Annotated in this window: 51 protein-coding genes and 1 pseudogene (2 of these 52 cut by a window edge); 18 read left to right on the forward strand and 34 right to left on the reverse strand. The window is 52.3% G+C overall.

All coding sequences use genetic code 11. The features are described from left to right. Nucleotides 1–343: the 3' portion of a 2-amino-4-hydroxy-6-hydroxymethyldihydropteridine diphosphokinase gene (gene folK / locus ACJJI7_RS08760; RefSeq protein WP_282951784.1), read on the forward strand. The gene continues 149 nt to the left of window position 1, outside the view; the window shows 343 of its 492 coding nt (coding positions 150–492); its start codon lies beyond the left edge, outside the window; its stop codon occupies nucleotides 341–343. A 70-nt stretch (nucleotides 344–413) separates the two neighbouring features. Here folK and ACJJI7_RS08765 read toward each other — a convergent pair whose 3' ends face one another. Continuing rightward, nucleotides 414–1,526 carry an NADH:flavin oxidoreductase gene (locus tag ACJJI7_RS08765; RefSeq protein ID WP_282951783.1) on the reverse strand — a complete coding sequence of 371 codons (1,113 nt, stop codon included), beginning with the start codon at nucleotides 1,524–1,526 and terminating at the stop codon, nucleotides 414–416. 414 nt (nucleotides 1,527–1,940) lie between these two features. On the opposite strand from ACJJI7_RS08765, the gene ACJJI7_RS08770 reads away from it, so the two are divergent. Then, a complete protein-coding gene (locus ACJJI7_RS08770; protein WP_026304897.1) occupies nucleotides 1,941–2,402 on the forward strand; it encodes a winged helix-turn-helix transcriptional regulator in 462 nt (153 codons plus the stop codon). A 21-nt stretch (nucleotides 2,403–2,423) separates the two neighbouring features. Here ACJJI7_RS08770 and ACJJI7_RS08775 read toward each other — a convergent pair whose 3' ends face one another. The 5 genes from ACJJI7_RS08775 to ACJJI7_RS08795 all read right to left on the reverse strand — a co-directional run bounded on the left by ACJJI7_RS08775 (nucleotide 2,424) and on the right by ACJJI7_RS08795 (nucleotide 7,665). Further along, complete coding sequence (locus ACJJI7_RS08775) at nucleotides 2,424–3,482, reverse strand: type 1 glutamine amidotransferase domain-containing protein (RefSeq protein ID WP_020411524.1); 1,059 nt, start codon at nucleotides 3,480–3,482, stop codon at nucleotides 2,424–2,426. 211 nt (nucleotides 3,483–3,693) lie between these two features. Further along, nucleotides 3,694–4,941, reverse strand: a complete 1,248-nt coding sequence (locus ACJJI7_RS08780) for a sensor histidine kinase (RefSeq protein WP_444902303.1) — start codon at nucleotides 4,939–4,941, stop codon at nucleotides 3,694–3,696. Then, on the reverse strand, nucleotides 4,925–5,620 hold the full coding sequence (locus ACJJI7_RS08785) for a response regulator transcription factor (RefSeq protein ID WP_444902302.1): 696 nt from the start codon (nucleotides 5,618–5,620) through the stop codon (nucleotides 4,925–4,927). Before ACJJI7_RS08785 ends, ACJJI7_RS08780 begins: the two co-directional genes overlap by 17 nt. A gap of 103 nt (nucleotides 5,621–5,723) precedes the next feature. Next, entirely contained in the window at nucleotides 5,724–6,443 is a 720-nt protein-coding gene (locus ACJJI7_RS08790; protein WP_342664441.1) for a pteridine reductase, read from the reverse strand. A gap of 1 nt (nucleotide 6,444) precedes the next feature. Continuing rightward, on the reverse strand, nucleotides 6,445–7,665 hold the full coding sequence (locus tag ACJJI7_RS08795; RefSeq protein WP_444902301.1) for a multifunctional CCA addition/repair protein: 1,221 nt from the start codon (nucleotides 7,663–7,665) through the stop codon (nucleotides 6,445–6,447). A gap of 536 nt (nucleotides 7,666–8,201) precedes the next feature. Here ACJJI7_RS08795 and ACJJI7_RS08800 point away from each other — a divergent pair. Then, nucleotides 8,202–8,774 (forward strand): helix-turn-helix domain-containing protein, encoded by a 573-nt coding sequence (locus ACJJI7_RS08800; RefSeq protein WP_020411519.1) that lies wholly within the window; start codon nucleotides 8,202–8,204, stop codon nucleotides 8,772–8,774. 79 nt (nucleotides 8,775–8,853) lie between these two features. Here ACJJI7_RS08800 and ACJJI7_RS08805 read toward each other — a convergent pair whose 3' ends face one another. From ACJJI7_RS08805 to ACJJI7_RS08815, 3 genes are all read right to left on the reverse strand, one after another. Continuing rightward, nucleotides 8,854–10,443: a SpoVR family protein gene (locus ACJJI7_RS08805; RefSeq protein ID WP_020411518.1), complete on the reverse strand. Its 1,590-nt coding sequence runs from the start codon at nucleotides 10,441–10,443 to the stop codon at nucleotides 8,854–8,856. Then, complete coding sequence (locus ACJJI7_RS08810) at nucleotides 10,437–11,720, reverse strand: YeaH/YhbH family protein (RefSeq protein ID WP_444902300.1); 1,284 nt, start codon at nucleotides 11,718–11,720, stop codon at nucleotides 10,437–10,439. Before ACJJI7_RS08810 ends, ACJJI7_RS08805 begins: the two co-directional genes overlap by 7 nt. A 179-nt stretch (nucleotides 11,721–11,899) precedes the next feature. After that, nucleotides 11,900–13,822, reverse strand: coding sequence for a PrkA family serine protein kinase (locus tag ACJJI7_RS08815; RefSeq protein WP_026304895.1), 1,923 nt, complete (start codon nucleotides 13,820–13,822; stop codon nucleotides 11,900–11,902). A gap of 350 nt (nucleotides 13,823–14,172) precedes the next feature. Between ACJJI7_RS08815 and galE the strand changes: the two are divergent. Then, nucleotides 14,173–15,157: pseudogene (gene galE / locus ACJJI7_RS08820) on the forward strand (UDP-glucose 4-epimerase GalE). Nucleotides 15,158–15,281: 124 nt separating this feature from the next. Here galE and ACJJI7_RS08825 read toward each other — a convergent pair. From ACJJI7_RS08825 to ACJJI7_RS08845, 5 genes are all read right to left on the reverse strand, one after another. Continuing rightward, nucleotides 15,282–16,094 (reverse strand): symmetrical bis(5'-nucleosyl)-tetraphosphatase, encoded by an 813-nt coding sequence (locus ACJJI7_RS08825; protein ID WP_020411513.1) that lies wholly within the window; start codon nucleotides 16,092–16,094, stop codon nucleotides 15,282–15,284. Between the two features lie 11 nt (nucleotides 16,095–16,105). Further along, entirely contained in the window at nucleotides 16,106–16,924 is an 819-nt protein-coding gene (rsmA, locus tag ACJJI7_RS08830; protein WP_444902618.1) for a 16S rRNA (adenine(1518)-N(6)/adenine(1519)-N(6))-dimethyltransferase RsmA, read from the reverse strand. Nucleotides 16,925–17,006: 82 nt separating this feature from the next. Continuing rightward, a complete protein-coding gene (pdxA, locus tag ACJJI7_RS08835) occupies nucleotides 17,007–17,984 on the reverse strand; it encodes a 4-hydroxythreonine-4-phosphate dehydrogenase PdxA (protein ID WP_444902299.1) in 978 nt (325 codons plus the stop codon). A 74-nt stretch (nucleotides 17,985–18,058) separates the two neighbouring features. Continuing rightward, complete coding sequence (locus ACJJI7_RS08840) at nucleotides 18,059–19,402, reverse strand: peptidylprolyl isomerase (RefSeq protein WP_040628036.1); 1,344 nt, start codon at nucleotides 19,400–19,402, stop codon at nucleotides 18,059–18,061. Next, nucleotides 19,402–22,011, reverse strand: coding sequence for an LPS-assembly protein LptD (locus tag ACJJI7_RS08845; protein ID WP_444902298.1), 2,610 nt, complete (start codon nucleotides 22,009–22,011; stop codon nucleotides 19,402–19,404). Before ACJJI7_RS08845 ends, ACJJI7_RS08840 begins: the two co-directional genes overlap by 1 nt. Nucleotides 22,012–22,271: 260 nt before the next feature. On the opposite strand from ACJJI7_RS08845, the gene ACJJI7_RS08850 reads away from it, so the two are divergent. The 8 genes from ACJJI7_RS08850 (at nucleotide 22,272) to trpC (ending at nucleotide 29,810) form a co-directional block, all read left to right on the forward strand. Continuing rightward, nucleotides 22,272–23,312 (forward strand): aminoglycoside phosphotransferase family protein, encoded by a 1,041-nt coding sequence (locus ACJJI7_RS08850; protein WP_444902297.1) that lies wholly within the window; start codon nucleotides 22,272–22,274, stop codon nucleotides 23,310–23,312. A 27-nt stretch (nucleotides 23,313–23,339) separates the two neighbouring features. After that, nucleotides 23,340–24,047 (forward strand): nucleotidyltransferase family protein, encoded by a 708-nt coding sequence (locus ACJJI7_RS08855; RefSeq protein ID WP_444902296.1) that lies wholly within the window; start codon nucleotides 23,340–23,342, stop codon nucleotides 24,045–24,047. 19 nt (nucleotides 24,048–24,066) lie between these two features. Beyond that, nucleotides 24,067–24,729 (forward strand): ribulose-phosphate 3-epimerase, encoded by a 663-nt coding sequence (gene rpe, locus ACJJI7_RS08860; RefSeq protein ID WP_444902295.1) that lies wholly within the window; start codon nucleotides 24,067–24,069, stop codon nucleotides 24,727–24,729. Between the two features lie 232 nt (nucleotides 24,730–24,961). Further along, the gene (trpE, locus tag ACJJI7_RS08865) at nucleotides 24,962–26,473 is read left to right on the forward strand and encodes an anthranilate synthase component I (RefSeq protein ID WP_020411505.1); all 1,512 of its coding nucleotides are present in this window, start codon (nucleotides 24,962–24,964) and stop codon (nucleotides 26,471–26,473) included. Continuing rightward, nucleotides 26,460–27,323: an ion transporter gene (locus ACJJI7_RS08870; RefSeq protein ID WP_282951773.1), complete on the forward strand. Its 864-nt coding sequence runs from the start codon at nucleotides 26,460–26,462 to the stop codon at nucleotides 27,321–27,323. Before trpE ends, ACJJI7_RS08870 begins: the two co-directional genes overlap by 14 nt. Next, nucleotides 27,320–27,898, forward strand: a complete 579-nt coding sequence (locus tag ACJJI7_RS08875) for an anthranilate synthase component II (RefSeq protein ID WP_282951772.1) — start codon at nucleotides 27,320–27,322, stop codon at nucleotides 27,896–27,898. The genes ACJJI7_RS08870 and ACJJI7_RS08875 overlap by 4 nt, the downstream gene beginning before the upstream one ends. A gap of 71 nt (nucleotides 27,899–27,969) precedes the next feature. Next, a complete protein-coding gene (gene trpD / locus ACJJI7_RS08880) occupies nucleotides 27,970–29,019 on the forward strand; it encodes an anthranilate phosphoribosyltransferase (RefSeq protein ID WP_020411502.1) in 1,050 nt (349 codons plus the stop codon). After that, complete coding sequence (gene trpC, locus ACJJI7_RS08885) at nucleotides 29,016–29,810, forward strand: indole-3-glycerol phosphate synthase TrpC (protein WP_282951770.1); 795 nt, start codon at nucleotides 29,016–29,018, stop codon at nucleotides 29,808–29,810. The genes trpD and trpC overlap by 4 nt, the downstream gene beginning before the upstream one ends. An 80-nt stretch (nucleotides 29,811–29,890) precedes the next feature. Here the strand turns inward: trpC and crp are convergent, their stop codons facing one another. Next, complete coding sequence (gene crp, locus ACJJI7_RS08890; protein WP_051089460.1) at nucleotides 29,891–30,541, reverse strand: cAMP-activated global transcriptional regulator CRP; 651 nt, start codon at nucleotides 30,539–30,541, stop codon at nucleotides 29,891–29,893. 300 nt (nucleotides 30,542–30,841) lie between these two features. Between crp and ACJJI7_RS08895 the strand changes: the two genes are divergently transcribed. Beyond that, entirely contained in the window at nucleotides 30,842–31,249 is a 408-nt protein-coding gene (locus tag ACJJI7_RS08895; RefSeq protein WP_020411499.1) for an OsmC family protein, read from the forward strand. 104 nt (nucleotides 31,250–31,353) lie between these two features. Here ACJJI7_RS08895 and coq7 read toward each other — a convergent pair whose 3' ends face one another. The 11 genes from coq7 to ACJJI7_RS08950 form a co-directional block, all read right to left on the reverse strand. Continuing rightward, entirely contained in the window at nucleotides 31,354–31,998 is a 645-nt protein-coding gene (gene coq7 / locus ACJJI7_RS08900; protein WP_444902294.1) for a 2-polyprenyl-3-methyl-6-methoxy-1,4-benzoquinone monooxygenase, read from the reverse strand. A gap of 54 nt (nucleotides 31,999–32,052) precedes the next feature. Continuing rightward, nucleotides 32,053–33,357: a phosphoribosylamine--glycine ligase gene (gene purD, locus ACJJI7_RS08905; RefSeq protein WP_444902293.1), complete on the reverse strand. Its 1,305-nt coding sequence runs from the start codon at nucleotides 33,355–33,357 to the stop codon at nucleotides 32,053–32,055. A 210-nt stretch (nucleotides 33,358–33,567) separates the two neighbouring features. Further along, complete coding sequence (purH, locus tag ACJJI7_RS08910) at nucleotides 33,568–35,139, reverse strand: bifunctional phosphoribosylaminoimidazolecarboxamide formyltransferase/IMP cyclohydrolase (protein ID WP_020411496.1); 1,572 nt, start codon at nucleotides 35,137–35,139, stop codon at nucleotides 33,568–33,570. 143 nt (nucleotides 35,140–35,282) lie between these two features. Next, nucleotides 35,283–35,591, reverse strand: a complete 309-nt coding sequence (gene fis, locus ACJJI7_RS08915) for a DNA-binding transcriptional regulator Fis (RefSeq protein ID WP_020411495.1) — start codon at nucleotides 35,589–35,591, stop codon at nucleotides 35,283–35,285. Beyond that, nucleotides 35,588–36,580 carry a tRNA dihydrouridine synthase DusB gene (gene dusB / locus ACJJI7_RS08920; protein WP_444902292.1) on the reverse strand — a complete coding sequence of 331 codons (993 nt, stop codon included), beginning with the start codon at nucleotides 36,578–36,580 and terminating at the stop codon, nucleotides 35,588–35,590. Before dusB ends, fis begins: the two co-directional genes overlap by 4 nt. Before the next feature lie 195 nt (nucleotides 36,581–36,775). Continuing rightward, nucleotides 36,776–38,053 carry a DUF3426 domain-containing protein gene (locus ACJJI7_RS08925; RefSeq protein WP_444902291.1) on the reverse strand — a complete coding sequence of 426 codons (1,278 nt, stop codon included), beginning with the start codon at nucleotides 38,051–38,053 and terminating at the stop codon, nucleotides 36,776–36,778. A 75-nt stretch (nucleotides 38,054–38,128) separates the two neighbouring features. Then, on the reverse strand, nucleotides 38,129–39,010 hold the full coding sequence (prmA, locus tag ACJJI7_RS08930) for a 50S ribosomal protein L11 methyltransferase (RefSeq protein ID WP_444902290.1): 882 nt from the start codon (nucleotides 39,008–39,010) through the stop codon (nucleotides 38,129–38,131). A 131-nt stretch (nucleotides 39,011–39,141) separates the two neighbouring features. Continuing rightward, nucleotides 39,142–40,482 carry an acetyl-CoA carboxylase biotin carboxylase subunit gene (gene accC, locus ACJJI7_RS08935; protein ID WP_020411491.1) on the reverse strand — a complete coding sequence of 447 codons (1,341 nt, stop codon included), beginning with the start codon at nucleotides 40,480–40,482 and terminating at the stop codon, nucleotides 39,142–39,144. 14 nt (nucleotides 40,483–40,496) lie between these two features. Continuing rightward, a complete protein-coding gene (accB, locus tag ACJJI7_RS08940) occupies nucleotides 40,497–40,964 on the reverse strand; it encodes an acetyl-CoA carboxylase biotin carboxyl carrier protein (protein ID WP_020411490.1) in 468 nt (155 codons plus the stop codon). A 24-nt stretch (nucleotides 40,965–40,988) separates the two neighbouring features. Beyond that, nucleotides 40,989–41,444: a type II 3-dehydroquinate dehydratase gene (gene aroQ / locus ACJJI7_RS08945; protein ID WP_020411489.1), complete on the reverse strand. Its 456-nt coding sequence runs from the start codon at nucleotides 41,442–41,444 to the stop codon at nucleotides 40,989–40,991. Nucleotides 41,445–41,702: 258 nt separating this feature from the next. Further along, nucleotides 41,703–43,499 (reverse strand): protein-disulfide reductase DsbD family protein, encoded by a 1,797-nt coding sequence (locus ACJJI7_RS08950; RefSeq protein WP_353377058.1) that lies wholly within the window; start codon nucleotides 43,497–43,499, stop codon nucleotides 41,703–41,705. Between the two features lie 72 nt (nucleotides 43,500–43,571). Here ACJJI7_RS08950 and ACJJI7_RS08955 point away from each other — a divergent pair, with 72 nt between their 5' ends. From ACJJI7_RS08955 to ACJJI7_RS08970, 4 genes are all read left to right on the forward strand, one after another. Next, nucleotides 43,572–44,354 (forward strand): N-acetylglucosaminyltransferase, encoded by a 783-nt coding sequence (locus ACJJI7_RS08955; protein ID WP_444902289.1) that lies wholly within the window; start codon nucleotides 43,572–43,574, stop codon nucleotides 44,352–44,354. Beyond that, complete coding sequence (locus ACJJI7_RS08960; protein ID WP_020411486.1) at nucleotides 44,351–44,824, forward strand: copper chaperone PCu(A)C; 474 nt, start codon at nucleotides 44,351–44,353, stop codon at nucleotides 44,822–44,824. Before ACJJI7_RS08955 ends, ACJJI7_RS08960 begins: the two co-directional genes overlap by 4 nt. A gap of 39 nt (nucleotides 44,825–44,863) precedes the next feature. Next, the gene (locus ACJJI7_RS08965) at nucleotides 44,864–45,433 is read left to right on the forward strand and encodes a YajG family lipoprotein (RefSeq protein WP_444902288.1); all 570 of its coding nucleotides are present in this window, start codon (nucleotides 44,864–44,866) and stop codon (nucleotides 45,431–45,433) included. 166 nt (nucleotides 45,434–45,599) lie between these two features. Next, the gene (locus ACJJI7_RS08970) at nucleotides 45,600–47,369 is read left to right on the forward strand and encodes an EAL domain-containing protein (protein WP_020411484.1); all 1,770 of its coding nucleotides are present in this window, start codon (nucleotides 45,600–45,602) and stop codon (nucleotides 47,367–47,369) included. A 58-nt stretch (nucleotides 47,370–47,427) separates the two neighbouring features. Here the strand turns inward: ACJJI7_RS08970 and ACJJI7_RS08975 are convergent, their stop codons facing one another. Further along, nucleotides 47,428–48,426, reverse strand: coding sequence for an adenosine kinase (locus tag ACJJI7_RS08975; protein WP_020411483.1), 999 nt, complete (start codon nucleotides 48,424–48,426; stop codon nucleotides 47,428–47,430). Nucleotides 48,427–48,801: 375 nt separating this feature from the next. On the opposite strand from ACJJI7_RS08975, the gene mrcB reads away from it, so the two are divergent. Beyond that, on the forward strand, nucleotides 48,802–51,372 hold the full coding sequence (gene mrcB, locus ACJJI7_RS08980) for a penicillin-binding protein 1B (RefSeq protein WP_444902287.1): 2,571 nt from the start codon (nucleotides 48,802–48,804) through the stop codon (nucleotides 51,370–51,372). 41 nt (nucleotides 51,373–51,413) lie between these two features. On the opposite strand, the gene hemB is transcribed toward mrcB, so the two are convergent. The 7 genes from hemB to ACJJI7_RS09015 form a co-directional block, all read right to left on the reverse strand. Then, on the reverse strand, nucleotides 51,414–52,424 hold the full coding sequence (gene hemB, locus ACJJI7_RS08985; RefSeq protein ID WP_282951758.1) for a porphobilinogen synthase: 1,011 nt from the start codon (nucleotides 52,422–52,424) through the stop codon (nucleotides 51,414–51,416). A 125-nt stretch (nucleotides 52,425–52,549) separates the two neighbouring features. After that, nucleotides 52,550–53,176, reverse strand: coding sequence for a GntR family transcriptional regulator (locus tag ACJJI7_RS08990; protein ID WP_020411480.1), 627 nt, complete (start codon nucleotides 53,174–53,176; stop codon nucleotides 52,550–52,552). Nucleotides 53,177–53,182: 6 nt separating this feature from the next. Beyond that, complete coding sequence (locus ACJJI7_RS08995; protein WP_444902286.1) at nucleotides 53,183–54,358, reverse strand: benzoate/H(+) symporter BenE family transporter; 1,176 nt, start codon at nucleotides 54,356–54,358, stop codon at nucleotides 53,183–53,185. Between the two features lie 175 nt (nucleotides 54,359–54,533). Further along, on the reverse strand, nucleotides 54,534–55,817 hold the full coding sequence (gene hemL, locus ACJJI7_RS09000; protein WP_444902285.1) for a glutamate-1-semialdehyde 2,1-aminomutase: 1,284 nt from the start codon (nucleotides 55,815–55,817) through the stop codon (nucleotides 54,534–54,536). A 171-nt stretch (nucleotides 55,818–55,988) separates the two neighbouring features. Then, entirely contained in the window at nucleotides 55,989–56,774 is a 786-nt protein-coding gene (gene thiD, locus ACJJI7_RS09005) for a bifunctional hydroxymethylpyrimidine kinase/phosphomethylpyrimidine kinase (RefSeq protein ID WP_020411477.1), read from the reverse strand. Between the two features lie 82 nt (nucleotides 56,775–56,856). After that, nucleotides 56,857–57,279, reverse strand: coding sequence for a protoporphyrinogen oxidase HemJ (hemJ, locus tag ACJJI7_RS09010; RefSeq protein ID WP_282951756.1), 423 nt, complete (start codon nucleotides 57,277–57,279; stop codon nucleotides 56,857–56,859). A 34-nt stretch (nucleotides 57,280–57,313) separates the two neighbouring features. Beyond that, nucleotides 57,314–57,671 carry the end of a chloride channel protein gene (locus ACJJI7_RS09015; RefSeq protein ID WP_444902617.1) on the reverse strand. 1,388 nt of this gene lie beyond the right edge of the window, so only the last 358 of its 1,746 coding nucleotides appear in the window; the start codon falls outside the window, past its right edge; it ends in the stop codon at nucleotides 57,314–57,316.

Raw genomic sequence — 57,671 nt, forward strand, 5'->3', positions numbered from 1 at the left:
TTACAACTTGGTAGTGGGGCTGCAAACTAACCTGCCGGTAGGGCAGCTGGCTCTTTGTTTGCGCGGTATCGAAGATGCCAATGGCCGCCTGCGCTCCGGACCCAAGTTCAGCGCGCGTACCCTGGATATTGATATTCTCACCTATGATCACCTGACCGGGATTGTCGACGGGGTAAAATTGCCACGGGGTGAGATTGTAAAAAACGCCTTTGTTTTGCAGCCTCTGGCAGAGATAGCACCGGAAGTACCGCACCCTGTTGAGCAAAAGACTTACCGGCAGCTTTGGGATGAGTACGATCAGGCTTCGCAGAAATTGTGGCCGGTAGAATTTATTTGGCCGTGATTCCAAAAAATTTTTAAAAAATGTAGATAAAAAAGCAGCCTTTAGAGGCTGCTTTTTTTGTCAGTAAAAATTAACTCAGGCTCATTAGCGCCTCTTTTGTAAACGGAGTGATTTCCTCCGCACGATCTTCACGTACCTTGGCGAACCAGTGTGGGTCCTGTAGTAGTGCACGGCCAACGGCAATCAGATCGAACTCCTGGTTGTCCATACGGCGGGTCAGTTCGCCTAGATCGGTAGGGTTGGCAGTACCGCCCATGCCCTGGTTGTTGCCGCCGATAAAATCATCGTCGAGGCCGACACTGCCGACGGAAATTACCGGTTTTCCAGTCAGCTCCTTGGTCCAGCCTGCCAGGTTGAGATCAGAGCCCTCGAACTCCGGCACCCAGAAGCGTCTTGAAGAAGCGTGGAAAATATCAACGCCAGCTTCAACCAGCGGTGTCAGGAAGCGTTTCAGTTCTTCCGGGTTTTGCGCCAACTTGGCTTCGTAATCCTGCTGCTTCCATTGGGAGTAGCGCAGCACTATGGCGAAATCTTCGCCTACGGCTTCACGTACCGCTTTGATAATTTCCACTGCAAAGCGGGTGCGATTTTCGATGGAGCCACCGTACTCGTCATCGCGTTGGTTGGTACCTTCCCAGAAAAACTGGTCGATCAGGTAGCCGTGGGCGCCGTGAATCTCTACACCGTCAAACCCAATTTCCTTGGCTGCTTTTGCCGCGTCCGCAAAAGCTTGTACAACTTCCTGGATGTCCTCTTTGCTCATCGCCTGGCCATTGGGCTTGCCAGGTTTGAATAGGCCTGAGGGGGAGTAGCCGGGTACTGATTTATCCGGGCCTATGCCCTCTTTGCGCACGGAACCTACGTGCCACAACTGTGGGATAATCTGGCCACCGGCAGCGTGTACTTCGTCTACCACTTTTTTCCAGCCGGCGAGAGCGGCTTCACCGTAGATTGCCGGTACATTCTCGTAGCCGTTTGCGGCTTTATGATTAACGAAGGTGCCTTCGGTAATAATTAGTCCCACTTCACCTTCAGCTCGGCGGCGGTAATAGCCGGCCACCTGGTCATTGGCTGAATAGCCCGGTGACATAGTGCGGGTCATGGGGGCCATTGCGACCCGGTTGCGCAGCTTTAGGGATTTATGCTCGAAAGGACGCAGTAGGTTGTCCAGGGAACCACTCATATTTCTCTCCTGAATGTCTCGATTCAACACTGGGACTCACTGGTCCCACTAGGTCACAATTAAAACGGTTGCGTTATAAGACCTTATTTTAAGGTTGAGTTCAATATCTGGTTTCGTATTGCAACTCTTTTGCCGGTATACTGGCTAGGGAGCCTCTGAATAACTCCGTAATGCCTCTGCGGGCCATGAAGGCTGCAGATGTTAGGCGCAGCTCGCCGCGAATGGCTCAGTCCTTTGCAAGAGCTGCAACGCAGCAGCTGTGGCCTTCAAGGCCCGCCCTTCGGGGCTTGCAGAGCGATTCACACTCCGCGTTGCGACTTCTTGAAAGGTCTAGACATTCCTGTGAAGCCGCGCCTTGATTGTGAACCGCTCTGCATGCCAGAGGTATCACGGAGTTATTCAGAGGCTCCCTATATGTCACGTAAACGCTTTGATGATCTTGATTGCTCCCTGGCTTGCGCCCTGAATGAGGTGGGGGACTGGTGGTCCCTGCTGATAATTAAGCAGGCGATGCTGGGTACCCGTCGTTTTGTGGACTTCCAAAGAAACCTGGGAATCGCCAAGAATATCCTTGTGGATCGGTTATCCCGTCTGGTGGATAACGAGGTGCTGGTGCGCTTTGATGCGGGTGAGCACGGCACACGCTACGAGTACCGCTTAACGGAAAAAGGTCGCGACCTGTTTACGGTGGTAATCGCCCTGCGCCAGTGGAATCTGCGCTGGAATGGCAATAAAGACGGCGTGCATCTGGTCGATAAAAACAGCGGCGAACCTATCCCTGAAATGGTTGTGCAGAATGCCCAAGGGCAAAAACTCAGTATTCGCGATGTATTATTTGTGGATGAAAATGGCCAGCCGCTAGAGCAGGCTGGCTAGCTGGCTTTTTGAGGGGCTCTATCAATCCTGGCTCTTGGACAGCAGTCTGATTATGTCCAGAGCCCTGCCCGGCTCCCAGCGCATAGCAGAGACAACGCCGTGCATGGCCAGTAGGCGCTGGTCTATTTCCCCTTTCTCTTGAAGTTCCTGTAATTTCTCTGCGGCCTCGGTAAAGCCGTGCTTCTCATAAGTGAGTAGTAATTTGACGGTCTGCTCCACCGGGGTGACTTGGCGTGGAACTGGGGTATACCCCATCGCCCTTACCATACTCTCAGCCGCCAGCCAGGTGGACCAGGGGTTTTGTCCGGTAATAAGCTGGCCATCCACGCTGACTTGTTCCAGGTAAGTGGGCCCAGCCTGGAACACCGCGCCTTGCTTACGTAAGCGATCCTCCAGCAGGAATGGAAATCGTTGCTTGGCGTCGGGAATAAGAAAAAGCTCCTCTTCGTTAGTAAAAGCACTAATCTGCCGATCGGCGATCAAGGGCTCGCCATTATCCAGGGTGACATTGGCAAGGGCTGCTGGCCCGTGGCAAACCGCTCCGATAATTTTGCCGCTGCTATAGATTTCCCGCACCAGGGACTGGATATGGGGATTGTCGGGGAAATCGAACATGGTGCCTTTACCGCCGACAAAAAATATTGCCCGATAATCCTCTGCCGATACCTGATCGATAGGAATACTGTTATTGACCTTTTGTTGTGCCTCCGGGTCATTGAGAAAGGCATAGTCGAAAGGCCCAAGGTCATCTTTATCGATCACCGCAGGCGGTTTGCCGCCTCTGGGACTGGCAATATCGACAATAAATCCGTTGGCCGAAAAGATGTAATAGGGGCGTGCCAGTTCCGTTAACTCATAACCAGTAGCCTTGCCACTATCTCCCATCGTTTCAGTACTGGTGACAACAGCTAAGATTTTTCCTCGGCTTTCCCTGGGTAATTGTTGTAAATACGGTAGATCACTGACCGTCGTAGTGGAAAAGTCCTGCTCTTGGGGTGGAATTAGGCCCTTAATCCAAATAATAAAACCAAAAAATACCGACAAAGTCAGTGCCAGGGAAATAACAATTTTCTTCAACATATTAATCTCCAAAATTGCGGTAGCAGACGGAAAATCTTCTAGTGAGTTCGTAGGAGAATAAGGGGTGGAAGGTGAAATTCAGGTGAGATGGTAGTTGCTAAATAGGAAGAAAGAATAAACTGCACTCGGGATCGTATAAGGCATGGGTGCCAATTCACTGTGCGTCTCGAGCGCAGTATGTTTTTGCGGTAAAAATCTGGACCTTAGAAAATTACTGTGTAAAAGACAGAGCACACTGATAAATATTTTTTCGACATTTGACGGCGATGGTCCAATTTAAGGCTTCACAGATTCTCTTGGCCAGGAAAAGGCCTTGACCTATACCGTCACTGCCCTCCCTCTTTTGGCCGGGCAAGAGGGAGGTTTCTAAATCTAATTGGTTGTCTGTGGCGTTCTCAAAAAAGAGTGTGTTCCCCTTATAGGTAATAACCAATTTAGGGTTGGAGGCGTGCTGTAATGCATTGCTGATTAAGTTATCGACTAGCAGACTTACCAGGTGTCGATTGGCCAGGACTCTGACTTTGTGTCCTAACTTTAAATCAACATGAAACTGCTTTTGTACAATTACCTGGTGTTGAACTAAAAGACGCTCCTCCAGTAAAGCACGCAATGGGATATCTTCCGACTGTAGAGATTCTGAGCGGGCGAGGGCCAATAGTGTCTTAACAGTTTTTTCCATACCGGCAACAGTTTCTAATAGCTCATTTTTCTCAGCTTTAGTCATTTCCCGATTTTGACTGAGAGCCAGTGTGCTTTTCAGAATGGTTAGCCCGGTGCGCAACTCATGGCTCGTATCCCGGGTAAACTCGGTTTCCCTGCGCAATGTCAGCTTGAGCTGGTTAAGTGTATCTTGCAACGTACTTGCGAGATAACCGATTTCATCTTGTTCATTGTTATAGGGCAGGGAAATTTGAGAATCGCAGTTTCTCTGCCGCTTAACCGCTTTAGCCAGGGTTACTACAGGTGCGATGGTTTTACGGGAAATACGATAAGCACAATAGAGGGCTAAGAGTAGGGTCAAGATACAGGCGCCGGCAAAGAGCCAGAGAAGTTGCGAGGATTGCCGCGTAACAGTGAGTAATTCACTGACTTCAGCTACGAGAACGGCGGAATCGTTGTCCGGAAAATGTACTCTGCGCAGATGGAAGTGATGTTCCGTATCACTAAACCATTCTGCCTTTTCTGCATGGCTTGGTAGGGCAGTGCGCAGTTCAGTAGGAATTACTTTGCTTTCAGTGTATAGCGTTAAATAGGGTAGGCGTGGCTCTGGGATTGTTTTAGCCTGTTTTGCCTGCTGTTCGAGGTAGCGGACTTCCCCGACCAATAAGTTATCGAGTAAATGGTCTTCAATTACATAGGCCACCATCATACAGATGGCAAAAAACACCAAACATAGCAGCAGGGTAAAACTGCCAAAAATAGCGAAGACCTTCCTCTGTAAATTACTGGTTTCGCGCATTGGGAATTTCCAACTGATAACCGAGATTGGTGATAGTTTTCAACATGGGAACCAGGAAAGGCTTATCCAATGTTTGGCGAAGACTATAAATGTGGGATTTTAAGGCGTCTGTTTCTGGGGGTTCGTCACCCCAAATATGGTGGATGATTGCCGAGCGGCTTACTGGTGCTGGCGACGCCTGGGCGAGCATAGTGAGAATGCGAAAACCGATAGTTGTCAGGGGCAGAGGTTGTTTATCCCGGTAGGCGGTTTGCTGGCGCTGGTTTATCTGTAAATCACCCACCTTGATTTCTTCACTGGTATGCAGCTGGTGTCTACGTGCCAGGGCGCGGCATCTCAGTATCAGTTCCCTTGGTTCGAAGGGCTTACATAAGTAGTCATCGGCACCGATACCAAATCCGCGTTCTTTATCTGCGAGAGCATCGCGGGCAGTTAACATCAGAATTGGCATGTTAACTGGCGCTTGTGCCTTGATCTTTTCACAGACCTCCAAGCCGTCTATATCCGGCAGGCCCAGGTCGAGAATAATCAGGTCGAAGATTTGTTCCAGGGCCAGCTGTAAGCCCTGGCGACCCCGGTGGGCATAATCTATCTGCCAGCCCTCAGCGTGCAGGAATTCGGCAAGCTGGCGGGCGATAGTGGGGTTATCTTCAATCAACAAAATCTTCAGTGAGCGCACCGGCAAATCTCTTTTGGCAGAGGAAGTTACAAAACATTCTGACAGAGTGCCGGTGAAATTGAAGTGAAGCCCCGTTGTTGGACTGTTTATTGGTTGGACTGCTCTAGATATTGAGGTTACGGCCGCCGTCAACAGCAATAATCTGGCCGTTGATATAGGGGGCGTCACAGACCAGGAAGCGCACGGTTTTGGCGATATCGCTGGGGTCACCGGTTCGGGCCAAAGGAATGCGCTGGGTGATCTGTGCTTTCTTGGCTTCGTTAGTTGCCTCTTGCTCTGGCCAAAGAATGGCACCGGGGGCGACTGCATTGACCCGGACCTGGGGAGACAGCTCCAGAGCGAGGCTTTTTGTCAGCATTACCAGCCCAGCCTTGGCGGCGCAGTAAATAGTGTGCTCGGGCATCGGGCGCTCGGCGTGGATATCCGCCATATTAACAACGCAGCCCTGTTGTTGGCTGAGTGTTTCTTTCAGGGCCTGAATGAGAAAGAAGGGGACTTTGAGGTTGCTGCCTACCAGCCGATCCCAGTCCTCCTCGGTCGCCTTTCCCACAGGTGTGGGGTGAAATGCTGAGGCATTGTTGACCAGAACATCGATACCGCCCCAGGCCTCTTGTGCGCGCTGGGCCAGATTGGAACAGGCTTCGGCGCTATTCAATTCACTGTGCAACGCTATGGCAGAGTTGGGGCGAAGTCGGTTCAGCTCGTTTGCCAGGGCCTTGGCTGCATCAGCCGAGTTGCGATAGTGAATAACAACCCTGTGATCTCTATGCAGCTCTTTGGTAATAGCACGGCCCAAGCGTGCGGCAGCACCGGTAATCAACACATTACGCAATGTAATTATCCTTTATTTTGGCGATTGCCTTGATGCGCTCCCGGTCCAGTGCCTGCCCCAGCTTCGCACCCTGGTAGCCCTGTTTAATCAACTCCTCGGCAGTTACCGCCGATGCTGCTTCGCGAGCGGCACGTAAAAAGTCCACTTGTGGATAATCTCTATTCTCCAGCCCCTCACGACCCCGGGCATCTGCCTCGCAGGCGCGTAGAAAGTTTTCAAATCGCTCGGGACGTCGCAAGGCATCCAGACTGCGGATCATTTTCATAATGGTCTGTGGGCGCAATTCGAAGGCCCTGTGGCAATGCAGGTGGTATTCACAGACCCCGATAGCCAGTGCAGTCAGGTCTTTTGGGGTACGCCAGCGCTCACAGACGGCCTTTACCAGGGGCACGCCGGCGGATTCGTGGCCGTGGTGGCTAGGGAGAATCTCTTCGGGAGTTAACCCCTTGCCTAAGTCGTGCAGTAAGACTGCGAATCGTACTGGTAGCTCGGCAGGGGCGTTGTTAAGTGCCAGTAAAACATGCTCACCAGTATCCACTTCAGGGTGATGCTCTGGTGGTTGGGGGACACCGAACAGGTTCTCCAGCTCAGGAAGCAGGATGGACAGGGCGCGGCACTCCCTCAGTACCTGAATGAAGACATCGGGGTCGGGCTCGGTAAGGGCGCGGCTTACTTCCTTCCAGATTCGCTCCGCTACCAGATATTCAACCTCTCCAGCCTCGACCATTTGGCGCATAAGCGCCATTGTCTCCGATGCAACAGTAAATCCAAGGTGGTGGTAGCGCGCCGCAAAACGGGCTACACGCAGGATGCGCAACGGATCTTCGGCGAATGCTGTGGATACATGGCGAAGTAGCCGTGCTTCTAGATCGGCTTGCCCACCGTAAGGATCAATCAGGGCACCATCCTCTGATTCAGCGATCGCGTTGATAGTAAGGTCGCGGCGTTGCAGGTCCTCTTCAAGAGTAATGCTGGCATCCGTATTTACGGAGAAGCCACCGTAGCCGCGTCCGCTCTTACGCTCTGTTCGCGCGAGTGCATACTCCTCGCCGGTCTCCGGGTGTAGAAAAACGGGGAAATCTTTTCCTACAGGATGGAATCCAAGATTCAACATCTGTTCTGGACTACCCCCAACTACCACCCAGTCGTGCTCGGTTACAGGGCGTTTAAGTAATTTGTCGCGTACTGCGCCACCAACGAGATAGGTCTTCAATAGAATCGCTCCAAGGCTGGAGAAACCGGTTTCCCGGTGAAGAGTTGCACTGCCATAAATCCATTGGTTCCGGCACTGCCCATTAAACAGGATATTGGGCAGGAATTTCAGGGAAGGTAGGAGTGAGATTTTGGCAAGATAAAAAAAAGGCCCCGAAAAAACAAGGGGGCCCAGGGTCTTAGGGTATTCGCTTAGCAAACATCTAATTGCCAAAAGTGGGGTATCTGACTTACCGGCCACCCCACTGGAGAGGATCAGGCGACACGTCAGGTGTCGCGTAATCTATGGCCATTCTATGAGACCTGTCATACCTGTCAACTATATCTTTTAGTATTTTTTGAGGGGGTTGTTTCGCTGTTCGTTAATAAATTACATGGACCGAATTTCGGGCTGGTTTTGCAGCATTAAACAGCATAATTTAAAGGGGCGGTTCTATTGGGCAGGATAATTTCGCGCCTGACTTCGGGGGATGGGGTCTGGGCGTGAGAGGCTGATCTGAGCATCAAGGACTGCAGTTGTTGGGGAGAAAAAATAATATGAGCGAACTACATGTGCTAACCACCGGCGAAGCAGCCAGGTATTGCGGCGTCAACTTCCGTACGGTGATTCGCTGGATAGAGCGCGGGCAACTCAAGGCCTACAAACTTCCAGGTCGCGGTGACCATCGTATTTGTGTGGAGGATTTCGTTGGTTTCCTACGTGATAACTCCATGCCTGTTCCAAACGATCTAGCAGTGCCCAGCCGTAAGGTACTGTTGGTAACTACAGACCCCGAACTGACCTCGTCGGGAATCCAAGCCTTAAAGAATATAGGCTGTGAGATCGAAGTTGCAGGTGATAGCTTCTCTGCTGGTATTTTGTTAGCTGATGCCAAACCCACTCTGTTAGTGATTGATGCGAGTTTGGTCGGCGATGGCGGCTTCCAGGTTCTGGATTATTTGAGAAGCCGTAGTGAGTACGCCAACCTGCGTATTCTGGTTGTGCCCTCTGACGATGATCTGGATAAGGCTCGTTGGTTGGATGCGGGGGCCGATGCCTTGTTGGCAAATCGCGAGGAGCGAGGAGAGCTGGCGGCTAAAGCGAAGTTGTTACTGGAAGCTGACGACTAAAGTATATCAAGCTGCGACTGGCTTAGTTTCCCACCCCTTCTGTACGGGACCTGCCTATAGGCAGTCCCGTGCTGAACGCTTAAATAGGTTTCGGGATTAACATAGACTCCTCTTCTCCCTCCTGGCGGTCGCGACCTTGCTCGGGGCAGTGAAAGCTGGCCATAACCTCATCACCATTCAGGCTGTTGAGATGTACATCAAAACCCCAGAGTCTGTGTAAGTGCTTGAGCACTTCAGTAGTTTCCTTACCCAGAGGGCGGCGCTGGTACTGGGTGTGATGTAAGGTCAATGAGCGATCGCCGCGAGTGTCTACTGAGAAAACCTGGATATTGGGCTCTCGGTTACCCAGGTTGTATTGGCCTGCGAGATTCTCCCTTAGTTGTCGATAGCCGCTATCGTCATGAATTGCGCTGACAACGATTTCATTCTCCTTGTCGTTGTCGCTGATACAGAAGAGCTTCATATCGCGCATTACTTTCGGAGAGAGGAACTGCAAGATAAAACTCTCATCCTTGAAATCTCGCATGGCAAATTGCAATGTTTCCCGCCAGTTACTTCCTGCGATATCGGGGAACCAACGACGATCCTCATCAGTAGGGTTTTCACAGATTCGCCTTAGGTCACTGAAAATACTGAACCCCAGAGTGTAAGGATTTATTCCACTGTAGTGGGGGCTATCAAAGCCAGGTTGGTAAATTACGTTGGTGTGGCTTTGCAAAAATTCCATCATAAAGCCTTCGGTCACCCTACCTCGCCGATATAGCTCTGTTAGCAGAGTGTAATGCCAAAAAGTAGCCCATCCCTCATTCATTACCTGGGTCTGGCGCTGTGGATAAAAATACTGGGCTAACTTGCGGACAATACGCACCAGCTCTCGCTGCCAGTTTTCTAAAAGTGGTGCATTTTTTTCAATAAAGTAAAGGATGTTTTCCTGAGGCTCTTCAGGAAAGCGCTTTTCCTGGGTTTCCTCGGTGCCTTCTCCAAGTTTGGGGATAGTCCGCCATAGATCATTGAGTTGCCGTTGCCGGTATTCTTCGCGCTCTTGCTGCTGGCGCTCCTCTTCAATTGCAGAGATGGGATAAGGCCTCTTGTAACGATCTACGCCATAATTCATTAAGGCATGACAGGAGTCGAGTACTGCCTCTACCTCATCAAGGCCATAGCGCTCTTCACAACGGGAGATATAGTTCTTGGCAAAAATTAAGTAGTCAATGATACTGCCGGCATCTGTCCAAGAGCGAAATAGGTAATTGCCTTTGAAGAAAGAATTGTGCCCGTAGGAGGCATGGGCAATAACCAATGCTTGCATCGTCATGGTGTTTTCTTCCATGAGATAAGCAATGCAGGGGTTGGAATTGATAACAATTTCGTAGGCTAACCCCATAAGGCCGCGCTGGTAATTATTTTCGACGCTGATGAATTGTTTGCCAAAAGACCAGTGGTGATACCCCACTGGCATCCCTACCGATGAATAGGCATCCATCATTTGTTCAGAGCTGATCACTTCGATCTGATTGGGGTAGGTATCCAGACCAAACTCTTCCGCTAGCTCGCTAATGGCGCAGTCATACTCCTGGATCAGTTCAAAGGTCCATTCAGAAGAAGTGGAAATAGGGCCAGAAGAATCAGATTTTTGTGAGTCGCTGCCGCTGGCAAATGTTTCTAGCATCGAGCGGTTACCTTTTGGCTAAACAACTGTCGAAAGACCGGATAGATATCCTGGACATCCACAATTTGTTCCATGGCAAAATGATTTGGGAATAGTGCGCGAACACTTTCATATTCTTCCCAGAGGGCCTGGTGATCTCGTGGGGTAATCTCTACATAAGAGTAATATTGAACATGAGGCATGATGTCATCAATCAGGATTCTATGGCAGGTACTGGAGTCGTCATTCCAGTTGTCACCATCAGAAGCCTGGGCACCATAAATATTCCATTCGCTAGCCGGATAGCGTTCGCGCATGATTCTTCGCATTAATTTTAACGCACTGGAAACTATAGTTCCGCCAGTCTCCCGTGAATAAAAAAACTCCTCTTCATCCACTTCTTTGGCACTGGTGTGATGGCGGATAAATACGACCTCGGTATATTCATAACTGCGCTGAAGAAAAAGATAAAGTAATAGGAAGAAGCGCTTTGCCATATCTTTAGTTGCTTGATTCATCGAGCCAGAAACATCCATCAAGCAGAACATGACAGCCCTAGAGCGCGGCTTGGGCTGGCGAATTAGTAGGTTGTATTTAAGGTCAAAATCATCAAGGAACGGCACACGACTGATACGCTGGCGCAACTCGATGATTTCATTTTTAATTGCCTCTATCTTTCGTTGATCACGCAAGGCGGAATCTTTCCGTTCCTCCATATCCAAGGATTGCTCCAACTCACGTAGTACCCGCCTTTTATTACTGGTAAGAGCGATACGGCGTGCATGAGCAGCCCTAAGAGAGCGAATGACATTGAGCCGGCCGGGTGTGCCTTCATTGCTGATGCCGGCACGAACTATCTGGAAGGACTCATTACCGGCCAGTCGGCGCTTGATCATATTGGGCAGCTGTAGCCCTTCAAACATAAAATCGAGGAACTCTTCTTGAGATATCTGGAAAACAAACTCATCTACGCCCTCACCACTATCACTGGCACCACCTCCGCCACCATCACCACCTCTTTGGCTTTGGCGAGGGATTCGGTCACCAGTAGTGAACTCTTTATTACCTGGAAGTACCCGTTCAATATGCCCACCGGCACCGTGAGAGAATAGTGGTTCGCTGATATCCCTGGTCGGGATACTAATGCGTTCGCCCTTGTCCATGTCCATGATGGAGCGGCTATTCATGGCGTCTCCGACAGCTTTCTTTATATGGGCTTTGTAGCGCCTCAAGAAACGTTGACGATTAACCGTGCTTTTCTTCTTTCCATTCAGGCGACGGTCGATGATATAGCTCATATTTCTGCCTTTGGGCGGATAAACTCACCGGTCAATTGGCCTGGAATTTGTTCAGAAATATCCTAGTGGACTCGCTTAGTTCTGGGTAACTGTCGGATATTTTGTTAAGGCCAGCTGGCTTGGTTCCCCGTGTAAAGGTGAGCTTTCCTTGGGGAAAGCCCTCCCACTGTGCTTTGAGGTCACTGCGATTTACGGACACGCAGATACCATTCAGACAATAAGCGCACTTGCTTCTCGGTATATCCGCGCTCGACCATTCGAGCAACAAAATCCGCATGCTTACGCTTGTCATCCGCAGAAGCTTTAGTATTGAAGGAAATTACTGGCAGGAGATCCTCGGTGTTGGAGAACATCTTCTTCTCAATAACTGCACGTAATTTCTCATAGGATCTCCAGTCAGGATTTTTTCCTTGATTATTGGCCCTTGCGCGCAATACAAAGTTGACTATTTCGTTACGGAAATCCTTAGGGTTAGATATTCCGGCGGGTTTTTCCGTTTTCTCCAACTCCTCATTGAGCGCGCCTCGGTCGAGTATCTCGCCAGTCTCAGGGTCGCGGTATTCCTGATCCTGAATCCAGAAGTCAGCATAGGTGACATAGCGATCAAACAAGTTTTGGCCATACTCTGCGTAGGATTCCAAGTAGGCAGTTTGTATCTCTTTTCCAATAAACTCGACATATCTTGGAGCTAGGTACTCCTTGATAAATCCAAGATATGTTTCCTGGATTTCTGGAGGGAATTGCTCTTGTTCAATTTGCTGCTCCAATACATAGAGTAAGTGAACAGGGTTGGCTGCAACTTCCGTTGCATCAAAGTTGAAGACTTTGGAGAGAATTTTGAACGCAAAGCGTGTAGAAAGGCCGTTCATCCCCTCATCAACGCCAGCGTTGTCCCGATATTCTTGAATAGTCTTTGCCTTAGGGTCGGTGTCCTTTAGGTTTTCTCCATCATAAATCCGCATTTTGGAGTAAAGACTAGAGTTCTCAGGATTTTTGATTCGGGACAGCACGGAAAATTGTGCCAGCATTCTCAGAGTATCCGGCGCACAAGGCGCTTTAGAGAGAGAGCTGTTTTCCAATAGTTTTTGGTAAATTTTGATTTCTTCCTGGACTCTCACACAGTAAGGCACTTTGACAATATAAATTCGATCTAGAAAAGCTTCATTATTGCGGTTATTTCGAAATGATTGCCATTCGGACTCATTGGAATGTGCCAGGATTGTGCCATTGAAAGGTATAGAGCCGAGTCCCTCGGTGCTGTTGTAATTGCCTTCCTGGGTGGCGGTTAGCAAGGGGTGAAGCACCTTGATTGGCGCCTTGAACATTTCAACAAATTCCATCAATCCCTGGTTGGCGCGACAGAGGCTGCCTGAGAAGCTATAAGCATCGGGATCATTTTGTGGAAAATCTTCGAGCTTGCGAATATCTATTTTGCCAACTAGAGACGATATGTCTTGGTTGTTTTCGTCTCCGGGCTCTGTTTTGGATATTGCGACTTGATCCAGGATAGAAGGTCGAATTTTTACTACCCGAAATTTACTGATATCTCCCTTGAACTCATGCAACCGTTTAACAGCCCATGGGGACATAATGGTATTGACATATCGCCTGGCGATACCATAGTCCTCTTCCAGGATTCGACCATCTTCGCTAGGTGAGAATAAACTCAAAGGTGATTCAAATACAGGTGATCCCTTGATTGCGTAAATTGGCACCTGTTCCATTAGGGCCTTTAAGCGTTCAGCTAGTGACGATTTACCTCCTCCTACAGGTCCAAGCAAATAAAGAATTTGTTTTTTCTCTTCCAGGCCTTGGGCTGCATGTCGAAAGAAAGAAACAATCTGCTCTATGGCTTCTTCCATACCATAAAATTCGCTGAATGCTTTGTATCGCTTGATGACTTTATTGCAGAAAATTCGGGATAAGCGTGGGTCGCGAGAGGTATCTATTAATTCTGCCTCACCAATTGCCATTAACATTCGCTCTGCAGGAGATGCATAGGCGCTGCGATCAGTTTTACATAACTCCAGATACTCCTGGATGCTGAGTTCCTCATCTTGGATTGACTCATACCTTTCCAGGTAGTGGTTGAAAATTGTCACGGTATTTACCTCCCTGTAGCCTAGTGGGCAGAGCTCAGCGTCCTGCTTATCAATTAGAGTCAGTGCACTGGTTGTTTCTAAGGTTGCACCGCTTGTACACATATGGTGATCAATATGTGAAGCGGCATAGCAATCGCCTTGTCTGAGATAAGCTCGGCAAAAGCGCAATTGATTGTTGCCGTTACTATCCTTGTTCTTCCCTGGGGTATACGGAACTGACCCCAGCTATTCCAGCATAGCTTTCAGTCTCATCACGGCACGGTATTGTTATCTAGATGGGTTGAATATAACGGCAGTTTTAGGTTTTATTCGCACTCTTTTAGAAGTGGGTAAAGCTCGAAGGAAGTAAAATGGCGATTCTAGTGACTGGTGGTGCCGGCTACATTGGCAGTCACACATGCATAGAGTTACTTGGTGCTGGCTTTTGGCCAGTTGTTGTGGATAACCTATCGAATAGCAGCCGGGAAGTGTTGAATCGTGTCGAGATGATTTCTGGGCAAAAGGTGCTATTTGATGACTTTGATATTGGCGATCAAGAGAGGCTTCGGAAAGTCTTTTCAGAATGTGAGATTGAAGCTGTAATTCATTTTGCTGGTTTGAAGGTAGTAGGAGGTTCTGTCGAGCAGCCGCTACGTTATTATCAGAATAACGTAGCAGGTACCCTGGCTCTTATAGAAGTGATGGAGGAGTTTGACGTATTTCGAATGATCTTCAGTTCTTCTGCAACTGTCTACGAGGATCCTGACACGGTGCTGGTTAAAGAAGATTTTAAAACTGGAGCTACTAATCCCTATGGTGCCAGCAAGCTCGTTAAGGAAGGTATGCTGCGAAATATCTGTGTCGTTCCTGGGAGCTACTGGAAAGTAAGTTTGTTACGCTACTTTAACCCTATTGGTGCACATAAAAGTGAAAGAATAGGTGAGGATCCTCGAGGAATCCCCAATAATCTTTTGCCGTATGTATCTCAAGTTGCTGTTGGACGCGGTCCTTACCTACTGGTTTTTGGTGATAATTATGAAACTGTAGATGGGACAGGTGTTCTGGATTATATACTGATCTAGCTCTGGGACATTTAGCAGCCCTAGAACTACTTAGAAAGCCCACAACAGACCAGGGCTGCTTTATCCATAACTTGGGTACTGGCCAGGGAAGTTCAGTATTGGAAGTTATAAAGGCATTTGAAGGGCCAGTGGTAGAGAAATTCCTTATAAAATTGTACCGCGTAGACCTGGGGATATTGTGGAATGCTATGCGGATACTGAGCTGGCTGAAAAAGAGCTAGGCTGGAAAGCGGAATATGACCTGATGCAAATGGTTGAAGATGCATGGCGTTGACAATCACAAAACCCGGGGGGATATAGCTCGTAATATCAACTCCCTGTAGAAAACCCTAACTGCTTGGTCTAACTTAACAGTTGAGGTTTGCTAATTTGCAGTAAAGTCGTAAGTATTTAATTTTTTATAGGCTGCAATCTAGGCAGAAGAACTCCTCATCATCCAACCGCATTGCCGTAAGGTAACCACCCCAAACGCATCCCGTATCTAGTGCATAGATATTTTTAGTATCGGCACGACCCTCCAGAGCTGCCCAGTGGCCAAAGATAATTTTTTCATTCTTACTTTTTCTGTTCGGAAAGCTAAACCAGGGCTTGTAATCGGCATGCGCGGCTTGAGGTCCTCGTTTGGTCACTAAATCTAAGGTGCCATCTGCTTTACAAAAACGCATTCGTGTAAAGTAGTTGGTTATGGAACGTAACCTTTCGATCCCGATAAGATGGTCATTCCAGCAATGTGGTTCATTACCATACATCCCATAAAAATAAGCTTTTGCCATAGCTTCATCAGACAGGGCATGCTCAACTTCGCGAGCAAGCGCCGCTGCCTTGGTTACACTCCAAATGGGAGGAATCCCTGCATGAACCATGGTGTACCCCTTTTTGTGTACTAGAAGGGGAAGACCTTGAAGCCAGTTTAGTAGCTGGTCTGAGCCTTTGGCTTTCAGGATTTTAGCTAAGTCATGCTCTTTTTCAGAAAGGTGTTTGGCTCCATGGGCCAGAGCTAAAAGGTGTAAGTCGTGGTTGCCTAGAACGGCGGTTACCTGATGACGGTACTCATACAAAAAGCGCAAAGTGCCAAGACTGTCGTCCCCACGATGAACAAGATCTCCAGCAAGCCACAATTTGTCACGATCAAAGCGGAAGCGGATTTTCTTTAGTAGCCGTTGTAATGGCTCAAAGCAACCCTGAATATCTCCAATGGCGTAAGTAGCCAAATTTTCGTCCCCTAAATTGGCTTGTTATTTTTTTGTTTTTCAAGCTGTGTACAGAAATTTGCTAATCGGACAAATTCTTCAACACCGAGGGTTTCAGGGCGACGGCTGGCATCTACCGGGAACGAGTTTACATCCAGTTCTGGAAATAGCGGTTTTAAAGCATTGCGCAGTGTCTTGCGACGTTGCTGAAAAGCTACATTGACAATTCGCTCCAGCAGCTTCTCATCCTCGGCAATGAACGGAAGTTTTTCATGAGGAGTAAGGCGTACGATTGCAGATTCTACTTTAGGTGCTGGTTGGAATGATTGGGGGGGCACTGGAAAAAGTCCCTGAACACGGCAGTGATATTGCACCATGACACTCAGACGGCCAAAGGATTTGTTACCCGGAGTGGCGCTGAGGCGGTCGACGACTTCCTTTTGCAGCATAAAGTGCATATCCCGCACTTTACCTTTGAAACTGAGTAAGTGGAAAAGTAATGGCGTAGAAATGTTATAGGGCAAATTGCCAACTATGCGTAAAGGTGAATCTGCTGCAAATTCTCCAAAGTCAAATTTGAGGGCATCCTGCTCAATAATTTTAAACTGGAGATAATTCCTAAACTTAAACTGCAGCAAGGGTATTAAGTCCCGGTCTAGTTCAACTGCAGTTAGGGAAGGGCATCGTTGGAGGAGAAGCTCTGTAATCGCACCTTGCCCGGGACCAATTTCTACGAGCTTGTCGGATTCTGTTGGGGCTACGGCGCGTACAATACGTTCAATGATATTTTCATCGACTAAAAAATTTTGGCCAAAACGTTTACGGGCTTTGTGCTGGAAAAAACTGTCCATTAAATAATCTATACTTGAAGCTTTTTTGGGTTGATATATACGACAAAAAGGGAGAGCCACTTTGCAAATACTGCGAGGTAGCTCACCGAGTAGCCAATTCAATAGCTTGCGCCAAAGCTGCCTCCAAACTACCACTGTCGGCATCGCCAGTACCAGCAAGATTCAGCGCGGTACCGTGGTCTACTGATGTACGGACAAAAGGCAGCCCAAGGGTAATATTTACGGCTTTACCAAACCCCTTGAATTTTAACACCGGCAGCCCCTGATCGTGATACATGGTCAATACTGCGTCACAGTGCGCTAATTGCGGCGGTGTAAAGAGCGTATCGGCAGGTAAGGGGCCAATGAGCTGGATGCCCTCTGCTCGCAAGCTATTCAGAGCTGGTTCTATCACCTCTATTTCTTCCATACCGAGGTGACCGCCTTCCCCTGCATGCGGGTTTAAGCCACATACCCCGATGCGAGGAGATTCGATCCGGAACTCATTGGTCAGGCTTTTGTGTAGAATTTGAATAACCTGTGTGAGGCGCTCTCCTGTAATAGCTTTACTGACATCTTTTAGAGGGAGATGTGTAGTCACCAATGCCACGCGCAGCTTTTCAGCTGCTAGCATCATTACGACTTGCTCAATACCCGCTTGCTCAGCGAAGAACTCGGTATGCCCACTAAATGGGATGCCTGCATCGTTGATCACTCCTTTGTGTACGGGGCCGGTCACTAAGGCATTAAATTGTCCTCTCAAGCATCCTTTAGCTGCAGCCTCCAGAGTGCTCAAAACATAGGAGGCATTGGCAGTATTCAAATGCCCTGGCTTGGCACTGCTGGCCATTTGGATTTCTTGAATATATAGGCAGCCGGGTGGAGTAGCTGATGCTGCTGAATCAGGAGAGAAGGGTAGTAATGTCAGTGGGAGACTCAGAATACTAGCGGCCTGGTATAGTAGTTCTGGATCTGCAATAGCTATTATTTGTGAGCTGCTGCCCTGCTGTGCCACTTTAACTGCTAATTCTGGGCCTATACCTGCGGGTTCCCCTGGGGTTAGTGCAATTTTGGTGGTCATTTGGTGGGCCAATTCCTTGATCAATAAAAAACCGGGCGCTTAGGCCCGGTTTTGGGATTCTAAAAGGATGAGTGCTACTGTTGCTCTTTTTCGGTCGAATCTTTGTTTCCATCCTGCAGCTTAATTTCAACATAAGCCTGATCGCGAATCTCTCGGCGCCAATTTTGAAGTTCTTCTTCGTAGCGACGGTTACGTAACAAGTTGGCAGCTTGATTTCGGATATATTGATCAGTCATATCTTGCTTGCGCCGGTCCTCAACTTTCAGGATATGCCAGCCAAATTGGCTGCGAAACGGCAGACTGATTTCGCCAATATTAGTGGTGTCCATTGCCTGGGTAAATTCTGGTACAAATTGGCCAGGCATAGACCAGCCTAGATCCCCTCCGGCGAGCATTGAGCCTATATCTTCAGAGTTTTCCCGGGCTAATTTATCAAAATTATCATTGGCCATGGCTTCCTCGCGCATGGCGATCAGTTTGTTATAGGCCTCGTCATCGGTGAGGATGGCGGATGGCTTCAACAGAATATGACGAACTTTAGTCTGTTCCACCAGCTGTTCGTTAGCACCTTTCTGGGCGTGAATCTTGAGTAAATGGAAGCCGGCATCACTGCGGAAGGGCTCTGTTACATCTCCCACTTTCAGGCCGTTGAGCGCATCTGCAAACAGGGTCGGCAATTCCACTGTCTTACGCCAGCCTAGATCACCACCGGCTAGAGCATTTTGCCCAGCGGAGTTGGCGATAGCCAAGCGACGAAAATCAGTACCCTCACGTGCTTGCTCAGCAAGCTCTTCTGCCTTTTCGCGAGCTTGGGTCACCTCACTGGATGGTGCGCTGGAGCTTATGGGAATCAGGATATGACCGAGCTCAAATTGCGGTGACTTCCAGAACTCTCCTTCTTTGGAGCGAAGGAAGTTGTCGATATCCTGATCTGTGATTTGGATTCTACGGTTAACACTGCCTTGTTCTACGCGGCGAATCATCAGCTCTTGGCGGACTTGCTGGCGAAAGCTCTTTATGGTCATACCATCTGCACGAAGGCGCTGGCGGAATTCTTCCGGGCTGACACTGGCATTCTGTTGAACTCGTGCGATGGCTTGATCAAGCTCAGACTCAGAGATAGTAACGCCTGCGCGCGAAGCCATTTGCAGCTGTAGTCTTTCGACAATCAGCTGCTCAAGTACTTGGCGGCGTAAAACTTCAATAGGGGGCGCCTGGACCTGCTGTGCTTGGATCTGGCTGGCAATAGTATTCAAACGCTGGGCCAGCTCACTGGCCATCACGACATCCTCATCGACAACGGCGACTACTCGGTCCAGGGTTTGCACTTGTGCTGTAACAGTACCGGCGATCAGTGCGCAGGCAGCCAGAACGGATGACAGACTCAATTTAGTCACAAATTTCTGCATTATTCTCATCACGGTTTCAGCTTTTCTCTCTGATCAAAGTTTGCAATGCCCTTGTAAAGCATCTGAGTTACAGTTGATCCGAACCCTGCCAGACCTTTTAGTTGCACCTCTAGGAAGATACCTTCCTCGTACTCCAAGTCCTCAGCAGCTACGACCCCGGCCAGGTCATTGTCCAGGGTGCGGCTCCATACCAGGCGCGCACGATAGCAGCAATCATCGTATTCGATGCCAGCTAAGTATTGCAGTTCCCGATCCAGGGTTAAATCGTAGGCGGCGCTAGCCATTATAGAGGTATGGGTGCTGATAGGTAGGACCGCAGAGCTGTTGAGCTGCCGGGTAGAGGAGTCGTCATCATTGTCCACTTCGTTAGGAAATAGCAGTGCGTCATTCCGCTCATAGTAATAGCTGAGGTTGAAGATTCTGGCGTCATCGTCAAAGTATCGCAGGCTGAAATTACCTCGGTTTACATTGTGTTCAGTGTCATCGTAAACCAACTCACTGCCGATACGCAGGGACTGTATTGGGCGGCTTTCTAGCCGGGTGGCGAGTTCAGAGCGGGGAGTGTTTTCTACTAATTCTGTTAACCCAATTTGTGTGTCGCTGGAGTAATAGGCCTGGCCAATACTGGCAGAGAAAAGGTCGCGTCCGCTGATCGGATCAATAAAACGAGTGGTGATTCCTAGAGCGATTCGACTTGCATCGTCAATCCGGTCATTGCCGGTAAAGCGGCTGCTGCGGAATAATTGGTCATAACTGAAGGTAAACAGTGAAGTATCGTAGAGTAGATTGTTACTTAATGGATTGACAGGAACTTCATAGTCAAAAACTTCATCTTCACTGATATCGAAAAAATCATCTTGATTAGCGTTGCTGCTGATCAATGTAAACAAGCGGGGTTCAAGTGTGTGGATAAAATCTCGATTAAAAATAAAAGTATCCCGCTCGAAATATAAGCCTGTATCCAAAGTGAACTGGGCGGCGGCAGCATCGGGTGTATCGTTGGCTCCTTCTGGCAAGAAAAGATCACTGACTTGGTAGCCCAAGTAACGACCGGCGACACCCGGTTTGAAATAGCCCCATAGCCACTCTTTATCCCAAAAGAGTTCGTAATCTAGGCGTAACCTATCTGCATTGATAAAATTGTTAGTACGTTCGGTCACACTTAGGGGATCGTCAGTATCAGCAATAAATCTAATCGTTTGGGTATCCTGATGTCTCCAGATTGTGGCTTCATTTTGCATGGAGAGCAGCCAGTCCCCCCAGCGATAGTTACCGTCTACATCCAAGCGTGGCAGCTGGGCGAAGGTATCAAAGCGGTCATTTTGCAGGACTTGATAGTCCTGGGCACGCAAAGTCACTATCCAGTTTTCTGAGTTCAAACTACCCTGGGCTGTTTGGGAAACCTGGGTTTCAGCATTAATCCCCAGATTGGCTGTACTTAAATCCCGAAAATAGTCGGGGTCACTGACCTTCGTATAGTTAATATCGGTGCGCCAAACACTGCCACTGTAACCGCCTTCCTGGTCAAGGTTCACCAGCCAGCGATCCTTGCCTTTATAAGGGAGTACCAGATCCTCGGGGAAGCCGCGGTCGATAAGCTTGCGGGACAGATCATCGTTGCCGCCTTTGTCATTTGGCAGATCAGCTACGCGGAGTCTGGTATTAAAGATAGGGCTCAAGTGGCGAAATTCCACTTCCAGACCTTTGCCCCGGTATTGGATATAACGCGGGGTAAGGGTTGCATCCATCTGCGGCGCTATATTCCAATAGTAGGGAATGGCCAGGTCCCAACCGTTTTTATCGCTGTTACTCAGTGAGGGAAAGAGGAAGCCCGACATCCGGGCATCTCCCACTGGAAAGCGGAAATAGGGAGCGTAGAACACCGGAACGTTCATGATTTCCAGGCGGACATTTCGAGCTGTACCCTGGCTTTCTACTTCATCAATATTGATTTCACCGCCAATCAGTCGCCAAAACTCCTTTCCCGGCTCACAGCGGGTATAAGTGCCGTCTGTTAGGGTGAGTTCACCACTGGTTTGGCGGGCTGCGTAGGCCGCGTCGCCATGGATGTATTCATCGTGAATAACGTAAGAGACATCATCAATCGATGCTGCCTCACTGTCTGTATGTACCTCAGCCGAAGCCCCACGGATCAATAAATTCGGCTCACGCAGCTCTACGGCTCCGCTTAGGTAGGCGGTATGGTTTTGCTGATTGAGGTCAACCTGGTCGGCAAATAATTGGCGATATCCCTGGGTGATATGCACATTACCGCTTAATTCTGCGGTGCCATCATCAAGTACCTGTGATCTTTCGGCGGTGGCACGCAGAGGGGCATTCTCGGGAGGAAGATCTGCATCAGGATAGTTTCTCGGAGGGGGAATAAAGGCCCCTGAACATATAGCCGGTATCCTGGCCCTCTCTTCGGGGGTAAGCTCTGAGCGGGGTAGCCAGTCGAGGTACAAATAAGGGTTGTAGTTTGGGTCTTCGTAAGCATTACCCTGGTTGGCGTGTGCCCACAGGGGGGTTGCGGCAATTAAGCCGATTGCGAAAGTACGGGTGTGTGAATAATTAGCAATCGCGAGTGCTAGGCGACGCCACCGGGGGACTTCATGCATCAATCGATAGGTTCCGGCTATTCTTAAATGTTTCTTTATCGGTAGATGCGTGCGACAGCTATCGAGCCGGGGCGCGCAAAAATCTTCGCTCGATTCTACTTGAATGTAGAAATAGTTAATAGCCACAGCGCTGGTACGAGTGTAAGAGGAATTGTGCAGACGCTGCTGGACGCGACACTGCGTGGGGTTACAATGCGATCTTATACCTGGGGAATCAGCCCGGTAATTACAAGCCACAGGTGAAGAATTGAAGGTGTGTTGTGACTGATGACTCGCGAATTGAGGAGCTTAGCCGCTGGGTGGGGCAGGTTTTGGAAATGCACTCATCTACGGAGCTGCTCAAGCTTGCCGGCGATGCAGGATTTCGACGCTATTTTCGCACAGACACCAAGCCGAGTTTGATTGCAGTTGACTCCCCTCCGGAGTACACCAAGCCAGGCCACTTTGTGGCCATTGCTGATTATCTGCGCCGCAACGGTATCCATACGCCGATGGTGGTCTCGGCAGATACGACCAATGGCTATCTTCTCTTGGAGGATCTTGGCGATACCCAGTTATTTGGTGTACTTAATAACGATAGTGTCGAGGGCCTCTATGCCGAGGTGATGAGTGAGTTGTTGTGTCTGCAACAGATACCCAGAGACAAAACACTTTTTCCCAATTATGACGCAGAGTTGCTTCTGACAGAGATGCGTATTATGCCTGAGTGGTTGGCGGGTAAGCTGCTAGGTCATCAGCTTTCAGCAAAGGAAATGGAGCTGATTGAAGATACCTTCCAATTGCTATTGGATAATGCAGCCAACCAGCCACATACCCTGGTTCATCGTGATTACCACAGCCGGAATCTGATGATACGGAAAGGAGAGAGGCCGGGGATTGTGGATTTCCAGGATGCGGTTTGGGGCCCTATCACTTACGACCTGGTTTCGCTGTTACGGGATTGCTATATACGCTGGCCCCGGGAACGGGTTGAACGCTGGGTATTCGCTTACGCAGCTACTGCAGAAGCTGCCGGAGTGATGGAACCTGTGGACCCTGAAAGGTTCTTACGATGGTTCGACTGGATGGGGCTGCAGCGTCATATTAAAGTACTTGGCCTGTTTCCACGCTTGTCGCTTCGCGATGGCAAACAGGGGTATCTGAGTAATCTCTCCCTGGTTATTCGTTATGTACTGGAAACAGCTGGTCGCTATTCTGAACTGAAGCCCTTTGGCGATTGGTTTGCCGACCAGTTATTGCCGTTGATCGAACAGCAGCCCTGGTATAGTGACTACCGCAGTGCTGGGGACTCGCTCAGGTAAGCTGTAAAAATTGTATAGATTAATTTGATGACCCACCCTAAAGAGACCTCTCCAACTACCGCCATGGTCCTGGCTGCAGGCTTCGGGCGCCGTATGCGCCCGCTGACTGACCAGACGCCAAAGCCCTTACTACCTGTAGCAGGAAAACCGCTGATTGAGCACGCCCTGGAGCGCCTTCAAAGTATTGGTATCCAGCGGGTGGTTATTAACCTTGGTTATCTTGGCCATAAGATTAGGAGCTGCCTTGGTAGTGGTGAACGTTGGGGAATGGATATCCAGTATTCGGTAGAGCATGAAGAGAGGCCCCTCGAAACTGCCGGCGGTATTATCAATGCTATGTCACTCTTGGGTGAGGCCCCCTTCCTGGTGGTCAATGGGGATGTCTGGTGTGACTTCGATCTTTCCCAATGGATAACCCGCCCTTTACCCAAGAGTTGCCCCGGGCGGTTATTGATGGTGCCCAACCCCCCCCATAATCCTGAAGGTGACTTTGGGATTGAGGATGGATTGCTATCAGGAACTGCCAAGCCCCGCTATACCTTTGCCGGAATTAGCTGGTTGCGCCCGGAAATACTTACTCACTATCCAAAGATGCGTGAGTGTTTTGGCCTCGGGGAGGTGTTCACTTTTAACGAAGACAAATTACAGGCGGAGTTATACCAGGGGGACTGGTGCGATGTGGGGACTCCTGAGCGCCTGGATCGATTGCACCGCCGTTTAACCGCGGAAAACTGATTTACTTAAGGATATTGAGATGTCTGATTACAAAATTGCTCCATCCATTCTCTCCGCCGATTTCGCGCGATTGGGAGAAGAGGTGGACAATGTGTTGGCGGCCGGTGCCGACTGGGTGCACTTCGATGTGATGGACAATCATTATGTGCCCAATCTGACCATAGGTCCGATGGTATGCCAAGCTCTGCGTAAGCACGGTGTCCAGGCGCCTATTGATGTACATCTTATGGTTGAGCCCGTGGACGATATGATTCGCATGTTCGCGGATACGGGCGCAACCTATATCACATTTCACCCCGAGGCCTCCCGCCACCCAGACCGCTCTCTGCAGTTAATTCGCAGTTTGGGATGCAAGGCGGGCTTGGTATTTAACCCGGCTACCAGCCTTGATGCCGCCAAATATGTGATGGATAAGCTGGATATGGTCCTTTTGATGTCAGTTAATCCGGGCTTTGGTGGCCAGAAATTTATTCCGGCCACCCTGGAAAAGCTGCGTGAGGCACGACAACTGATCGATGCTAGTGGCTATGATATACGCCTGGAAATCGATGGCGGAGTTAACCGGGATAATATTGCAGAAATTGCCGCCGCAGGTGCAGATACTTTCGTAGCGGGCTCTGCCATTTTCAATACATCGGACTACGCTGAGGTGATCGGCGCTATGCGCAAGAGCCTGCCTTGATAAAAACCTGGCGGGTAACCCCTTGCCCGCCGCATACGGGATTTGTAAACTTGTGCGCCTGCACTGAGGGAATTTCCGTGAATCACACTATCCCCACAACAACCAGCTGGCGATGGCGCCACTGATCCGCTAAGGCCAATTTGGTAGCTGCTACCATTCCGGCCACCTTTCCTGTGGGCGCTATCTATACTCTGGCGCCAACCTAAAAAACGCAAAATAGACCGGAGTCTCTATGACCCCAAGCGAATACGCCCAACTTGTGTCTGCGGGCTACAACCGCATACCGCTGGTGCGCCGAGTACTGGCTGATATTGAAACACCTTTGTCCACTTACCTGAAACTTGCAGCTGGGCGTTACAGTTACCTGCTTGAGTCGGTGCAGGGGGGAGAGAAGTGGGGACGATATTCTATTATCGGTTTGCCAGCACGTACCGTCCTACGAGTGAGTGGTAACGAAGTAACTATTGAGCGGGATGGCGAAGTAGTAGAAAGCCACGCCCCGGAAGATCCCCTGACGTTTGTAGAAGAATTCCAACAGTACTATCGGGTGCCGGAGCTACCTGACCTACCGCGTTTCAATGGCGGTCTTGTTGGTTACTTTGGTTATGATTGCGTGCGCTATATAGAGCCCCGTCTGGCGCACAGTATGCCAGTAGATACTCTGGGTAACCCGGATATTCTATTGATGGTCAGTGATGAGCTGGTAGTTTTCGATAACCTCGCCGGTGCAGTTATTTTTATTGTGCATGCAGATCCAATACAAAAAGACGCATATGAGTATGCCCAGAAACGTCTCGACCAACTTGTTACTCGCCTGGCGCAGCCTTTACCAAATACGGTACCCCTGGACCTGGATGGTAAAGGCATAGAGGAAAGTGCGTTTCACTCTCACTTTGGAGAAGAAAATTTCAAGCAGGCCGTAAGACGGGTCAAGGAATATGTACTGGCTGGGGATGTTATGCAGGTGGTGCCGTCGCAGCGCCTGTCTGCCCCGTTCGATGCGCCGCCACTGAACTTTTATCGCGCCTTGCGCAGCCTGAACCCCTCTCCTTATATGTATTTTCTGGACCTTGGCGACCATCAGGTGGTGGGCTCGAGCCCCGAAATCCTGGTGCACTTGGAAGAGGGGGAGATGACAGTACGGCCACTGGCTGGAACCCGCCGCCGGGGGGCCTCAGAAGAGGAGGACCGGGCTTTGGAGCGGGAATTGCTGGCTGATCCTAAGGAGCGGGCGGAGCACCTGATGCTTATTGACCTTGGCCGTAATGATGTGGGCAGGGTGGCGGCAACCGGCAGTGTGCAGGTGACCGAGCAGATGGTTGTAGAGCGCTACTCCCATGTAATGCATATCACTTCTAATGTAACAGGCCAACTGAGGGATGGTCTCTCAGGTATGGATGCGCTACGCGCGGCCCTACCGGCCGGCACTTTGTCCGGGGCGCCGAAGATTCGGGCTATGGAGATCATTGATGAATTGGAGCCTGAAAAGCGGGGTATCTACGGTGGTGCGGTAGGCTATTTGGCATGGAATGGCAATATGGATACCGCTATTGCTATCCGCACAGCGGTAATCAAGGATGGTCAGTTATTTATCCAGGCCGGCGCCGGTTTGGTTGCTGATTCCGATCCCCAGTCAGAATGGGATGAAACCATGAATAAAGCCCGCGCGCTTTTCCGAGCGGCGGGCATGGCTTTGGCCAGTAGTAGTAAAGATGTAAAGACCGAGAACAATGAGCGAAGTTAGTATTCCCCAAAAACCTAACCTGGCGTTACGTTGCCAGAAAATTGTCGAAGCCCCGCTGTTTAATCAGGTGATCATCGGCATGATCCTGCTAAACGGTATCGCAGTGGGATTAGAAACCTCAAATTGGGTAGTGGAACGCTTTGGTGCACTATTGGGGGGTATTAACCAGCTGGTACTTGGCGCTTTTATTCTGGAGGCGCTGATAAAAATTGCTGCCCATGGCTCGCGTCCCTGGCGTTACTTCTCCAGTGGCTGGAACTGCTTTGACTTCACTATTATTGCTCTCAGCTTAATACCTGCGGCCGGGCCGCTAGCTACCCTGGCGCGTCTGGTGCGGGTATTGAGAGTATTGCGCTTGGTCTCGGCCTTCCCTGAATTGCGCACTCTGGTGGATACCTTGTTGCGCAGTCTGCCAAGTATGTTGCACATAGCATTGCTGATGGGGATTATTTTTTATATTTATGGAGTGGCGGGTTATTTCCTGTTTCACGATGTGGATCCGACCCATTGGCGTAGCCTGCCGATTGCGCTGCTGAGTCTATTCCGCATTGTGACTTTTGAGGATTGGACCGACATTATGTATACGGCCATGGATGCGATGCCTTGGGCCTGGGTCTACTTTATCAGCTTCGTGGTAATGGGTGCTTTCGTAATGATCAACCTGTTTATCGGAGTGGTACTTAATAACCTGGAAGAGGCCAAACTGCGGCGTATGGATGAGCTGTGCCTGCCACCAAGCCAAACTGAAATCTTGCGCGAATTGCGCGCTACCCAGGCATCGCTAGCGCGTCTGCAAAAGCGTATGGAAGCGACTACTAATGTTTCTGAGGCTAAGGGAGCCGGACAATGATTTTAATGATCGACAACTACGACTCCTTTACCTGGAATGTGGTGCAGTACCTGGAGGAGTTGGGTGCAGAAGTCGTGGTTAAGCGTAACGATGAAGTCACTCTGGAGGAAATCGAGCAGATGGCCCCTGAGAAAATTGTTATTTCACCGGGGCCCTGCACACCCAACGAAGCGGGAATATCCCTTGAGGCGATCAGGCACTTTTCTGGACGCACTCCTATCCTGGGAATTTGTCTGGGCCACCAGAGTATTGGTCAGGTTTTTGGTGGCAGGGTAGTGCGTGCGGGTCAGGTTATGCATGGAAAAACCTCGCCTATAGTGCACAACAATCTGGGGGTGTTTCACGGTCTGTCCAATCCCTTCGAGGCGACGCGCTATCACTCCCTGGTTGTGGAAAAAAGCAGTCTTCCTGAATGCCTTGAGGTTACAGCCTGGACCGAGACAGAAGCCGGAGAGATTGATGAGATTATGGGGCTTCGCCACCGCGAGTTGGCGATAGAGGGTGTGCAATTTCACCCTGAGTCAATTCTCACCATGCATGGCCACGATATGTTAAGGAATTTTATTGAGTCCTGATATCTAAGGGCAAATGTCGCGGGGCCTTGGTCCCGATTGAATAAATTAGCGAGCAGGGCAAAGGGGACACCATGAATATCCAACAAGCCATAGCGAAACTGGTGGATGGAGAGCACCTCACCCGTGCGGAAATGCGCGAAACTGTGGGCCAGATAATGCGAGGCGAGACTCAGGAGGCACAAATAGGTGCGTTACTGATAGCCCTGCGCATTCGCGGTGAAACTGTTGATGAGATTGTCGGCGCAGTGGAAACCATGCGTGAGTTGGCAACAAAAGTAAACCTGAACCTGGACAATACGGTGGATATTGTCGGTACCGGCGGTGATGGTGCAAATCTCTTTAATGTATCCAGTGCCAGTAGTTTTGTGGCAGCAGCAGCGGGGGCCAAAGTAGCCAAACACGGCAATCGCTCGGTGTCCTCCAGCAGCGGTTCGGCAGATCTGCTGGAGCGGGCTGGAGTTTATTTGGAATTAAGCCCTGAGCAAATGGCGCGTTGCGTTGAGACTATTGGGATTGGTTTTATGTTTGCCCCTAGTTTCCACAGCGCTGTACGTCATGTCGGGCCTGCACGCAAAGCACTGGGTTTGCGTACTATTTTTAATTTGCTCGGCCCTTTGACTAACCCTGCAGGAGTCACCCGCAAGGTGATAGGTGTTTATGAAAAACGCTATTGCCGTTTGCTGGCAGAAGTTTTGCAGCGGCTGGGCTCCGAGCATGTACTGGTATTACATAGTGAAGATGGTCTGGATGAGGCCAGTATTGCTGCAGATACCCATGCGGTGGAACTTAAAGATGGCACCATTAATGAGTTTACCCTTACCCCTGAGGATTTCTCTATTGAGCGCCGCGATCTGAGTGGCCTGATCGTATCGGGTTCGCAGGAGTCTTTGGCGCTAATTCGCGATGCCTTGGGTAAGCGCGAAACCGAAGCAGGGCAGAAAGCTGCCGATATTATTGCCCTCAACGCCGGTCTCGCCATTTATGTGAGTGGTGTAGCCGGTAGTGCAGAACAGGGAATTGCCATGGCGCAGGATGCCATCGACAGTGGCCTGGCTGCGGAAAAAATGAATGATCTGGCCGCTTTTACCAGCGCCTTTCGCCCCGAGGAAGTAAAGTCGTGAGTACGCCAACAATTTTAAAAACCATAATTGAGCGCAAATGGCAGGAAGTGGCTGAGCGCAAATCTCAGTGCGGTCTGGAGACAATGCGGCTGAGAGCACAGGACCAGCCGCCGGTGCGGGGGTTTGTTGATGCTTTAGAGCGCAAAATTAATGGGGGCGAAGCTGCAGTGATTGCCGAGATCAAAAAGGCATCGCCCAGTAAAGGCGTTATCCGCGAGGATTTCCTACCGGCGGAAATAGCGACCAGCTATGAAAAAGGCGGGGCTGCCTGTTTGTCGGTGCTTACCGATATCGATTTTTTCCAGGGGGCAGACAGCTATTTACAACAGGCGCGTAATGCAGTGCGCCTGCCGGTGTTGCGTAAAGATTTTACTGTGGACCCTTTTCAAGTCTACGAGGCCCGGGCAATCGGTGCCGACTGTATACTATTAATTGCCGCTTGCCTGGATGACCAGCAGATGCAGGACTTGAACAGTTTGGCCCTGGAATTGGGCTTGGATGTATTGGTGGAAGTGCACAATCGTTTGGAGCTGGAACGTGCGCTGGTGCTGCCAAATCGCTTGATTGGTATTAATAATCGCAACCTGCATACGTTTGAAGTTCAGCTGGAAAACACGTTTAAATTGCTCGATCTGATTCCAGAGAATCGGATTGTGGTCACTGAAAGTGGAATTCACACCACTGACGATGTTGCGGCCATGCGCGGCCACAATGTCAATACATTCCTGGTTGGGGAGGCATTTATGCGTGAGCAGGAACCCGGGCGCAAATTGATGGAAATGTTTAACTGAAGTGTAATAACGAATTGTGATTACACTCACATAAAAAAGGGCGATCTTTGGATCGCCCTTTTTTATTAAGATGAGTAAGATTAACGTGTGCCGTAAACCACCATGGTTTTTCCTTTTACGGATACTAAACCTTGCTCTTCCAGGGTTTTTAGTACACGCCCTACCATTTCGCGGGAACAGCCTACAATCCGGCCGATTTCCTGGCGAGTAATTTTAATTTGCATCCCCTCTGGGTGAGTCATCGCATCTGGTTCATTGCACAGATCCAATAGGGTGCGTGCGACACGTCCAGTGACGTCTAGGAAGGCCAAATCGCCCACTTTGCGTGTGGTGTTGCGCAAGCGGCCGGCCATTTGAGTTGCCAGTGCGAAAAGGAATTCTGGGTGTTGGCGGGTGAGCTCCTGAAACTTGGTATAGGAGATTTCTGCTACCTCACATTCAGTCTTGGTGCGGACCCAAGCACTGCGGGTATCCTGATCGAACAGGCCCATTTCTCCGAAAAAGTCTCCATCATTCAGATAGGCGACGATCATTTCACGGCCTTCATCGTCCTCAATCAGAACAGTAACAGAACCGCGCATAATGAAATAAAGGGATTCACAGCGGTCGCCTGCATAGATAATCGTACTTTTGGCCGGGTAGCGACGCCGGTGGCAGTGGGCCAGAAAGTCTTCAATATTGCCGATAGTCATGGGGTCTTCGATAGCAACCGTCACGGATTTATTCCTCATTTTTTGTCTCGTGCCCTATCCCGGCTTTAGCAGCTGAGCACTATTGAATTATCGCGCGAAAAAAGAGTCCCCAACAGAGGCAGGCCACAGCAAAGTTCCGCATTGTGACCTGTGACACCCTGGCGCCGGTGGGATTGGACTCCAGAGCCGATCGGACGTTCACCGACGAGCTTTGAAATTGCACTGAAATACATTCCGCGCGGAGGCGTGGCTAACACTATACCGGAAATAGTAAGTCGTCGGGATAAACTTGTACGGTATGCTAAGCTTCGCGACTTGAATTTTTGTGGGAGTATGGCGATGCAGGGCAAGGTAACCTGGGTTAACGATTTAACCTTTGTCGGCGAGGCTGGCAGCGGTAATTCGATAGTCATGGAAGGTGGACGCACAAACAACGGCGTTCGCCCTATGGAAATGATTCTGCTCGGTGTTGGTGGTTGCGCCGCTTACGATGTGGTTTCTATATTACAAAAAGCCCGCCAGAACATTATTTCCTGTCATTGTGAGCTCAATGGAGTGCGCCCGGATACGACACCGTCGCCATTTGAGCGGATCGAAATGGAATTTGTGGTGCGTGGCCGCGGTTTAAAAGAATCCCATGTAGCGCGGGCGGTGGAGCTGTCCGCGGAAAAATATTGCTCAGCTTCTATTATGCTGCGAAGCGCGGGTGTGGAAATAGTACATAGCTATCGAGTTGAAGAGGAATAAGAGGTGTTTTTAATCGGTCTGGGCATGGCAGGCTGGTGACTGCTGCCACCCAATATCCAGCCGGTGAATTCACTGGGTTTTTACTAGTACCCAGTGAATGCCCATTAGATTTTGTAACTGGCAGAAGTCATTACTTTGGCTACCAGTGACATTGCGCCCTTAACCGGAGCCGGGAATCGTTTGCCCCCCGCTGCCAGGGCTGCATGGGCGTGCTCATCCTCATCAATCAGCATTTGTTCCACAACCGCACGACTTTTTTTGTCCTGGGGTGGGAGTTGCTGCAAATGATTTCGCAAGTGTTTGCAAACCCGTTCTTCTGTTGCGGCGACAAACCCGAGGCTAATGCGGTCGCTAATTTTGCCAGCGGCGGCACCCAAGCCAAAAGACAGTCCGTACCAGAGGGGGTTAAGTAAACTGGGACGACTGTCCAGCTCCCTCAGCCGCTGCTCACACCAGGCCAAGTGATCAATTTCCTCATCGGCAGCGCGTTCCATCTCACCTCGTACCTCAGGTAGCTTGGCCGTGAGGGCCTGCCCTTGGTACAGGGCTTGGGCACATACTTCACCGCTGTGGTTGACACGCATCAGGCCGACAGAGTGACGGCGCTCGGTATCGCTGAACTCGCCCTCGGGCTCTTCTTTGGCTGGGGAGGGGCGTGTATGACAGGGTTCTCCCGGGCTCAAGGTGCGTAGTGCTCTATCAGCCTGAATGAGCAGGCGGTCGAGCCCGCTCAGGTTGCGTTCACTCATATTCTACTGCTCCGCTATGACGGCAACTGCTGAGACAGTCGCCGTGAGTGGCTTTTACTGCTTGTTACTAGCAGTGGCTTCTTCTCTTTCGACAGCGCGGTAGCCGATATCTTTCCGGAAAAATACGCCGTCCCAGTAGATAGCCCGAGTGGCTTCATAAGCGTTGGTCTGAGCATCGGCAACGCTCTCCCCCAGTGCTGTAGCGCAGAGAACACGCCCGCCACTGGTAACGATACGGTCGCCTTGCTGCGCAGTATGAGCGTGAAACACCTTGGTATTGTCGCTGTCTGCTCTGTCCAGTCCGCTGATTGCATCCCCTTTGCGATAACTGCCAGGGTAACCGTTGGCGGCTAGCACTATACCCAGGGCTGGGCGAGGGTCCCACTCGGCGGTCATAGAATCCAGCTTTTTATCCAGTGCTGCCAGACACAGATCTATAAGGTCGGACTTGAGGCGCATCATGATAGGTTGTGTTTCAGGGTCACCAAAACGACAGTTGTATTCAATAACTTTGGGGGCACCTTCGGGGTCAATCATTAGGCCAGCATAGAGGAAGCCGGTGTACGGGGTGCCCTCTGCAGCTAACCCTTTCACTGTAGGCTCGATCACTTCCTGCATAATGCGCTGATAGACACTATCGGTGACCACTGGAGCGGGGGAGTAGGCACCCATACCGCCGGTATTGGGGCCTGTATCGCCATCGCCAACGCGCTTATGATCCTGGCTGGTAGCCATGGGCAGGATATTTTCTCCGTCCACCATTACGATAAAGCTGGCTTCCTCCCCCTGCAGGAACTCTTCAATAACTACCCGGCTGCCCGCATTGCCAAAAGCGTTACCTGACAACATATCACGTACAGCTAATTCTGCTTGCTCTTCAGTTTCCGCGACGATTACCCCCTTGCCGGCGGCAAGGCCGTCCGCCTTGACTACGATAGGAGCGCCGTGCTCGCGGATATATTCAATTGCGGGCTCTATCTCTGTGAAATTGCGGTAGGCGGCAGTAGGGATCTTATGGCGCTCCAGGAAGTCTTTAGTGAAGGCCTTAGAGCCTTCCAACTGGGCGGCGTCTTTGCTTGGGCCAAAGATGGCCAGGCCGCGACCATTGAAGAAGTCGACGATACCATCAACCAACGGGCCTTCGGGGCCGACGATGGTGAGTTCTACACCATTTTCTTCGACAAAGTCTGCCAAGGCGGGGAAATTATCGACACCAATAGCCACATTTTGCAGTTTTTGTTCATGATAAGTACCGGCGTTGCCGGGTGCCACAAACACGGTGTTCACTGCTGGGTTTTGTGCAGCCTTCCAGGCCAGGGCATGTTCGCGGCCACCAGAGCCAATGATTAATACATTCATTCTTCTAATTCCCCTAAGTCGACCGTTTGGGTCAATTGGATAGCTATCAAGTGCGCTAGTTTAGCGCGGAATTAATGCGGAACGCTCTCAGTTCGCAACGCTATCACAAGTGTATTGATCAGATTCAAATGAGGACGGGGCACTGCTAGGTGCCTCAGCCCCTTGGATGTCGCGAGTCATGGAGAGAACTTCGCGGTGAAGATACCAGTCTTAATGGCGGAAGTGGCGCATGCCGGTAAATACCATGGCCATATTGTGCTCGTCCGCTGCGGCGATCACTTCTTCATCGCGCATGGAACCGCCGGGCTGGATGACCGCCTGGATTCCCACAGCGGCAGCATTATCGATGCCGTCGCGGAAGGGGAAGAAGGCATCGGAAGCCATAACGGACCCTGCAACGGCGAGACCGGCGTGCTCGGCCTTGATCGCGGCGATGCGTGCGGAGTTTACGCGGCTCATCTGGCCCGCGCCCACACCCACGGTGCGACCGTCCTTGCCGTATACGATGGCATTGGATTTTACGAACTTGGCCACTTTCCAGGTAAACAGCAGATCGCGGATTTCTTCTTCAGTGGGCTGGCGCTTGGAGACTACTTTCAGGTCGGCAGCGGTGATCAGGCCGTCGTCGCGGTCCTGAACCAGCAGGCCGCCATTAACGCGCTTGTAGTCCAGTGCCGGGGTGCGCTCGCTGCTCCACTGGCCGCATACCAGCAGGCGCAGGTTCTTCTTCTCGGCAATGGCCTGTTTGGCCTCTTCGGAGACTGACGGTGCGATAATGACTTCAACAAACTGTCGCTCGACGATCGCGCGGGCAGTGGCGCCATCGAGTTCCCGGTTGAAGGCGATGATACCGCCAAAGGCGGATTCGCTGTCGGTAGCGAAAGCCAGGTCGTAGGCCTTGTGAATATCTTCAGCAATCGCCACACCGCAGGGATTGGCGTGTTTGACGATCACGCAAGCGGGGTGTTCGAAGGACTTCACGCACTCCAGCGCGGCATCGGTATCGGCGATATTGTTGTAGGACAGCTCTTTGCCCTGCAGCTGGGTGGCAGTGGAAATACTGGCCTCAGCTGGGTTGGCTTCGGTATAGAAAGCGGATTTCTGGTGCGGGTTCTCACCGTAGCGCAGGTCCAGCTTCTTGATGAATTGGCTGTTGTAGGTACGCGGGAACAACTGCTTTTCTTCGCCTTTAATGGCGCCCAGGTAATTGGCAATAGCGCCGTCATAGCCCGCCGTGTGCTCAAAGGCTTTTACCGCCAGGTCAAAGCGGCTGGCGTGGCTCAAGGTGCCATCGTTAGCTTTCATTTCTTCGATGATGTGGCCGTAATCGCTGGCATTGACCACGATAGTGACATCTTTGTGGTTCTTGGCGGCAGCGCGAACCATGGTGGGGCCGCCGATATCGATATTCTCGATAGCGTCTTCGAGGGAACAGTCGGGCTTGGCAACGGTTTGAGCGAAGGGGTAGAGGTTAACCACCACCATATCGATCGGGGTGATACCGTGCTCGCCCATGATGGCATCATCGGTACCACGGCGCCCCAGAATGCCGCCGTGTACTTTCGGGTGCAGAGTTTTGACACGGCCGTCCATCATTTCAGGGAAACCGGTGTAGTCGGAAACTTCTACCACGGGAATACCCGCTTCCTTGAGCTGGCGGTGGGTTCCGCCGGTGGAAAGAATCTCAACCCCCATTGCGGAGAGCTGTTGAGCGAACTCTACAATGCCACTCTTGTCAGAGACACTAATTAGAGCGCGGCGGATGGAAACCTTGTCTGTCATTGCACTTGATCCAACTGGTTTTCGAAAAGGATGTTTAAAGGGTTTTAGCGGTTGTCCACTGTGGCAACAAAAACGCTGCCGGGAAAATAGCGAAGGGGGATGAGTTACCTCATCCCCCTTCAATATTTCGCTCGGTGGGAAGCTTACAGCAGGCCGTAGCGCTTCAGCTTCTTGCGCAGGGTGCCACGGTTGAGACCCAGTAATTGCGCGGCGCGGGTCTGGTTGTGGCGGGTGTATTTCATCACCACTTCGAGCATGGGCGCTTCGATCTCCGACAGCACCATGTCGTAGACATCGGTTACCATCTGGCCATCCAGGTGGCGGAAGTAGTTCTCCATTGCGTGCTCGACGGCATCGCGCAGGGACTGCTGCTGTGGCTGTGCCAGTTGAGTCTGCCCCCTGGAGGATACTTCTTCATTGCCAGTATCCGGAATCAATACTTCGTTATTCATGCCGCTTGTGCCCCTCTCGTTATTCGGCGTTCAAACCACTCGTGAACGCTGGCATGTTGTACTTCTGCACTCTCTATTTGGAAAAAGGTCTTGCGGAAGGACTCGCTATCCGCGAGCGTCTTCAAGTACCAGCCCACATGTTTGCGGGCGATACGGACCCCCATCACCTCACCGTAGAATCGGTGTAGTTCGCCCAAATGGGCGAGCAAAATATTCCTGACTTCATCCAATGTCGGTCCGGGTAGCCGCTCGCCAGTGGCGAGATAGTGGGCTATTTCCCGAAAAATCCATGGTCGTCCCTGTGCTGCACGGCCAATCATGACCGCTGATGCGCCAGTGTAATCGAGCACTTCTTGGGCTCTCTCGGCACTGGTGATGTCGCCATTGGCAAAAACCGGGATCTTCACCCTGGATACAATTTCGGCAATGGTATCGAATTCAGCCCGTCCGTGGTAGCCACAGGCACGAGTACGACCGTGTACCGCTAGAGCGGCAATCCCGGAATCCTCGGCCATCTTGGCTACAGTGACGCCATTGCGGGAATCCGGACACCAGCCGGTGCGGATCTTAAGGGTCACTGGGACGGAAACAGACTGGACTACAGCTTCAAGAATATCTGCAACCAGCTTTTCATCCCGCAGTAGGGCGGAGCCCGCTGCTTTTTTACACACCTTTTTTGCCGGGCAGCCCATATTGATATCGATAATCTGTGCGCCGCGACGCACGTTCTCCCGGGCGGCTTCCGCCATCATTTCGGGGTCACCACCGGCGATCTGTACCGATATCGGTGCCGTTTCTCCACCGTGGTCCAGGCGCAAGCGAGACTTGCGACTGTTCCATAAGCGTGTGTCCGAGGTCACCATTTCCGATACCACCAAACCAGCGCCGAGTTTTCGGCACAGCTGGCGGAAAGGGCGGTCGGTGACACCGGCCATGGGCGCCAGAATTACCGGGTTGTCGATAATATAGGGGCCAATGGCAGTAGACACGGTAGCTCCATTTGGGCTGTAAGAAGGACATCTCGGGCCCCGGCAAAAGAGCCGCCTATGATAGCGGCTGGCCCGATAATGGCAAAGCGAAAAAGCGGGCAATTTGATCGAACTCTATCCGTTTAGCCTGCAGAGTGTGCAATTTATGTGGCTTTTTGTGCCAGTTAACCTCTTTTGTTGGCGCACAATTATTTTTTACGGAGTGATTTTCATCTCATAATTTACTGCTTCAGCGCCTGGATCTACCACCTCAATAGCAATGTGTACAGGGCTGTCCTGAGGCATCAACCTGCGACCGGCCAGCTCCCCCTGCAAATATTCCAGGGGAGAAAATCGGCGGCTTGCGACATTACGATTTTTGAGGTCACTGAAATTCAATAGCAAGTTAGGGAAAGGCTGACCGTAATCAGCGGTATTGACCAGTACTGCATCCACTATCAGTGCGCCTTCCAACTGAGGATGGCTGCGCACCATCAGGTTGGTGGCTTGGATGGCGTTAAGGTCTCGGAGCTGGGGCAGCTTGCAACCGAGCAGTGGACATGCGGAAGCATAGATATTGCGCCAGGGTTGTTTTTTGCTGAGGGTGTCAAACTTGAAGTAGGCAATCTGGGCCAGCAATGTGGTGGTCAGCAGCGGTAGTAGCACCCACCAGACCCAAGATGGCATAACTTTCTTTTGTGGTGTCACTCCCCAGGACATCTCCAGGGGGGCGGGCTGGATAGCGGATATCAATTGTTCCCGCTCGGGCTCTATTTCTGTGTCCGCATCGAGCTCCTCACCGGAAGCAAAAAAAGGTTCACGACGTCCATCTGGGGCACTGTTTTGGGTAACCGGGTTTTCTTGTACGGAGTCATCAGGAATTGTTGTTGGTCCAGGATCGAATGTATCCGCCCTCTCTGCTTGAGATTCGAGGGGGTGGTCCCACGGGTCGCGGTCCCTGAAATGATCGTTGTACGAAGATATATTGGAATTATTGTCGTTATTACTTACCGAGCGGTGATCGAAATCGGAGACATCATCCCAATCCGGCTTGAGGAAGGACTCTAGATCCTCTTCGGGCTCCTCATGAGCAGCCTCGTCCTGCAGTTCCTGCCACTCATTGTCGCCGAAGGCGTCACCGATCAGTGAATCGGAGTTAGGCTTCCTATCAGCGTTTTGGGCATTATCTGCTTCTATCGCTTGGGGACTCTTGTCTGCCTTTCCTGCTGGAGTGGTCTCTAGCTCCTTGGGCGGGGACGGCTCATCGTCATCCAGTTCGATATCGTCGTGGATTAAGAAGTCGTCATCTTCCAGCAGAGCTTCTAGGTCGTTGCGGGTATTGGTGTTCTCGTCATTAAAGACGATGTTTTCGTCAGCGCGAAAAACCTGCAGGCAGGAGCCGCAACGCACTGCGCCGCGGGCGGCGCGCAATTGCTGGTCATTGATGTGGAAAGAGGTGCTGCAGTGGGGACAGCGGGTTACCAGTTGAGACATTCGACTATGGCGTAGTTTATTTTGCAGTCAAGTTTATCAGTCTGCCCGGCCCCCGCGTAGTGGTGGTTAGCCTATTTAACAGATACGGGTTCCACTCAAGCGCACCCAGCCTTCATGCACTCCGTCTTCATCAAATTCGACGTTTTGTGTATAGGCGGCTTTTACTTGCTCTGCTTGGGATATAAGAATGCCGGAAAGACAGATGCGCCCGCCGACTCTGGTTAATTTAATCAGCTCGGCGGCGAGCTCTACAAGAGGACCTGCGAGGATATTTGCCAGCATTACATCCACGTTTTCCTGTGGCATTTGCTCGGGTAAGTACACGGGAAAACGCTGCGGATCGATACCGTTGCGTTTGGCGTTATCGCGGCTTGCGATCAGGGCCTGGGGGTCAATATCTGTGCCCATTGCCTGCTCAGCACCCAGCAGCAAGGTGCCGATGCCAAGGATACCGGAACCGCAGCCAAAGTCGATAATGCTTTTGCCCTGTAAAGGCTCCTGAGCCAACCATTTTAGGCAGAGGTAAGTGGTGGGGTGGGTGCCAGTGCCGAAGGCGAGGCCGGGGTCGAGTAGCAGATTAACCGACTCGGGGTGGGGTGGCTCACACCAACTGGGGCAAATCCATAAGTTGTCGCCGCACTGAATCGGCTTGTAGTGCGTCATCCACTCCCGCTCCCAGTCCTTATCTTCCAGTTGTTCCCAGCGAACGTTGGGAAGCAGCTCGCATAGATAAGAGGCTGCCTTGGCTTCGGTGACGGTAGTGTCGATTTCGGCGTCGAACAGACCGGTAACACGGGTCTGGTCCCATAAGGGTACTTCGCCCAGGCCGGGTTCAAGAATAGGCTGGTCTGCGTTGTCCTGCAGGGTGACGGAGACGGCACCGGCAAATAGCAGTGCGTTTTCAATTTTTTCCGCTTGTGCGCGATTGGTATCGACACGGAGTTGTAGCCAGGGCATAGAGGTTCCGTAATGAGTAACTGCTGTGGTGGGTGGTAAGTCCACCCGATCCCTGCGACGGATCGCCGTCCATGGCGCTTGGGTTCGTCGTCTGACGCAATTCTCTCCGACTTTATCCCTGCTGGCGAGGGTTAGAGTCCCAGCTTTTTCTCCAGATAATGAATATTGACCCCGCCTTTGGCAAAGGCCTCATCCCGAACCAATTCTTCCTGCAGTGGGATATTGGTTTTAATGCCATCAATGACCAACTCGGAGAGAGCTACTCGCATGCGCGCGAGAGCGGTATCCCGATCCTCCGCGTAGGTGATTACCTTGGCGATCATCGAGTCGTAATTGGGCGGCACCGAATAACCAGAGTAAAGGTGAGAATCCACACGTACGCCGAGGCCGCCGGGCATATGGAAATTATTCACTTTACCGGGGCTAGGGAAGAAGGTTTGTGGGTCCTCTGCGTTGATTCGGCATTCGAAGGCATGGCCGCGAATTACTATATCTTCCTGCTTCAGGGAGAGTTTCTCTCCGGCGCAGACGCGAATCTGTTCTTTGATCAAGTCGATGCCAGTAACCATTTCGGTGACTGGATGCTCCACCTGGATACGGGTGTTCATTTCAATAAAGTAGAAACGTTCGTTCTCGTAGAGAAACTCGAAGGTGCCAGCACCGCGATAGCCGATATCGATACAAGCCTGCACACAGGAATCCAGCACCTGTTTGCGTACGGCATCGGGGATGCCAGGGGCTGGAGCTTCCTCCAAAACCTTTTGATGGCGGCGCTGCAGTGAGCAATCCCGGTCACCCAGATGTATGGCATTCCCCTGGCCGTCGGACATTACCTGAATTTCCACATGACGCGGATTTTGCAGGAATTTCTCCATATATACAGTGCCGTCGCCAAAAGCAGCCTGGGCTTCGGATTTGGTGACAGCAATGGCATTGACCAGATTATCCGGGCTCTCTACTACACGCATGCCGCGACCACCGCCGCCCGCAGCAGCCTTAATGATGACGGGGTAACCGATATTCTGTGCGATCTCGAGGCAGCGCTCGCTGTTGTCTGGTAGCGGACCATCAGAGCCAGGCACCGTGGGGACCCCCGCTTTTTTCATTGCGGCAATTGCGGATACTTTATCGCCCATCAGGCGAATAACATCTGGATCCGGGCCGATAAAGGTAAAACCGCTCTTCTGCACCTGCTCGGCGAAGTCGGCGTTTTCGGCCAGGAAGCCGTAACCTGGGTGCACGGCCACAGCATCGGTAATTTCCATGGCGGAAATTAGGGCTGGTATATTCAGGTAGCTCTGCGGGGATGGGTTGGGGCCTATACAGACAGATTCATCTGCTAGGCGCACATGCTTCAAGTTGCGGTCCACCAGGGAGTGCACCGCCACAGTGGCGATGCCCATCTCTTTACAGGCGCGCAAAACCCGCAGGGCAATTTCGCCGCGATTGGCGATCAGGATCTTGTCGAACATTGTGCCTACCCCGCTCAGACGATGGTCACGAGCGGCTGGTCAAACTCTACCGGTTGGCCATCTTCCAGCAGTATGGATTCGATAGTGCCGGCTTTGTCAGCTTCGATCTGGTTCATCATCTTCATCGCCTCAACGATGCAAACTACATCGCCGATTTTCACTTGCTGGCCGACTTTCACGAAAGGTTCGGCACCGGGGCTGGGTGCCGCATAATAGGTGCCTACCATGGGGGATTTCACCGCATGACCGCTAACAGCGGGCTTGGATTCCTTTTCAGCTGGCGCAGTAGCTGCGCTTGGGGCGGGGGCTGCCGGTGCAGGAGCCGGTACAGCAGGGGCGCTGTACATCGGCATGACCTGCTGGTTCGCACCGCTCACTCCTCGACTTATGCGCACAGATTCTTCGCCTTCCTTGATCTCCAGCTCGCCGATATCCGATTCCTCGAGCAGTTCAATTAATTTTTTAATTTTGCGGATATCCATAGTTCATTCACTCGCAGGTTTGATTCATTGGTTTCGAGGCGCCATTCCCAGTTGGTGTATGGCTGCCTGTATTGCCAGCGTGTAGCTGTGTGGGCCGAAGCCGCACACTACACCGCGGGCTATGTCGGATAAGTAAGAGTGGTGCCTGAATTTTTCCCTTGCGTGGGGATTGGACAGGTGTAATTCGATAAACGGTATGGCAACGGCGGCTAGGGCATCTCGCAGAGCGACACTGGTGTGGGTAAACGCCGCAGGGTTGATCACTATGAAATCAACGCCAGTGGAAGACGCCAAATGAATGCGGTCGATCAGGGCGGATTCGCTATTGCTTTGCATGGTCTCCAGCTCGTGCCCGGCATCCTCGCACTGGCGCTCAGCTGCTTCATCAATTTCCGCGAGGGTGCTGGCACCATAGATGTGCGGCTCACGAATGCCGAGCAGGTTGAGGTTGGGGCCGTGCAAGAGTAGGAGTCTAGCCATAATCTGCCTCGAGAATTGTTGCCGAAAAACCACGAAATGTGGTCTAAAGTTGGCTATCTTGCGGGCAAACTCGAATTTTGGCCTATTTGCCCGAGTGCATTAGGCGAGTGTGCCGCAAAAGTGACTCCCTGTCCATGCCTGTTGAGCAGTTTATCGAAGTTAGCGGCAGTTCGGCGATATTGGGCTAAAAATTAGCGCAAAATATCCAGGTTGTGGCCTTTTTACCCCAGCGAATGGCTACAAAGGCGGAAGTTTCCTCTATGGGATAGATGATGTGCTTAGCCCGCCCTCTGCAGCGGCCTCGAGCTCCATGAGCAACTCCTCACGGGAGAGGATCTGAGGCAGGATTTTGGCGTCACCCCCGCCGGCAGGATAGAGCAAGTACAGGGGTACACTGGTACGTCCGTATTTTGTCAAAAGGGCACTGATATGCGGATCCTGGTTGGTCCAGTCCCCCTTCAGCGCCACGACCCCGAGCTCCTCAATAGCTTTGCTAACTGCATCGCTTGATAGCACCACCTTTTCGTTGGCGAGGCAGGTAATACACCAGGCCGCGGTCATATTGGCTAATACAGCGCGACCCTCTCCTCGTGCGGTTTCCAGCCTTTCTGCCGAATAGGGTTGCCAGTAGTCACTGGTTTGCTGTTGGGCCAGGGGTGTTGTGCTGAGACGCGGTAACAGCATTACTGCGAAAGCGAGCGCGGCAATTGCTACTGTACCGCGTAACCAATGCCACTGGGGGCGCGGCCAGAGCCAGAGGGCAAATGCGATGGCAACCGTACCTGTGAGAATCAGGGTTACTCCATCTCCACCAGTCTGACGGCCCAGCACCCACAAGAGCCATACCGCAGTCAGGTACATGGGAAATGCCAGCAGCTGCTTGAGTCTATCCATCCAGGGGCCCGGTTGAGGTAGTTTTTTGACTAGACCGGGAATATAGGTCAGCAAAAGGAAGGGGAACGCCATACCAGCGCCCAGGGAGGCAAAAACACTCAGGGCAACGATGGCCGGTTGGGTTACTGCAAATCCCAGCGCAGAGCCCATCAATGGTGCCGTACAGGGACTTGCCACCAGAGTGGCCAGGGCTCCAGAAGTAACGGAGCCGCGTAGACCCTGGCTGTTATTCAGGTTGCTGCCGATACCCATCAGGCCGGCGCCAAACTCAGTGACTCCAGACAAGCTCAACCCCATGATAAAGAAGAGGTAGGCCAGTCCTGCCACCAGCCATGGGGACTGAAGCTGGAACCCCCAGCCGATCGCCTCACCACCGGCGCGCAGCGCCAGCATCACTGCGGCGATAGCAACGAAGCTCAGGACTACTCCCGCGGTGTATGCCCAGCCATGATGGTGACGCTGGCTGTCATTCTGAGCCGCCTGGCTCACGGCCAGTAGCTTGATCGAAAGCACCGGAAAAACACAGGGCATTAGGTTCAGCAGCAATCCGCCGGCGAAAGCGAACAGCAAGGCCAGAGGTAGGGTGATCGAGCTGCTGCCAGCATTGGCTCCCTGGGGTGGGGCGCCGGCCGTCGGATCGGCGACATTGGAGAAGCCGCCTTTCGCCGCCTCAATACTGCCGTCCGAGGTGTTTACGGTGTAGTGGCGGGTCTGGGGGGGGTAACACAGCCCTGCATCAGCGCAGCCCTGGTAGTGCAACTCCAGTTGCGCAGTACCAGCCGTGCTTTTAAGGGCAATAGGGAACTCCAGCTGACCGCGGTAGACTTCTGTCTCTTTCTCGAAATAATCGTCCCAGATCACTTCTCCATTTGGCAGATCCAGGGGCAGCTGGGTCTTTTGTCCACCAGCGATTTGATAGAGGGCAAGTTTGTCACGGTAAAGGTAGTATTCGGGGGCTATTTCAAAGATGGCACTGAGCTGACTGCCGTTGAGAAGCAGGTCTTGCCTGTAGGCTTCATCTACTGGCAGGAAGGTGTTGTCCTGCGAATTGCTTAGACTCGCAAAAGGGTTGTCTGGGCTCTGAGCCAGGGCTTTGGCACCAGACACAAACAGCAGGATCGCCAGCAGGGCGAGGAAATTATTTCTGAAACTTTTGGTCATCACAGCCATAGATGAAAAAATTCATTATAGTCGGGCGCATAGTTCTGACTGCTGCACCGGACAGGGGTTCAGTTGCGCCAGCAGTATAGCGATGCCAGTGGTACAAAAAAACAACAGCGGGGGATTGCTTTGCCGTCATTTGAACGCCTTCACAGCCTTAGTGGCTGCCTGTTCATGATCCTGGTGCTGGGGGCCTGCAGTTCCAATCAGCCAGTTCCCGCTCCACCCACCCCAGCGCCCAAAAAAGCCGGACCCTCAGCGGAGGCAGTAAGGCGGGGCAATGTGAATTTCTTCCTAAAGCGTGCTGAACAAGCCCTGCGCAAGGGGCATCTGACCCAGCCGGCTGGCGCCAGCGCCTATGACTATTACTTGAGGGTACAGCAGCTAGATCCCGGAAATCGCGGGGCGCAAACCGGCATACAGACCATTGTCGTCACCTATGTGGAGCAGGCCCGGGAGGCCCTGCGCCGGCGGGCGTTTGGCGAGGTGCAAACCCTCCTCAAGCGCGCGGAGATGCTTGCGCCAGGCAATGCTCTGGTAGCTGAGGTTCGCGAGAACTTGCTGCGGGAAAGGGGGCGGGCGCGATTAGACCTGCCAGAGGGAGAGAGTATCGGACTTCCGGCTGCAGAGCTGAATGCCAGGTCTAAACATCTCTCCAGTCAGTTGGATAAGATTGCGCAAAGAATCCGCAAAGAGCAGTTACGCGTCATTATTGTTGCCAGGGACGATGCTGAAGGGCGTTGGATTTACCAGCAGTTGCGCGAAGCTGTGCCTGGTTACCGTGTGCGGGGCGACATAAAGGTCGGTAGCCCGGCGCGACTAGTTCTTGTTAAACCCAGTGGAGGGGTCCAGTGAAAAAACCAGTTTTGTCCGTATGGATAATTGCTGTCGGTGTTCTGTTGTTTGTTAGCAGGGCTTACGCAATAGCCCTGCCTTTACAGGTAGAGGGCTATGCGCGTGAGACGCCCCCAGGTGCCCCAATGAGCGCAGCCTATTTGTCACTTCACAATACAGGAGAGCATTTGCTGTTACTCAAAGCTGTGGAGTTGCGGGGAAAGCAGGATATTGGTGTTGACCTACATACCACTGAGAGCAGTGATGGCATCAGCCGAATGCGTCCGCTAGAGCAATTGGCGATTGCCGCCGGCCAGAAGCTACAGATGGCTCCGGGGGGAGTGCACCTGATGATCCATGGATTACAACTGCGAGAAGGGGAATTACTGCCCCTGCGCCTGGTCTTTACCAACGGTTCCAGTCTTGAGATTGAAGTACCGGTTGTCGGGCCGAATAAAGCAGACAAAGAGCATCATCATCACCATGGCTGAGCCGAACTAGTTTTTTTGTTGAAGTAAGGGGAGGAAATAATGAAAAAATTATTATTGTTTATAGGGGCCCTGTTTTTAGCTGGTTGTGCCCATAGCCCGTTGCAAATCCAGTTGGAGCCACACGTGCAAGTTGCTTCCGAGTCCTTGGGATCCGGCCATAGCCTGAGTGTGCGCGGAATCAATGAATTGCCCAACGGTGGCCTGGGTTCTTTGGGGGGGGTTTATGCTGAGACCTCTCAAGTAAGTATCGGCAATGATGCGGGAGAAGCGATTGCCTCGGGTTTACGCCAGGGTTTTGCTAATTGGTCTTTTCGTATCACAGATACCGCCCCCGAAGTACAAGTGGTGGCAAAACTGGTAAAACTCACTTACAACAGTCCCAACACTGTCTACACAACCACTATCGATACCTCAGCTGAAATCCACCTGGAAGTGACTGCTGGAGCCGCCTCATATTTTGCGACTTACAGTACGTCGGGTAAGGATCGCAACCTGGTCAAGCCCAGTCGTGAAGAGGTACAAACCCGGGTTAACGGATTGTTGAGTGCCACCCTGCAAAAAATATTTGATGATGAGAAGCTTAAAAACTTCTTGCTAACTCATCTTTGAATGTGCAATTTAGGCGCCATGTAAGAATGGTGCGGCTGGGAGGCTGAATAATTGAATAAAATCGGCGATCTTGGACGACGATGTCGATATATTCCTTTAGTTTGTGGAAGGAACAACTCTGCAACAACAGAGTTGCCTGCCAAACTGCCTCGCCCGCTCTGGAAATATGGCTGTGACTCTGTTTGATCCAGGCTCTGCCAGGTATCTGGGGCCACTTGCCCAATTGGAAGAGCGCTTCAATCCCAGCGAGCAGGTGAGTCTGCAAGCGGCGGAAGCTGCTCTGGGCGAGATTGCCGATGGAGTGATAGTTACTGACCCCAGCGGGACAGTACTCTATGCCAATCCACTAGTCAGTGAAATGAGTGGGGATCTGGTTGGGTTGCTGCCAGGCCAGTCGTTGAATGACGGATTGATACTCTGGGATGAAAAAGGCGTGCCGCTTCCGCCATTGCTACCGGATTCTCCCGCTGACGAAGTGCCGAGTACCCAGGAAATCAGCGCTTGTATCCACCGACCTGGAGATAGTCGCCCGCCCTTAGAGGTTACAGTACAAGTAATGGCGCTCTGGGATGCCGGTGAATTGAAGCACTATGTACTTGTGTTACGTGATACCTCCGCTGCCCGACGTATTTCTACCCGCCTAAGCTGGCAAACCAGTCACGATACACTCACTCGCCTGCCAAACCGCCAGTATTTTGAGAGCGAGCTGCAAAAACTCCTGTCTCAATGCGTCGATAAACGCCAACACCACGTACTTCTTTACCTGGATGTATACCAGTTCAAGGTGATCAACGACACTCTCGGCTTTGTCGCCGGTGACCAACTGCTGGTTCAGTTGGTTACCCTGTTGCAGCGGGGTTTGTCCAGTTCCGATCTGTTTGCTCGGGTGGGTAGCGATGAATTTGCCATCCTGTTGAGAGATTGCACCCTGGAAGAGGGAGGGCGGGTAGTTGCGCGCCTGCGAGAATCCGTGCAGGAGTTTAGATTCCACTGGTTGGGCAATGACAACCGGGTGGCTATTTCCATTGGTGTGGTGGGAGTGGACCGCTTTACTCCCAATGCCAGTCAGCTACTTGCCACTGCCAATGATGCGTGCTGTTCAGCGCGGGAGCAGGGGCGTAACCGGGTTAAATTATTTGGTGACTCCCGCAAGTCGCTGGAGAAACGCCGTGAAACCACTTGGGTGGCAGAGATCCATGCGGCCCTGCGTGAAGATCGCCTGATTCTCTATAGGCAGCCGGTAGTCGCACTCCAGGGAGAGCGCAAGGTACACCATTTTGAGATTCTGGTGCGCATGCGTGGCCGGGATGGAGGGGTGATTTCTCCAGGCCTGTTTCTGCCGGCAGCCGAGCGCTACGGCTTGATCGAGGAGGTCGATCGCTGGGTAATCCGCAAGGTGTTCCACTATATGGCCCAGGAGCAACATATCGGGATTGCCGGCACCAGCTATGCAATTAATATCTCCGGTATCAGCCTGGGTGACGAGACTTTTGCCGATTTTGCACTGCAGGAGTTAGCCGATGCGGGAGTCACACCTTCAAGAGTGCAGTTTGAGATTACCGAAACCAGCGCAATTAATAATTTGGAGCGTGCGTTAATCTTTATTCACAAGCTGCGCGCAGCCGGTTGCAGTTTTGCCCTGGATGATTTTGGTCGCGGTGTTTCCTCCCTGGCCTACCTGCGCCAGCTGCCGGTGGACTACCTCAAAATTGATGGAAGCTTTGTGCGCAATATGCTTGAGGATGAAATTGATAGTGCCATGGTGAGCACTATCGATCATCTGGCCAAGCGTATGGGTATCAGTACTATCGCCGAATATGTGGAGAGCCCGGAACTGATGGAGCGGCTTTGTCAGATGGGGGTGGACTACGCCCAGGGCTTTGGTATTGCCGCTGCCACCGGGCTGCCCGAAATAGGGGATTTCCAAGGCCTTTGAAATAGAGAGGCGGCCATAAGGCCGCTTACCGATTACCATCCATAAAACAGCGAACCTTTTAAATAACTGCTGCGAGCAGTTCCGAGTGCTGTTCAGCCTGCAGGCGGGGACCATACTGGCTAACCACTTGCGCGGCGGCGCGACAAGCCAGTTCTCCCGCCTCTACAAACCCCATTTCCCGGTTGATCCCGTACAGGAAAGCACCTGCAAACATATCCCCGGCGCCATTGGTATCGATGGCATGGACTTCGGGGCTGGCCACGCGTTTAAGTTGTGTGCCATCCCACAGGAGTGCTCCATCGGCGCCGAGGGTGATAGCGAAGCTGCGGCAATAGTCACGCAGTGCTTCGGCGGCTGCATCCAAGGAATCGGTTCCGGTAAAGCCTAGGGCTTCATCGCGGTTGCAGAATAGGATATCTACGCCACCACCAATCATTTCCCGCAGGCCTTCGCCGAAGAACTGTACCATTGCCGGATCAGACAGGCTCAGGGCGGTTTTCACTCCAGCCTGTTGTGCCTGCTCGCGCAAGGTGATCGCTGCTTTACGGCCGGTCTCGGAAGAGACCAGGTAGCCTTCGATATAAGCCCATTGGGAGGATGCCAGAGCTTCATTGTCCAGTTCGGCCACAGACAACTTCTCGCTAATACCCAGGTAGGTATTCATACTGCGTTCGGCATCCGGGGTAATCAGTACCAGGCACTTGCCTGTGGTACCCCCATCGGCTTCCTGCAGGCTGGCAGGATAGTCGACGCCTGCGGCACTGAGATTATTGCGATAAAAATCGCCATTATCATCTGCAGCAACTTTACAGGAGTAAAAAGTGTTCAGTCCGAAATAGCTGGCAGCAATTACAGTGTTGGCGCCAGAGCCACCGCAGGCACGCTTGGCTGTGACCAAGTGATCCTGCAGGTCATCTACAAGCTGCTGCTGCCTGGCATCGTCGACCAGAGTCATGATTCCCTTTTCAACACCGAGGGCTGACAAGTCCGTGTCGGATACTTCAATTTCCGTATCCAGCAGGGCGGCGCCAATGCCGTAGAGATCGTATTGCCTCATATCTATCCTTTTCGGGGTATTTGTCTAGATTTCCGCCGCATTATGGCTGTGATTACAGCAAGTGCAAGGCGGTAGGTTTGACTTCAGCGAGGCATTGTTTATAAAGGCGCGTTAAGCCTCAATATGAACTAATAGGGCGTACTTGTGGTCAATCCACGAACAAGTGCGTAGCACTTCGATTTACGACCGGCCAGTATTTATTCTGGCGTGGGAGTCAGGTGGTTCAGGGATGTTCCCCAAAGGCACCGGTCCGGGTGCCGGAGGCAAGATACCAGTGGAGCTGCCACCAGCTGGTACCCTGCCAAAGATAGTGACTGGGCTGTCGTGCCCCGCTGTCAATTGATGTACTGACCTGGCAGCTGGATACCTCTTTTTATGGCCTCGACCAAACGCCGGCGCGGCAAAGCGTCACAACCGAAGAGACGATACCGCTGGCTCAAATTCCTGTTCCTGCTGGCTCTGGTGGGAGCACTCTCCCTTGCTGGTTATATGGCCTACCTGGATGTACAACTGCGAGAGCGTCTGGATAGCCGCCAGTACCAGCTGCCGGCGCGAGTCTATGCTCGTCCCCTGGTTTTGCGCGAAGGGATGGTGATGCATCCGGATGAATTAGCCTCCGAGTTTGCAGCACTTAATTACCGCAAGCAGGAAACCCTCAGCGAGCCCGGTTCCTGGTCCCAAAATGGCATGGATTACTCTGTTTGGCGTCGCGATTTTATTCACTCCAATGGCCGAGAGCCGGCGGCAGTGGTTTCTTTCCGCCTGCGCAACGATGAGATTAGCAATCTGCGCGATAGCGATGGGCAGCGCATCGCGGAATTCCGCCTGGATGCGGCCAATATTGGCTCCTTACTCGGAGGTGGTGATGATCGCAACCCTGTGAGATTTAGCGATATCCCGCCGCTGGTGGCCAATACTCTGATTGCTGTGGAGGACCAGGATTTCCTCAACCACTTTGGTATATCCCCTCGGGGTATTGCTCGTGCCATGGTTGCCAACGTGAAGGCCGGGCGTCTGGTACAAGGTGGTTCCACCATCACTCAGCAGCTGGTGAAAAATATATTTTTTGATCACAAGCCGAGCCTGCAGCGAAAAATTAATGAAGCGCTGATGGCAGTTTTGATGGAGATCCACTACGACAAAGGCTACATCCTGCAGGAGTACATCAACGAGGTTTGGCTCGGACAGCAGGGCGCCCGAGGCATCTATGGTTTCGGGCTGGCCTCTGAATTTTACTTCCAGCAGCCACTGGACACCCTGGAACCGCATCAGGTGGCATTACTGGTGGGTTTGGCCAAGGGCGCTTCTTACTACAATCCCTGGCGACACCCCGAGCGTGCACTCGAGCGTCGTAACACTGTATTGGAACTAATGCTGGAGCAGGGGTTAATTTCCCAGGCTGAGTTCGAACTCTATGCGGCCAAACCCTTGGGGGTGGTGAAAGGTGGAGTGACTGCGCAAAACCCTTACCCTGCTTTCACAGAGCGGTTATTGGCGGAATTGCGCCCCTACTATTCCTATGAAGAGCTGCGGACTGCGGGCTTGAGGATCTATACCAGCTTGTCGCCTTCGGTACAGAAGCTGGCCGAAGAGGCTATCAGTAATGGGGTCCTGCAGCTGGAAAAGGACCGGGGAATTAAGGTCAATACTTTACAGGCCGCCACCGTGCTGATGGACAACCGCAGCGGTAACGTGCTGGCTATGGTGGGAGACCGCGATCCGGATTATCCGGGCTTTAACCGCGCGCTTGAGGCCCGCCGGCAAGTGGGCTCGCTGATCAAGCCCGCAGTCTTCCTCACTGCCCTTGAGCGCCCAGAAGAGTACAATCTGGCGACGCTTATTGACGATGCGCCTGTGCGCATCGAAGAGGCGGACGGCGATGTGTGGATGCCGCAGAATTTCGACAAGCTAGCCCACGGCCAGGTACCTCTTTACGTAGCGCTTGCAAAATCCTACAACCTTGCCACAGCGCACCTGGGGCTGGATCTGGGGCTGCAGAATGTGCGTCAGACCATTCGCCGTCTGGGAGTGGAAACCAGCCTGCCGAAGGTGCCGGCGATGTTACTGGGTGCCGTTGAAATGACACCATTTGAAGTGGCTGGCATGTATCAGACTATTGCCAACGGTGGCGAAACTGTGGAGCCGCGCACTTTGCTGGCAGTCTCCGATGCCGGTGGCGGGCGTGTCCAGAACTTCCGCCGCCGTGCCCATCGCGGAGTTGATGCGGTACCGGCCTACCTGCTCCGCTGGGGTCTGGAGCAGGCTATGCGTGAGGGTACCGGACGCAGGTCTGCCAAGCGTTTACCTAGCAGTGTGGCATTTGCAGGTAAAACCGGAACTACCAACAATAACCGCGACAGCTGGTTTGCCGGTTTCTCTCCGGAGATTACTGCAGTGGTTTGGCTCGGGCGCGATGACAATGAGCGCACTCGCCTGACGGGGTCTACCGGTGCACTGCCAATTTGGACAGAGATCATGCGCAAGCTGCCCCATGAGCATGGGCCTGTGGAGCCGCCGCGGGGGGTGGAGGTCAAGTCGGTGAATGCACGCGGCGAATATATGGACCCGGACTACTGTCGTGGCGGATATGAAATTCCTTTCTCCTACGAGACGCGCCTGCAGCCGGCACCGGAATGTCGCGGGCGTGATCGTTGGCGCTGGTTTCGCAACCTGTTTGGCAATGGGCGCTCAGAGGCGGCACCGCGGGAGCAAATGACTCCCGGCTGGGGTGTAGATCCCAGCGAGCAGCAGCTGCGTGAGCAGCGTCGTCGCCAAATGCAGGAACAGTTGCGTGGTGATGATGCGGAAGAATTTGGTGTTGATCGGGGGTACGAAGAAGAGCCCGTCGAGCTCCCCCGCAACCAATCTTTTGAATCGGGCCCTGGCGGCGCCCCCGTAGAGGAGGCTCAGCCGATAGGCCCGGCACTGGAAGACCAGTGGCCCTGACTTAAGTCGCATGACCGAGAGTCGCGCGCGATTCTTGACGACTAGCTCTGCAGCAGTCGTGCGGCCTCTTCGGCGAAGTAGGTGAGGATGCCATCTGCACCGGCGCGCTTAAAGGCGAGCAGTGATTCCAAGATAACAGCCTCCCGCTGTAGCCAGCCGTTCTCGAAGGCGGCACAGTGCATCGCGTACTCTCCGCTCACCTGGTAGGCGAAGGTGGGCACTCGCAATTCTTCCTTCACCCTGCGTACTATATCCAGATAGGGCATACCCGGTTTAACCATCACCATATCAGCACCTTCCTGCAGATCCAGAGCGCACTCGTGTATGGCTTCATCGGTATTGGCTGGGTCCATCTGGTAGCTGGCTTTACTGCCGCCTTTCAAATTGCCCGCTGAGCCAACCGCGTCGCGGAAGGGGCCGTAGTAGGCAGAGGCGTACTTGGCCGCGTAGGACATAATCAGGGTATTGGTGTGGCCTGCCCCTTCGAGAGCCTGGCGAATGGCGCCGATGCGACCGTCCATCATATCTGAAGGTGCGACCATGTCTGCACCGGCAGCTGCATGGGATAGAGCCTGCTGCACCAGTACTTCTACAGTTTCATCGTTGACGATATAACCGCTGTGGTCCATCAGCCCGTCCTGGCCGTGGCTGGTAAAGGGGTCCAGGGCTACATCGGTAATGACGCCCAGCTCAGGCGCAGCATCTTTCAGCTCACGCACGGCGCGCTGGGCCAAGCCATCGGCATCGTGGGCGGCACTGGCGCAGTCTGATTTTGCCGAGGGATCTACCACGGGAAACAGGGCCACTGCGGGGATGCCCAGTTGCTGCAGTAGCTTCGCTTTTCTCGCCAACAAATCCACACTCAGGCGCTCCACCCCTGGCATAGAGGCTACCTTTTGGGTTTCGTTGCGCCCCTCGATTACAAACAGCGGCAGGATCAGGTCATCGCAACTGAGCTGGGTTTCACGCACCAGGCGACGCGAAAAATCCTGGGCACGCAGGCGGCGCAGGCGGGTGTTGGGATAGGCACCGCGGCCGAGACTTTGACTCATAGGGCATTTACTCCGACTATCCATAAGGCTGCAGAAATCCTGCAGCCACAATTGGCGGCCATCATATCAAATTGCTTACTGCGGTGATTTCGGAGGCTCCATAAGTCCCCGCAGTTAGCCTCCATTCAGGGTTGAGCTGAGCGCAGATAGCGCACCAGTGATTTACCGGCGGCTTCAATATGTTGTGTCAGTAATGTTGTGGCTAGCTCTCTATCTCCCCTTTTCAGGGCTTTGAGGATGGAGAAATGCTCCCCCTGGCTAGTGTTTTGGTATTGCAGGCTGCGGGATTGGTAACCGATATAGCGTTCACACTGGCGGTGTAGTTGTTCCACTGCAGAAAAAAGCGTTGGTCGCTCGGCTGCCTTGTAAATGCAGGCATGGAACTGCCAATTCAGGTTGCCGATTAGTTCGGCGGACATTTGGGGGTTGGCCTCCATCGAATCGAGAATATCGTTGGCTCGCCCCAGTACTTCCCCACTGAGCTTATCTAGCGCCAGGGTCTGCAATAGGGGCTCGAGGCGCATACGCATCAGGTAGAGGTCCTCTACTTCGATAGGGTCAAACTGAGGCACTGCAACACCGCGCTTGCCGTGTGGTGAGAGCCAGCCTTCATTTCGAAGTTGATGCAGGGCATCCCGTACCGGGATACGGCTTACATCGTAGAGTTCAGCAAGTTCAACCTGCCTTAATACTTGCCCTGGGATGAAGCGCCCCCGCTGTAGATCTGCTTTGATTTTATCGTATAGGCCCATTGGAGCTTATGAACTCCTGCGGTTAAAAAGCCAGTAACAGGCGAGCCCGCCCAGTAGCCCCCAAAATGCGGAGCTGACACCAAACAAACTAATACCTGAAGCGCTGACTAAGAATGTGATGATTGCCGCTTCTCGATGTTCTGCTTCTGCCGTAGCACTTGCCAGGCTATTGCCAATGACCCCTATCAATGCCAAGCCCGCAAGGCCGGCGATTAATTCCTGTGGAAAAGCGCTAAATAATGCCACTACGCTGGCACCACACAAGCCCACGATTAGATAAAAGATACCGGCCGCAATACCGGCGGTATAGCGCTTGTCTGGATTGGGATGCGCCTCAGGACCGGTGCAAATTGCCGCCGTAATAGCGGCCAGGTTGAAGGCAAACCCGCCAAAAGGGGTCAGTAGTAGGGAAGCCAGGCCCGTACCGCTGATGACTGGGGAAATGGGCACTCTTCCATAGCCGCTGGCAGCCAGAGTTGCGGCACCGGGCAGATTCTGGGAGGTCATAGTGACGATAAACAAAGGCAGTCCAATACCGATCAAAGTGGAAAGGCGAAACTCCGGAGTAACCCATACGGGTTGTGCGGCTTGCCAGTGGATTTGATCGAAAGCGATCAATTGTAGCTTCCAGCAGGCAGAGACCCCGACCATGAGTACCAAAAGAATGGCATACCGCGGCGCCCATCTCCGCCCAACTATGTAGGTTAGGGACATAGCGCCAACAAGAATTGGCTGGGCTTGCAGGGATGTGAATACAGAGAGGCCAAATTGTAACAGTATACCTGCGAGCATGGCACTGGCGATGGGGGTTGGTACTAGGCGATTTACCCGGTCAAAGGCTCCAGAAAGGCCTACCAGCAGAGTTAATATGGCGCTGCAGACGAAAGCTCCAATAGCTTCGGCAATCGGAATCCCGGTGAGACTGGTGGCCAGCAATGCTGCGCCTGGGGTCGACCACGCAGTAATCACGGGAGCCCGGTAATACCAGGAAAAGGCGATACAGGTTAGCCCCATTCCCAATCCGAGGGCACCGATCCATGAGCCGGTCATTAGCTGGTCGGCACCGGCAGCCCGTGCGGCCTCAAAAACAATCGCTGCTGAGCTGGCCACTCCTACCAGAACTGTGATGAACCCGGCGCTGACAGTGGAGAGGCTGGTATCTAAAAGTGGCGATTTATTCAAAATGTATACCTTTTAAATTATGTATACATTTTTGTAGATGCTTTAACAATATACAAGACTTATGCGTCGAAGCGCGCCAATACCTGAGAAATGGCTGTGATTTGTGCGAGTGGTAAAATGGAATTTAGTGTTGGAGTGCAGCACCTGCGGGCGGCAGGTGCTGTAGCGGGGGCAATCAGTCGAGGCGTGCAAAGACTTTTTCTGCAGCGGCTATGGTTGCTTCAATATCCTCATCGGTGTGAGCCGCGGACATAAACCCGGCCTCGTAGGATGCTGGTGCCAGATAGACCCCCTCCTCGAGCATGCCGTGGAAGAAGCGATTAAAGCGCTCATTGTTGCATGCCATTACCTGCTGGTAATTGGTGACCTTTGACTCCTCGGTGAAGAAAAAGCCGAACATGCTGCCAACTTTGTTGGCCGTAACAGGAATACCTGCTGTCTTCCCGGCAGCGAGAATGCCTTCCACCAGGCGGTCTGTCCTGGCTACCAGTGGCTTGTAGAAGTCGCTCTCCTCTACCAAGCGTAGGGTTTCCAGGCCTGCCACCATGGCCACCGGATTTCCGGACAGGGTGCCTGCCTGATAAACCGGCCCCAGTGGCGCTATCTGCTCCATAATTTTGCGTTTGCCACCGAAGGCGCCTACTGGCATACCGCCACCGATTACTTTACCGAGGGTAGTAATATCGGCTTCGATACCATAAAAGCCCTGAGCGCCGGTCAGGCTCACGCGAAAACCGGTCATTACCTCGTCAAGAATTAACAGGGCGCCGTACTGGTCGCAGACTTCCCGCAGGGTTTCCAGAAAGCCGGGCACCGGGGGAATACAGTTCATATTACCGGCTACGGGTTCGACGATAATGCAGGCGATCTGATCACCGAACTCTTCGAAGCAGGCGCGTACAGCATCTGGATCGTTGTAACTCAGGGTGATGGTGTGGTCCGCAAGGGCGGCAGGCACCCCTGGGGAGGAGGGCACGCCCATGGTCAGGGCGCCGGAACCGGCTTTGACCAGCAATGAGTCTGAATGGCCGTGGTAGCAGCCCTCAAACTTCACAATCTTATCCCGTCCGGTATAACCGCGTGCCAAGCGAATGGCGCTCATTGTGGCTTCGGTGCCGGAGTTGACGAAGCGCACCAGATCCATATTTGGCCATAGCCGGCAGAGTTCCTCGGCCAGCTCGGTTTCCAGCTCGGTGGGAGCGCCAAAGCTGAGGCCGGATTGAGCCTGCTCCACAACGGCCTCTATGACTTCGGGGTGGGCGTGGCCTAAAACCATGGGCCCCCAGGACTGTACATAGTCGATATAGCGCTTGTCATCAGCGTCGTAGAGGTAGGCGCCCTCGGCACGGCGGATAAATACCGGCGTACCGCCAACCGCGCGGAAAGCCCGTACCGGAGAGTTAACGCCGCCGGGAATGTACTGCTGTGCTTCTGCGAAGAGCTGCTCGGATTTACTCATAGAATTCATTCAGAAATTACGGAATAGGCCAAGAATCAGCGGACCATTATCGCGGCGACAGGCCTTGAGGACAATGTGGAGATCACAGGGGGTGTGGATTTCGGGTTGGCCGGCGGGTCGCACCGATTTTCACACCGATGCGGCAAGTCACTTGTCGGGCAGGGAGAGGCTTTAGCGCTCACACCAGAAAAGGCGATTGGGTATCGGCCGCCCCATACCCAGGCGGCGGCTGTCGCGAATGGCGCTCCAGGCATACTGTTGGCTGCGACTGACAGCCTCAATGATGGTCAGGCCGTGGGCAATATGGCAGGCGATCGCTGTGGCCAGGGTTCCGCAGACCCCATAGGCCGCTGGTGGCAACCGTTCCCAGTGGAATTCCCGGATCAGGCCACGTTCGTCGTAGAGACGGTTTTGTAGCTGTTGCTCATGGGGTACGCCAGTAAGTAACAGATAGCGGCAACCGCTTTCAAGCAGCTCCTGGGCCATGGCGTCATGGGTATCGGCCTCCACCGCCATAGCGCGGGCTTCGCGGCGATTTGGGCAGACCATGGTGGCATAGGGGAGTAGTAGGGAGGCCATGGCTTCCCATAGTGGGGGGGCCAACACACTTTCCTTATCCGCCAGTGTGGCATCGGGGTCGATCACTACCGGGATATCGGGGTAGTCCCGCAATACGCTGTGCAGTGCCCGAACATTCTCTACGGAGCCCAGGTATCCCACCTTGATTGCAGCTACCGGCATATCTTCCAGAACTGTGCGGGTTTGCTCTACTAGCAAGCTTTCATCTACTGGAGCAACCCCAAGCAGTTCGCCAGTGTTACACACACTGATGGCGGAAACCGCGGAGGCAGCATGGCAGCCCAGGCTGACAGCCGTCTCCGTATCTGCGGCTATTCCTGCACTGCCGCTAGGGTCATGGTGGGTGACGGTCAGAATAACGGGCTGCGGTGTATCCATAGAAAATCTACATGACTGCCAAAAGCTGTGCGCCTAATTTTAGTTGCTGGCTGCCCGATACAAAGAATGATTCTGCGCCAAATTAAAATGGCTTGACCACAGCCAGAATCACAATGGCAAACAAGGCTACAGTCGGAACCTCATTAAAAATACGAAAATAGCGTCCGCTACGGGTATTGGTACCCTGGGCAAACTTACGCACATAGGCTCCACACATATGATGATAGGCCAGTAACAGCACGACAAAGGTAAGTTTCGCGTGCATCCAGCCTGCGGATGTGTAGTAAGCCGGGTTTAGGCTGTAGAGCCAGATGCCTAGAGCTACGGTAGCGATCATCGCGGGAATGGCGATACCGCGGTACAGGCGTCGCTCCATAATGCAAAAGCGATCGCGACTTACGGCGTCTGTGGCATCGACATGGTAGACAAAAAGGCGTGGCAAGTAGAAAAGCGCAGCAAACCAGCACACCATGGCGATAATGTGAAAAGCCTTGATCCACAGCATTGAATATCCCCTCAAAAAGAAACGCGAAATTATTTTATTTCCGGTAAAAGTTATCGATCTGTAGCGGCAGAATAATGCCCGCGATGCGATTGTCCAGTGAGCCGCTCTGATGGCGACTGATATACAGGGCATCGGCTCCAGTGCTTTTCAGTTTTTGCTGGGCTTCGAGCAGGGTGGCGCACCAATTTAGTTCGGCCATTTGTTTACGCTCGCCAGGAATTTTAAGCAGGTCTATGAGGGGGGGCTGCCCAGGTTTTTCCTCCTCTTGTTTTACTGTGGTTTCTGTATCCCCACCTTTTTCGGCACCCTGTAAAAATGTGGCCAGGTCGGCAGCACGCAACAATTGCGGAGCGGGTTCACCGGGCAGGTCGATCAAAATCCACTGGGGGTGT

It is taken from the genome of Microbulbifer variabilis, assembly GCF_056232115.1.

What these genes read in the sequence shown, in the direction of transcription:
- trpE (WP_020411505.1), top strand. Translation starts at nt 24,962, where the DNA reads ATGACCCCAAGCGAATACGCCCAACTTGTGTCTGCGGGCTACAACCGC.
- ACJJI7_RS08770 (WP_026304897.1), top strand. Translation starts at nt 1,941, where the DNA reads ATGTCACGTAAACGCTTTGATGATCTTGATTGCTCCCTGGCTTGCGCC.
- ACJJI7_RS08780 (WP_444902303.1), bottom strand. Translation starts at nt 4,941, where the DNA reads ATGCGCGAAACCAGTAATTTACAGAGGAAGGTCTTCGCTATTTTTGGC.
- ACJJI7_RS08810 (WP_444902300.1), bottom strand. Translation starts at nt 11,720, where the DNA reads ATGAGCTATATCATCGACCGTCGCCTGAATGGAAAGAAGAAAAGCACG.
- mrcB (WP_444902287.1), top strand. Translation starts at nt 48,802, where the DNA reads ATGGCCTCGACCAAACGCCGGCGCGGCAAAGCGTCACAACCGAAGAGA.
- trpD (WP_020411502.1), top strand. Translation starts at nt 27,970, where the DNA reads ATGAATATCCAACAAGCCATAGCGAAACTGGTGGATGGAGAGCACCTC.
- rsmA (WP_444902618.1), bottom strand. Translation starts at nt 16,924, where the DNA reads ATGGACAGTTTTTTCCAGCACAAAGCCCGTAAACGTTTTGGCCAAAAT.
- ACJJI7_RS08840 (WP_040628036.1), bottom strand. Translation starts at nt 19,402, where the DNA reads ATGAGAATAATGCAGAAATTTGTGACTAAATTGAGTCTGTCATCCGTT.
- coq7 (WP_444902294.1), bottom strand. Translation starts at nt 31,998, where the DNA reads ATGAGTGAACGCAACCTGAGCGGGCTCGACCGCCTGCTCATTCAGGCT.
- ACJJI7_RS08805 (WP_020411518.1), bottom strand. Translation starts at nt 10,443, where the DNA reads ATGCTAGAAACATTTGCCAGCGGCAGCGACTCACAAAAATCTGATTCT.
- ACJJI7_RS08975 (WP_020411483.1), bottom strand. Translation starts at nt 48,426, where the DNA reads ATGAGGCAATACGATCTCTACGGCATTGGCGCCGCCCTGCTGGATACG.
- purH (WP_020411496.1), bottom strand. Translation starts at nt 35,139, where the DNA reads ATGACAGACAAGGTTTCCATCCGCCGCGCTCTAATTAGTGTCTCTGAC.
- ACJJI7_RS08875 (WP_282951772.1), top strand. Translation starts at nt 27,320, where the DNA reads ATGATTTTAATGATCGACAACTACGACTCCTTTACCTGGAATGTGGTG.
- accB (WP_020411490.1), bottom strand. Translation starts at nt 40,964, where the DNA reads ATGGATATCCGCAAAATTAAAAAATTAATTGAACTGCTCGAGGAATCG.
- crp (WP_051089460.1), bottom strand. Translation starts at nt 30,541, where the DNA reads ATGAGGAATAAATCCGTGACGGTTGCTATCGAAGACCCCATGACTATC.
- ACJJI7_RS08870 (WP_282951773.1), top strand. Translation starts at nt 26,460, where the DNA reads ATGAGCGAAGTTAGTATTCCCCAAAAACCTAACCTGGCGTTACGTTGC.
- ACJJI7_RS08970 (WP_020411484.1), top strand. Translation starts at nt 45,600, where the DNA reads ATGGCTGTGACTCTGTTTGATCCAGGCTCTGCCAGGTATCTGGGGCCA.
- ACJJI7_RS08765 (WP_282951783.1), bottom strand. Translation starts at nt 1,526, where the DNA reads ATGAGTGGTTCCCTGGACAACCTACTGCGTCCTTTCGAGCATAAATCC.
- ACJJI7_RS08990 (WP_020411480.1), bottom strand. Translation starts at nt 53,176, where the DNA reads ATGGGCCTATACGATAAAATCAAAGCAGATCTACAGCGGGGGCGCTTC.
- hemB (WP_282951758.1), bottom strand. Translation starts at nt 52,424, where the DNA reads ATGAGTCAAAGTCTCGGCCGCGGTGCCTATCCCAACACCCGCCTGCGC.
- accC (WP_020411491.1), bottom strand. Translation starts at nt 40,482, where the DNA reads ATGTTCGACAAGATCCTGATCGCCAATCGCGGCGAAATTGCCCTGCGG.
- ACJJI7_RS08895 (WP_020411499.1), top strand. Translation starts at nt 30,842, where the DNA reads ATGCAGGGCAAGGTAACCTGGGTTAACGATTTAACCTTTGTCGGCGAG.
- ACJJI7_RS08845 (WP_444902298.1), bottom strand. Translation starts at nt 22,011, where the DNA reads ATGCATGAAGTCCCCCGGTGGCGTCGCCTAGCACTCGCGATTGCTAAT.
- ACJJI7_RS08950 (WP_353377058.1), bottom strand. Translation starts at nt 43,499, where the DNA reads ATGACCAAAAGTTTCAGAAATAATTTCCTCGCCCTGCTGGCGATCCTG.
- prmA (WP_444902290.1), bottom strand. Translation starts at nt 39,010, where the DNA reads ATGCCCTGGCTACAACTCCGTGTCGATACCAATCGCGCACAAGCGGAA.
- purD (WP_444902293.1), bottom strand. Translation starts at nt 33,357, where the DNA reads ATGAATGTATTAATCATTGGCTCTGGTGGCCGCGAACATGCCCTGGCC.
- hemL (WP_444902285.1), bottom strand. Translation starts at nt 55,817, where the DNA reads ATGAGTAAATCCGAGCAGCTCTTCGCAGAAGCACAGCAGTACATTCCC.
- thiD (WP_020411477.1), bottom strand. Translation starts at nt 56,774, where the DNA reads ATGGATACACCGCAGCCCGTTATTCTGACCGTCACCCACCATGACCCT.
- rpe (WP_444902295.1), top strand. Translation starts at nt 24,067, where the DNA reads ATGTCTGATTACAAAATTGCTCCATCCATTCTCTCCGCCGATTTCGCG.
- ACJJI7_RS08800 (WP_020411519.1), top strand. Translation starts at nt 8,202, where the DNA reads ATGAGCGAACTACATGTGCTAACCACCGGCGAAGCAGCCAGGTATTGC.
- hemJ (WP_282951756.1), bottom strand. Translation starts at nt 57,279, where the DNA reads ATGCTGTGGATCAAGGCTTTTCACATTATCGCCATGGTGTGCTGGTTT.
- pdxA (WP_444902299.1), bottom strand. Translation starts at nt 17,984, where the DNA reads ATGACCACCAAAATTGCACTAACCCCAGGGGAACCCGCAGGTATAGGC.
- ACJJI7_RS08965 (WP_444902288.1), top strand. Translation starts at nt 44,864, where the DNA reads ATGAAAAAATTATTATTGTTTATAGGGGCCCTGTTTTTAGCTGGTTGT.
- ACJJI7_RS08775 (WP_020411524.1), bottom strand. Translation starts at nt 3,482, where the DNA reads ATGTTGAAGAAAATTGTTATTTCCCTGGCACTGACTTTGTCGGTATTT.
- aroQ (WP_020411489.1), bottom strand. Translation starts at nt 41,444, where the DNA reads ATGGCTAGACTCCTACTCTTGCACGGCCCCAACCTCAACCTGCTCGGC.
- fis (WP_020411495.1), bottom strand. Translation starts at nt 35,591, where the DNA reads ATGAATAACGAAGTATTGATTCCGGATACTGGCAATGAAGAAGTATCC.
- ACJJI7_RS08925 (WP_444902291.1), bottom strand. Translation starts at nt 38,053, where the DNA reads ATGTCTCAACTGGTAACCCGCTGTCCCCACTGCAGCACCTCTTTCCAC.
- ACJJI7_RS08855 (WP_444902296.1), top strand. Translation starts at nt 23,340, where the DNA reads ATGACCCACCCTAAAGAGACCTCTCCAACTACCGCCATGGTCCTGGCT.